At 61.6% G+C, this 56,677-nt stretch carries 53 protein-coding genes and 2 tRNA genes (2 of these 55 only partly in view); 23 read left to right on the top strand and 32 right to left on the bottom strand.

Annotated elements, in window-relative coordinates; genetic code table 11:
* On the bottom strand, window positions 1-189 hold the 5' portion of the coding sequence (locus AC1DUB_RS10155) for a hypothetical protein (RefSeq protein ID WP_477717406.1). Its footprint begins 108 nt before the window's first position; 189 of the gene's 297 nt are visible here — the first part of the coding sequence; its start codon is at window positions 187-189; its stop codon lies off the left edge, out of view.
* A 150-nt stretch (window positions 190-339) separates the two neighbouring features.
* Complete coding sequence (gene ppsA / locus AC1DUB_RS10150) at window positions 340-2,739, bottom strand: phosphoenolpyruvate synthase (protein ID WP_477729424.1); 2,400 nt, start codon at window positions 2,737-2,739, stop codon at window positions 340-342.
* Window positions 2,740-2,926: 187 nt separating this feature from the next.
* On the opposite strand from ppsA, the gene ppsR reads away from it, so the two are divergent.
* The 11 genes from ppsR to hemP all read left to right on the top strand — a co-directional run bounded on the left by ppsR (window position 2,927) and on the right by hemP (window position 13,460).
* Window positions 2,927-3,748: a posphoenolpyruvate synthetase regulatory kinase/phosphorylase PpsR gene (gene ppsR, locus AC1DUB_RS10145; protein WP_477717408.1), complete on the top strand. Its 822-nt coding sequence runs from the start codon at window positions 2,927-2,929 to the stop codon at window positions 3,746-3,748.
* Window positions 3,749-4,180: 432 nt separating this feature from the next.
* Window positions 4,181-4,753 carry an alkyl hydroperoxide reductase subunit C gene (gene ahpC / locus AC1DUB_RS10140; protein WP_477717409.1) on the top strand — a complete coding sequence of 191 codons (573 nt, stop codon included), beginning with the start codon at window positions 4,181-4,183 and terminating at the stop codon, window positions 4,751-4,753.
* 82 nt (window positions 4,754-4,835) lie between these two features.
* Window positions 4,836-6,407 (top strand): alkyl hydroperoxide reductase subunit F, encoded by a 1,572-nt coding sequence (ahpF, locus tag AC1DUB_RS10135; RefSeq protein ID WP_477729423.1) that lies wholly within the window; start codon window positions 4,836-4,838, stop codon window positions 6,405-6,407.
* A 171-nt stretch (window positions 6,408-6,578) separates the two neighbouring features.
* A complete protein-coding gene (gene bfr / locus AC1DUB_RS10130) occupies window positions 6,579-7,055 on the top strand; it encodes a bacterioferritin (protein WP_477729422.1) in 477 nt (158 codons plus the stop codon).
* 355 nt (window positions 7,056-7,410) lie between these two features.
* Window positions 7,411-9,723, top strand: a complete 2,313-nt coding sequence (locus tag AC1DUB_RS10125; protein ID WP_477729421.1) for a TonB-dependent receptor — start codon at window positions 7,411-7,413, stop codon at window positions 9,721-9,723.
* Window positions 9,724-9,813: 90 nt separating this feature from the next.
* Window positions 9,814-10,521 (top strand): Fe2+-dependent dioxygenase, encoded by a 708-nt coding sequence (locus AC1DUB_RS10120; protein WP_477717413.1) that lies wholly within the window; start codon window positions 9,814-9,816, stop codon window positions 10,519-10,521.
* Between the two features lie 286 nt (window positions 10,522-10,807).
* Window positions 10,808-11,065, top strand: coding sequence for a (2Fe-2S)-binding protein (locus AC1DUB_RS10115; RefSeq protein ID WP_477717414.1), 258 nt, complete (start codon window positions 10,808-10,810; stop codon window positions 11,063-11,065).
* Between the two features lie 95 nt (window positions 11,066-11,160).
* Window positions 11,161-11,868, top strand: a complete 708-nt coding sequence (locus tag AC1DUB_RS10110; RefSeq protein ID WP_477729420.1) for an energy transducer TonB — start codon at window positions 11,161-11,163, stop codon at window positions 11,866-11,868.
* Between the two features lie 23 nt (window positions 11,869-11,891).
* On the top strand, window positions 11,892-12,605 hold the full coding sequence (locus tag AC1DUB_RS10105) for a MotA/TolQ/ExbB proton channel family protein (RefSeq protein ID WP_477717416.1): 714 nt from the start codon (window positions 11,892-11,894) through the stop codon (window positions 12,603-12,605).
* A 79-nt stretch (window positions 12,606-12,684) separates the two neighbouring features.
* A complete protein-coding gene (locus tag AC1DUB_RS10100) occupies window positions 12,685-13,095 on the top strand; it encodes an ExbD/TolR family protein (protein WP_477729419.1) in 411 nt (136 codons plus the stop codon).
* A 152-nt stretch (window positions 13,096-13,247) separates the two neighbouring features.
* Window positions 13,248-13,460, top strand: coding sequence for a hemin uptake protein HemP (hemP, locus tag AC1DUB_RS10095; RefSeq protein WP_477729418.1), 213 nt, complete (start codon window positions 13,248-13,250; stop codon window positions 13,458-13,460).
* A 285-nt stretch (window positions 13,461-13,745) separates the two neighbouring features.
* On the opposite strand, the gene AC1DUB_RS10090 is transcribed toward hemP, so the two are convergent.
* The gene (locus AC1DUB_RS10090; protein WP_477729417.1) at window positions 13,746-14,153 is read right to left on the bottom strand and encodes a GlcG/HbpS family heme-binding protein; all 408 of its coding nucleotides are present in this window, start codon (window positions 14,151-14,153) and stop codon (window positions 13,746-13,748) included.
* 196 nt (window positions 14,154-14,349) lie between these two features.
* Here AC1DUB_RS10090 and AC1DUB_RS10085 point away from each other — a divergent pair, with 196 nt between their 5' ends.
* On the top strand, window positions 14,350-15,039 hold the full coding sequence (locus tag AC1DUB_RS10085; protein WP_477729416.1) for a Bax inhibitor-1/YccA family protein: 690 nt from the start codon (window positions 14,350-14,352) through the stop codon (window positions 15,037-15,039).
* 44 nt (window positions 15,040-15,083) lie between these two features.
* On the opposite strand, the gene rlmD is transcribed toward AC1DUB_RS10085, so the two are convergent.
* On the bottom strand, window positions 15,084-16,544 hold the full coding sequence (gene rlmD, locus AC1DUB_RS10080; RefSeq protein WP_477729415.1) for a 23S rRNA (uracil(1939)-C(5))-methyltransferase RlmD: 1,461 nt from the start codon (window positions 16,542-16,544) through the stop codon (window positions 15,084-15,086).
* Window positions 16,545-16,690: 146 nt separating this feature from the next.
* Here rlmD and AC1DUB_RS10075 point away from each other — a divergent pair, with 146 nt between their 5' ends.
* A complete protein-coding gene (locus tag AC1DUB_RS10075) occupies window positions 16,691-17,101 on the top strand; it encodes a VOC family protein (RefSeq protein ID WP_477729414.1) in 411 nt (136 codons plus the stop codon).
* Window positions 17,102-17,295: 194 nt separating this feature from the next.
* Here the strand turns inward: AC1DUB_RS10075 and AC1DUB_RS10070 are convergent, their stop codons facing one another.
* From AC1DUB_RS10070 to surE, 3 genes are all read right to left on the bottom strand, one after another.
* Complete coding sequence (locus AC1DUB_RS10070) at window positions 17,296-18,255, bottom strand: peptidoglycan DD-metalloendopeptidase family protein (RefSeq protein ID WP_477729413.1); 960 nt, start codon at window positions 18,253-18,255, stop codon at window positions 17,296-17,298.
* A gap of 97 nt (window positions 18,256-18,352) precedes the next feature.
* The gene (locus AC1DUB_RS10065; RefSeq protein WP_477729412.1) at window positions 18,353-19,195 is read right to left on the bottom strand and encodes a protein-L-isoaspartate(D-aspartate) O-methyltransferase; all 843 of its coding nucleotides are present in this window, start codon (window positions 19,193-19,195) and stop codon (window positions 18,353-18,355) included.
* 10 nt (window positions 19,196-19,205) lie between these two features.
* Window positions 19,206-19,991 (bottom strand): 5'/3'-nucleotidase SurE, encoded by a 786-nt coding sequence (gene surE, locus AC1DUB_RS10060; RefSeq protein ID WP_477729411.1) that lies wholly within the window; start codon window positions 19,989-19,991, stop codon window positions 19,206-19,208.
* Window positions 19,992-20,167: 176 nt separating this feature from the next.
* On the opposite strand from surE, the gene AC1DUB_RS10055 reads away from it, so the two are divergent.
* Both AC1DUB_RS10055 and AC1DUB_RS10050 read left to right on the top strand, forming a co-directional pair.
* Window positions 20,168-21,142, top strand: a complete 975-nt coding sequence (locus AC1DUB_RS10055; RefSeq protein WP_477729410.1) for an NADPH:quinone oxidoreductase family protein — start codon at window positions 20,168-20,170, stop codon at window positions 21,140-21,142.
* A gap of 173 nt (window positions 21,143-21,315) precedes the next feature.
* Window positions 21,316-21,756, top strand: coding sequence for a response regulator (locus AC1DUB_RS10050; protein WP_477717427.1), 441 nt, complete (start codon window positions 21,316-21,318; stop codon window positions 21,754-21,756).
* Window positions 21,757-21,821: 65 nt separating this feature from the next.
* Here the strand turns inward: AC1DUB_RS10050 and AC1DUB_RS10045 are convergent, their stop codons facing one another.
* The 7 genes from AC1DUB_RS10045 to AC1DUB_RS10015 form a co-directional block, all read right to left on the bottom strand.
* Window positions 21,822-22,283 (bottom strand): surface-adhesin E family protein, encoded by a 462-nt coding sequence (locus tag AC1DUB_RS10045; RefSeq protein WP_477729409.1) that lies wholly within the window; start codon window positions 22,281-22,283, stop codon window positions 21,822-21,824.
* A 274-nt stretch (window positions 22,284-22,557) separates the two neighbouring features.
* Window positions 22,558-22,633 (bottom strand) — tRNA-His (locus AC1DUB_RS10040).
* Between the two features lie 36 nt (window positions 22,634-22,669).
* Window positions 22,670-24,601, bottom strand: coding sequence for a SurA N-terminal domain-containing protein (locus tag AC1DUB_RS10035; protein ID WP_477729408.1), 1,932 nt, complete (start codon window positions 24,599-24,601; stop codon window positions 22,670-22,672).
* An 89-nt stretch (window positions 24,602-24,690) separates the two neighbouring features.
* A tRNA-Val gene (locus AC1DUB_RS10030) sits at window positions 24,691-24,766 on the bottom strand.
* A gap of 17 nt (window positions 24,767-24,783) precedes the next feature.
* Window positions 24,784-25,056, bottom strand: a complete 273-nt coding sequence (locus AC1DUB_RS10025) for an HU family DNA-binding protein (RefSeq protein WP_007874140.1) — start codon at window positions 25,054-25,056, stop codon at window positions 24,784-24,786.
* Window positions 25,057-25,310: 254 nt separating this feature from the next.
* On the bottom strand, window positions 25,311-26,429 hold the full coding sequence (locus tag AC1DUB_RS10020) for a tartrate dehydrogenase (RefSeq protein WP_477729407.1): 1,119 nt from the start codon (window positions 26,427-26,429) through the stop codon (window positions 25,311-25,313).
* Between the two features lie 16 nt (window positions 26,430-26,445).
* Window positions 26,446-27,324 carry an alpha/beta fold hydrolase gene (locus AC1DUB_RS10015; protein WP_477729406.1) on the bottom strand — a complete coding sequence of 293 codons (879 nt, stop codon included), beginning with the start codon at window positions 27,322-27,324 and terminating at the stop codon, window positions 26,446-26,448.
* A gap of 173 nt (window positions 27,325-27,497) precedes the next feature.
* Here AC1DUB_RS10015 and AC1DUB_RS10010 point away from each other — a divergent pair, with 173 nt between their 5' ends.
* Window positions 27,498-28,514 carry a LysR family transcriptional regulator gene (locus AC1DUB_RS10010; protein ID WP_477729405.1) on the top strand — a complete coding sequence of 339 codons (1,017 nt, stop codon included), beginning with the start codon at window positions 27,498-27,500 and terminating at the stop codon, window positions 28,512-28,514.
* On the opposite strand, the gene AC1DUB_RS10005 is transcribed toward AC1DUB_RS10010, so the two are convergent.
* The 4 genes from AC1DUB_RS10005 to AC1DUB_RS09990 all read right to left on the bottom strand — a co-directional run bounded on the left by AC1DUB_RS10005 (window position 28,456) and on the right by AC1DUB_RS09990 (window position 33,899).
* Entirely contained in the window at window positions 28,456-29,337 is an 882-nt protein-coding gene (locus tag AC1DUB_RS10005) for a DMT family transporter (protein WP_477729480.1), read from the bottom strand. The genes AC1DUB_RS10010 and AC1DUB_RS10005 overlap by 59 nt on opposite strands.
* 45 nt (window positions 29,338-29,382) lie before the next feature.
* A complete protein-coding gene (gene pgsA, locus AC1DUB_RS10000; RefSeq protein WP_477729404.1) occupies window positions 29,383-29,949 on the bottom strand; it encodes a CDP-diacylglycerol--glycerol-3-phosphate 3-phosphatidyltransferase in 567 nt (188 codons plus the stop codon).
* 120 nt (window positions 29,950-30,069) lie between these two features.
* A complete protein-coding gene (gene uvrC, locus AC1DUB_RS09995; RefSeq protein WP_477729403.1) occupies window positions 30,070-32,070 on the bottom strand; it encodes an excinuclease ABC subunit UvrC in 2,001 nt (666 codons plus the stop codon).
* A gap of 101 nt (window positions 32,071-32,171) precedes the next feature.
* A complete protein-coding gene (locus tag AC1DUB_RS09990; RefSeq protein ID WP_477729402.1) occupies window positions 32,172-33,899 on the bottom strand; it encodes a DUF2235 domain-containing protein in 1,728 nt (575 codons plus the stop codon).
* A gap of 212 nt (window positions 33,900-34,111) precedes the next feature.
* On the opposite strand from AC1DUB_RS09990, the gene earP reads away from it, so the two are divergent.
* The 3 genes from earP (at window position 34,112) to AC1DUB_RS09975 (ending at window position 36,860) form a co-directional block, all read left to right on the top strand.
* A complete protein-coding gene (gene earP, locus AC1DUB_RS09985; protein WP_477729401.1) occupies window positions 34,112-35,239 on the top strand; it encodes an elongation factor P maturation arginine rhamnosyltransferase EarP in 1,128 nt (375 codons plus the stop codon).
* A 104-nt stretch (window positions 35,240-35,343) separates the two neighbouring features.
* Window positions 35,344-35,898: an elongation factor P gene (gene efp / locus AC1DUB_RS09980; RefSeq protein ID WP_477717438.1), complete on the top strand. Its 555-nt coding sequence runs from the start codon at window positions 35,344-35,346 to the stop codon at window positions 35,896-35,898.
* A 98-nt stretch (window positions 35,899-35,996) separates the two neighbouring features.
* Window positions 35,997-36,860 (top strand): LOG family protein, encoded by an 864-nt coding sequence (locus AC1DUB_RS09975; RefSeq protein ID WP_477729400.1) that lies wholly within the window; start codon window positions 35,997-35,999, stop codon window positions 36,858-36,860.
* Window positions 36,861-36,972: 112 nt separating this feature from the next.
* On the opposite strand, the gene AC1DUB_RS09970 is transcribed toward AC1DUB_RS09975, so the two are convergent.
* The 12 genes from AC1DUB_RS09970 to AC1DUB_RS09915 all read right to left on the bottom strand — a co-directional run bounded on the left by AC1DUB_RS09970 (window position 36,973) and on the right by AC1DUB_RS09915 (window position 49,854).
* A complete protein-coding gene (locus AC1DUB_RS09970) occupies window positions 36,973-38,181 on the bottom strand; it encodes an MFS transporter (protein ID WP_477729399.1) in 1,209 nt (402 codons plus the stop codon).
* 53 nt (window positions 38,182-38,234) lie between these two features.
* The gene (rmuC, locus tag AC1DUB_RS09965; protein ID WP_477717441.1) at window positions 38,235-39,572 is read right to left on the bottom strand and encodes a DNA recombination protein RmuC; all 1,338 of its coding nucleotides are present in this window, start codon (window positions 39,570-39,572) and stop codon (window positions 38,235-38,237) included.
* A 31-nt stretch (window positions 39,573-39,603) separates the two neighbouring features.
* Window positions 39,604-40,590: a 2-hydroxyacid dehydrogenase gene (locus tag AC1DUB_RS09960; protein WP_477729398.1), complete on the bottom strand. Its 987-nt coding sequence runs from the start codon at window positions 40,588-40,590 to the stop codon at window positions 39,604-39,606.
* Between the two features lie 59 nt (window positions 40,591-40,649).
* Window positions 40,650-42,059 carry a sodium:proton antiporter gene (locus AC1DUB_RS09955; RefSeq protein WP_477729397.1) on the bottom strand — a complete coding sequence of 470 codons (1,410 nt, stop codon included), beginning with the start codon at window positions 42,057-42,059 and terminating at the stop codon, window positions 40,650-40,652.
* Window positions 42,060-42,237: 178 nt separating this feature from the next.
* The gene (gene pncB / locus AC1DUB_RS09950) at window positions 42,238-43,425 is read right to left on the bottom strand and encodes a nicotinate phosphoribosyltransferase (RefSeq protein ID WP_477729396.1); all 1,188 of its coding nucleotides are present in this window, start codon (window positions 43,423-43,425) and stop codon (window positions 42,238-42,240) included.
* Between the two features lie 48 nt (window positions 43,426-43,473).
* On the bottom strand, window positions 43,474-43,827 hold the full coding sequence (locus AC1DUB_RS09945) for an FKBP-type peptidyl-prolyl cis-trans isomerase (RefSeq protein WP_477729395.1): 354 nt from the start codon (window positions 43,825-43,827) through the stop codon (window positions 43,474-43,476).
* A 107-nt stretch (window positions 43,828-43,934) separates the two neighbouring features.
* Window positions 43,935-44,573: an ABC transporter ATP-binding protein gene (locus AC1DUB_RS09940; protein WP_477729479.1), complete on the bottom strand. Its 639-nt coding sequence runs from the start codon at window positions 44,571-44,573 to the stop codon at window positions 43,935-43,937.
* A gap of 94 nt (window positions 44,574-44,667) precedes the next feature.
* Window positions 44,668-45,450 (bottom strand): ABC transporter ATP-binding protein, encoded by a 783-nt coding sequence (locus tag AC1DUB_RS09935; RefSeq protein WP_477717446.1) that lies wholly within the window; start codon window positions 45,448-45,450, stop codon window positions 44,668-44,670.
* Window positions 45,450-47,327, bottom strand: a complete 1,878-nt coding sequence (locus AC1DUB_RS09930; RefSeq protein ID WP_477717447.1) for an ABC transporter permease — start codon at window positions 47,325-47,327, stop codon at window positions 45,450-45,452. Before AC1DUB_RS09930 ends, AC1DUB_RS09935 begins: the two co-directional genes overlap by 1 nt.
* Before the next feature lie 201 nt (window positions 47,328-47,528).
* Window positions 47,529-48,251 (bottom strand): nitroreductase, encoded by a 723-nt coding sequence (locus tag AC1DUB_RS09925; protein WP_477717528.1) that lies wholly within the window; start codon window positions 48,249-48,251, stop codon window positions 47,529-47,531.
* Between the two features lie 50 nt (window positions 48,252-48,301).
* A complete protein-coding gene (locus AC1DUB_RS09920) occupies window positions 48,302-48,745 on the bottom strand; it encodes an acyl-CoA thioesterase (RefSeq protein ID WP_477717448.1) in 444 nt (147 codons plus the stop codon).
* Between the two features lie 158 nt (window positions 48,746-48,903).
* Complete coding sequence (locus tag AC1DUB_RS09915; protein WP_477717449.1) at window positions 48,904-49,854, bottom strand: histone deacetylase family protein; 951 nt, start codon at window positions 49,852-49,854, stop codon at window positions 48,904-48,906.
* 309 nt (window positions 49,855-50,163) lie between these two features.
* Between AC1DUB_RS09915 and AC1DUB_RS09910 the strand changes: the two genes are divergently transcribed.
* The gene (locus AC1DUB_RS09910; protein WP_477717450.1) at window positions 50,164-50,706 is read left to right on the top strand and encodes a phasin family protein; all 543 of its coding nucleotides are present in this window, start codon (window positions 50,164-50,166) and stop codon (window positions 50,704-50,706) included.
* A gap of 314 nt (window positions 50,707-51,020) precedes the next feature.
* On the opposite strand, the gene AC1DUB_RS09905 is transcribed toward AC1DUB_RS09910, so the two are convergent.
* Window positions 51,021-51,920: a patatin-like phospholipase family protein gene (locus AC1DUB_RS09905; RefSeq protein ID WP_477717451.1), complete on the bottom strand. Its 900-nt coding sequence runs from the start codon at window positions 51,918-51,920 to the stop codon at window positions 51,021-51,023.
* Between the two features lie 141 nt (window positions 51,921-52,061).
* On the opposite strand from AC1DUB_RS09905, the gene AC1DUB_RS09900 reads away from it, so the two are divergent.
* From AC1DUB_RS09900 to AC1DUB_RS09890, 3 genes are all read left to right on the top strand, one after another.
* Window positions 52,062-53,132 (top strand): extracellular solute-binding protein, encoded by a 1,071-nt coding sequence (locus tag AC1DUB_RS09900; protein ID WP_477717452.1) that lies wholly within the window; start codon window positions 52,062-52,064, stop codon window positions 53,130-53,132.
* Window positions 53,133-53,281: 149 nt separating this feature from the next.
* Window positions 53,282-54,049 carry a 3-hydroxyacyl-CoA dehydrogenase gene (locus AC1DUB_RS09895; protein ID WP_477717453.1) on the top strand — a complete coding sequence of 256 codons (768 nt, stop codon included), beginning with the start codon at window positions 53,282-53,284 and terminating at the stop codon, window positions 54,047-54,049.
* A gap of 71 nt (window positions 54,050-54,120) precedes the next feature.
* Window positions 54,121-55,986: a gamma-glutamyltransferase family protein gene (locus tag AC1DUB_RS09890; RefSeq protein WP_477729394.1), complete on the top strand. Its 1,866-nt coding sequence runs from the start codon at window positions 54,121-54,123 to the stop codon at window positions 55,984-55,986.
* Window positions 55,987-56,039: 53 nt separating this feature from the next.
* On the opposite strand, the gene AC1DUB_RS09885 is transcribed toward AC1DUB_RS09890, so the two are convergent.
* A protein-coding gene (locus tag AC1DUB_RS09885; RefSeq protein ID WP_477717455.1) for a YihY/virulence factor BrkB family protein crosses the window boundary here: on the bottom strand, window positions 56,040-56,677 show its 3' portion. The gene runs 262 nt beyond the window's last position; 638 of the gene's 900 nt are visible here — the last part of the coding sequence; its start codon lies beyond the right edge, outside the window; its stop codon occupies window positions 56,040-56,042.

Genomic DNA, 56,677 nt, shown 5'->3' with positions numbered 1-56,677 from the left:
GTCCAGCACCACCCGGGGCGCGAGCCAGCGTGCCGCCCGTACCCAGGGGCGTCCCACCACTTGCAGCAGGCGATAAAACGGGTTGTGATCGCGGGCCTGACCTGACAGCAGGCCTATCACCCACTGGCCCAACAGCGCGAGCAGTGCGATCTCGGTGAGCAGTTTGACAGTGGTGACAACAGCAAGCATGGCATTTAGGGGCAATGCCCCCGATTGTCATCGGAGGGCTTGCCAGTTGCTTACCATGTGCATTCAAGCAACCGGGGGTTTTCCCTCGGTTGCCGCTGACTGCCGACCAACTGCCGGCACACTCAACGCATCAGCATCGGCTGATCAGCATCAGTTGGCCAGGCGCTTCCAGGTGTCTATCACGGTGTCCGGGTTCAGCGAAATCGAGCCGATGCCCTGCTCCTTGAGCCAGAGTGCAAAGTCCGGATGATCGCTGGGACCCTGGCCGCAGATACCGACGTACTTGCCCTGTCGCCTGCAGGCGCTGATGGCCTGGCTCAGCAAGGCCTTGACGGCGGGGTCGCGCTCGTCAAAGTCCGTGGCCAGAATCTCCAGGCCCGAGTCACGGTCCAGTCCCAGCGTCAGCTGGGTCAGGTCGTTCGAGCCTATGGAAAACCCGTCGAAGTATTCGAGGAACTGGTCGGCCAGCACGGCGTTGCTCGGCACCTCGCACATCATGATCACGCGCAGGCCCTGCTCACCGCGTTTCAGGCCATGTTGTGCCAGCAGGTCGGTCACCTTTTTGGCCTGTCCCAGGGTGCGGACAAAAGGCACCATGACCTCGACGTTAACGAGGCCCATGTCATTGCGAACGCGCTTGAGCGCTTCGCACTCCATGGCAAAGGCTTCACCAAAATCCGGGCTGAGGTAACGCGATGCACCGCGGAAACCCAGCATCGGGTTTTCCTCCTCGGGCTCGTAACGCGAACCACCAATCAGCTTGCGGTATTCGTTGGACTTGAAATCGGACAAACGCACGATCACCGGCTTGGGCCAGAAAGCCGCGCCAATGGTCGCGATGCCTTCGGCCACCTTGTCCACGTAAAAAGCGCGTGGCGACGCATGGCCGCGCGCCACACTTTCCACCGCCTTTTTCAGGTCCGCATCGACATTCGGGTAGTCGAGAATCGCCTTGGGGTGCACGCCGATATTGTTGTTGATGATGAATTCCAGCCGCGCCAGGCCAACGCCATGGTTGGGAATCTGGCAAAAATCAAAAGCCAGCTGCGGGTTGCCGACGTTCATCGTGATTTTCAGGTCGATCGGCGGCATGGTGCCGCGCTGCACCTCGGTCACCTCGGTTTCCAGCAAGCCGTCGTAGATGTTGCCGGTGTCGCCTTCGGCGCAGCTGACCGTCACCAGCATGCCGTCCACCAGCCGCTCGGTGGCGTCGCCACAGCCGACCACCGCCGGAATGCCCAGCTCGCGCGCAATGATGGCCGCGTGGCAGGTGCGCCCGCCGCGGTTGGTCACGATGGCGCTGGCGCGCTTCATCACCGGCTCCCAGTTGGGGTCGGTCATGTCCGTCACCAGAATGTCGCCAGGCTGAACCTGGTCCATCTCGCTGATGTTGTGCACGATGCGAACCGGGCCGGTGCCGATCTTCTGGCCGATCGCGCGGCCTTCGGCCAGCACGGTGCCGGTGCCCTTGAGCTTGTAGCGCTGCTCGGCCTTACCCTTGGACTGGCTTTTTACCGTCTCGGGGCGGGCCTGCAGGATGTAGAGCAGGCCGTCGGTGCCGTCCTTGCCCCACTCGATGTCCATGGCGCGGCCATAGTGTTTTTCGATGATGACCGCGTAACGGGCGAGTTGCTCGACGTCTTCGTCGCTCAGCGAATAGCGGTTGCGCAGTTCTGCGGGCACGTCGGTGGTCTTGACAAGCTTGCCGCCGGTTTTTTTCTCCTCGGCCGTGGTGAACTCCATCTGCAGCAGCTTGGAACCCAGGTTGCGACGAATCACGGCACGATTGCCTGCCTCGAGCATGGGCTTGTGCACGTAGAACTCGTCAGGGTTCACCGCGCCCTGCACCACCGTTTCGCCCAGCCCGTAACTGGAGGTGATGAAGACCACGTCTTCAAAACCGCTCTCGGTGTCTATGGTGAACATCACCCCGGCTGCGCCGAGATCGCTGCGCACCATGCGCTGCACGCCGGCCGACAGGGCCACGTCGGCATGGGCAAAGCCCTTGTGCACGCGGTAGCTGATGGCACGGTCGTTATAGAGCGAGGCAAACACCTCTTTCATCTTGTGCAGCACATCGTCGATGCCGACGACATTCAGGAAGGTTTCCTGCTGGCCGGCAAAGGAAGCGTCGGGCAGGTCTTCGGCCGTGGCGGACGAACGCACCGCAAAGCTGGCCTGCGCATTTCCGGCGCTCAGGGTGGCAAAACTGGCGCGAACGGCTTGTTCGAAGTCCGGCGGGAAAGGCTGGGCTTCGACCAGGGCGCGAATTTTGGCGCCGGCCTCCGCCAGCGCGCGCACGTCGTCGGTGTCGAGCGCATCGAGCAGTGCATTGATTTTTTTATCCAGCCCGTCGTAGGCCAGGAACACCCGGAAAGCGTGCGCGGTGGTGGCAAAACCCGTAGGCACCCGCACGCCTTGCGGGCCTGTGGGCAACTGCGAGATCATCTCGCCGAGGCTGGCGTTTTTGCCGCCAACGGCCTCGACATCTGTCATTCTCAGGTTTTCAAACGGTACGACCAGGGCGGTCGCCTCAAACAGGTTGGACATGAAAATACTCCGGGAGGTTTAAAAACCGGGGAATTCACCATGCGCGGCAAGCAACCTTGTTGTTGTTTGAAGGGGTTGTGGCGGGGCATGGCGTGACAATCGGGATAATTGCCACGATTGTAGGGGCCTGCGGCCGGATGTGCCGCGTCAGCCTTTCACCCAGCTTTCAATCAGACAGACGCCCACCATGTCCCAACGCACCGTGTTTTTCATCTCCGACGGCACTGGCATTACCGCTGAAACCTTTGGTAACGCCATCCTGGCGCAGTTTGAGTTCAAGCCCCGCCATGTCCGGCTGCCGTTTATCGACAGCGTGGACAAGGCCCACCAGGCCATCCGGCAGATCAATCACGCGGCGGAAGTGGAAGGCAAGCGGCCGATTGTTTTTACGACGCTGGTGAACATGGAGATCCTGGCCGTCATCAAAACCCACTGCAACGGCATGCTGCTGGACATGTTTGGCATGTTTGTGGCGCCGCTTGAAAGCGAGCTGGGCATCAAGTCCAACCACCGGGTGGGCCGCTTTTCGGATGCCTCCAAAAGCAAGGAATACGACGACCGGATCGAGGCGATCAACTTCTCGCTGGCCCACGACGACGGCCAGAGCAACAAGGACCTGGCGGGCTCTGACGTGATTCTGGTGGGCGTGAGCCGCAGCGGCAAGACGCCGACCTCGCTGTACCTCGCCATGCAGTACGGGCTCAAGGCCTCCAACTACCCGCTGATTCCGGAGGACTTTGAGCGCCGCCAGCTACCGCCCGCCTTGGTGCCGCACCGAAGAAAGATTTTTGGCCTGACGATTGCTCCCGAGCGCCTGGCCCAGATCCGCAACGAACGCCGGCCCAACTCCAAGTACGCCAGCCTTGAGAACTGCCGCGAGGAAATCCACGAAGCCGAAGCCATGATGCGGCGCGAAGGCATACGCTGGCTGTCCACCACCACCAAGTCCATCGAAGAGATTTCCACCACCATCCTGCAGGAAATCCGGCCGGAGCGGCTGGAGTACTGACTGCCGAAATCGATTTTCCAGCTCATTACGCCCGCTGGCATTGGCATCTGGCCACATTGCCGCGGCGCCGCAAGCGGCCGCAAGGACCGGACGAATCGCACCATCCCTGGTCCTACCACCCTCGCCAGACTGGCGGCAAACAATGCGACCCTGTGTGTCAACAAGGTACCTGGCCGGTAGCGCCCCCCCTAACAGCGCCAACGTAGCTGCTCGCAAAATGCGACGAAAGTATTCGCGAATAACTCTCATTCGCAACAATTCGATGCAAAAATAGCCCACCGCAACCGCGGACAGAGAAAGCATAGCGAGTGGCAATTCGATGAATAGTAAATAACTATCAAAATTAATAAATTAGAAGATATATACTATCAAATCGCAAGCGCTCAACGCAAGCACTCAAGTATTTTTTTAACCAAGCTATAGAAAGCAAAAATGTCCCTGATCAACACTGAAATCATTCCTTTCAAGGCCACCGCATACCACAATGGCAAGTTCGTGCCGGTGAGCAACGAGAACTTCAAGGGCCATTGGTCCGTCGTGGTGTTCTACCCCGCCGACTTCACCTTTGTCTGCCCGACCGAACTGGGCGACCTGGCCGACCATTACGCAGAATTCCAGAAGCTGGGCGTCCAGATTTACGGCGTGTCGACCGACACCCACTTCACCCACAAGGCCTGGCACGACACCTCCGACACCATCCGCAAGGTCCAGTACCCGCTGATCGGCGACCCCAGCCAGCAGCTGTCCCGCGCTTTCCAGGTGCTGATCGAAGAAGGTGAAGACGCAGGCCTGGCCTACCGCGGCACCTTCGTGATTGACCCGGCAGGCAAGATCAAGACCATCGAAGTGCACGACAACGGCATCGGCCGTGATGCTGCCGAACTGCTGCGCCGCGTGAAGGCTGCCCAGTACGTGGCCGCCCACCCCGGTGAAGTCTGCCCCGCCAAGTGGACGGAAGGCGCCGAAACGCTGAAGCCTTCGCTCGACCTGGTCGGCAAGATCTAAGCCCAAGCTGTTTGCGCCAAGCCCGGGCGCGCCAGCTCCCGGGCTTTTTTATTCCCCCATGCATTCGAAAAGTGAGTTCCCCATGCTCGACGCCAGCACCAAAGCCCAACTGAAGAGTTACCTCGAGCGCGCCACGCAGCCGATCGAAATCGTTGCCTCGCTCGACGACAGCAAGGCCTCGGGCGAACTGCAGTCGCTGCTCAAGGACATCGCCGACTCGTCTGCGCTGGTCAAGGTGACCGAAAGCCGCGACGACAAACATCGCAAGCCCTCGTTTTCGATCAACCGCCCGAGCGAGAACCACGGCCCGCGCTTTGCCGGCCTGCCCATGGGCCATGAATTCACCTCGCTGGTCCTCGCGCTGCTGCAGGTCGGCGGCTACCCGCCGAAAGTCGAGCAGGCCGTGCTGGAGCAGATTCGTGGGCTCGACGGCGATTTCGAGTTCGAGATTTATGTTTCACTCACCTGCCACAACTGCCCCGACGTGGTCCAGGCGCTGAACCTGATGGCGGTGCAGAACCCGCGCATCCGCACCACGATGATTGAAGGCGGGCTGTTCCAGGACGAGGTCAAGGAGCGCCAGATCATGGCCGTGCCGACCGTATTCCTGAACGGCACCGAGTTCGGCCAGGGCCGCATGAGCCTGGAAGAAATCCTGGCAAAAATCGACACCAGCGGTGTGGAACAGGAAGCGGCCAAAATCGCCGCCAAGGACCCGTTCGACGTGCTGATCGTCGGCGGCGGCCCGGCCGGTGCCGCAGCGGCGGTGTACGCCGCGCGCAAGGGCATCCGCACGGGCGTGGCGTCGGAGCGCTTCGGCGGCCAGGTGCTGGACACCATGGGCATCGAGAACTTCATCTCGATCAAGGAAACCGAGGGGCCGAAATTCGCGCATGCGCTGGAAGAACACGTGCGCAACTATGACGTCGACATCATGAACCTGCAGCGCGCCAAGGCGCTGGTTCCGAATACCGGACCGGGCAAGGACCTGATCGAGATCCAGCTTGAAAGCGGTGCCTCGCTCAAAAGCAGGTCGATCGTCATCTCGACCGGAGCGCGCTGGCGCAACATCAACGTGCCGGGCGAGCGCGAGTACAAAAACAAGGGTGTGGCCTACTGCCCGCACTGCGACGGTCCATTGTTCAAGGGCAAGCGCGTGGCGGTGATAGGCGGCGGCAACTCCGGCGTCGAAGCGGCAATCGATCTGGCCGGCATCGTCGGGCACGTGACGCTGATCGAGTTCGACACTGCGCTGCGTGCCGATGCCGTGCTGCAGCGCAAGCTCACCAGCCTGAAGAACGTGACCGTGTTCACCCATGCGCAGACCACCGAGATCACCGGTGACCAGAAAGTCAACGGCCTCATCTACAAGGACCGTGCAAGCAGCGAGTTGAAGAAGGTCGAACTGGAAGGCGTGTTCATCCAGATCGGTCTGGTGCCCAACACCGACTGGCTCAAGGGCGTGGTTGAGTTGTCCCGGCATGGCGAGATCGTGGTGGATGCCAAGGGCCAGACCTCTGTGCCTGGCGTATTTGCAGCCGGCGATGTGACGACCGTGCCTTTCAAGCAGATCATCATCGCGGCAGGCGAAGGCGCGAAGGCCGCGCTCAGCGCTTTCGATCACCTGATCCGCACTTCAGCACCGGCAGCCTGAAGTCATGCGCCAGCTGGCCGGCATAACCGGCAGCAATGTTTCTGCAAAGAAGAACGCCTATCAATCCCATTCGCCCTCAAAACGCACCCGTAGGGTCATGGCATTTTGCTTGCCGAACCCGGCCGGTCTGAAGACAATGGAATTCGTCAAAAAAAACCAGAAGGATCTCCCATGAAAGGCGACGCCCAAGTCATTGCCCACCTGCAGGCCCAGCTCAAAAACGAGCTGACTGCCATCAACCAGTACTTCCTGCACTACCGGATGTACAAACACTGGGGCCTGGACAAGCTGGCCAAGAAGGAATACGAGGAATCCATCGGCGAAATGAAGCATGCCGACAAGCTGATGGACCGCATCTTCGTGCTCGAGGGCCTGCCCAACCTGCAGGATCTGGGCAAGCTGATGATCGGTGAAGACGTGCTGGAAGCGCTGAACTGCGACCTGAAGAGCGAGCAAGGCGCCCAAGCCACGATCAAGGACGGCATTGCCCATTGCGAGACCGTGCGCGACTACGTGTCCCGCGACTTGCTGCAGGACATCCTCGACGACACGGAAGAGCACATTGACTTTCTCGAGACCCAGATCGAACTGGTCGACAAGGTTGGCGTGCAGAACTACCTGCAAAGCCAGATGGGCGAGGTCAGCTAAGCACTAAGCGCGATACACACCACTGCGGCACGTTCCGGGCCAATAGCCTGGACCTGGCGCGCTAAAAAAGGGGGCCTGTGAAGAGCCCTCTTTTTTTCGTTCAGACGCCCACATACCCCACATACCCCACATACGCCTATGGCGTCAAAGCCGATATCCGGCCTGATCGGGTTGTTTTTGTGCAACTTTTGCATTAAAGCTATTACGAATCATTATCATTTGACATACACTTGGAGACGAACTTTACGAGCCAGCCAAACTCGCGTCCCCATGGGACAGCCTCGAGAACAGCCAAGCTATTTCCTGAAACCCGGTCCGGCCGCGACAAAAGGCCGAATCATGCTTGGAGGCCCTCTTGGCACACCCTTCCGACCGCGCCGCACGCCTTGTGCGCAAACAAAAATCCCGCCCCGGCGCTGGCAACCTCTCGCTGCTGGCGGGCGCAACGCCCCCATCCAGCACGTCGTCCGACAAAGCCCTGCTGCCCCTCGGCGCGCTGATGCTGGCTGTTTCGGTTTCCGGCTGGGCACAGAGCGTTCCCGCCACCACGAGCACGGATGCCGCAGCATCCACCTCCGCCGCCCCCGCCACGTCCACGCAGGCCGAAGGCAAAACCCTCGCCCCCGTAACGGTCACCGGAACCCGTGACCGCGCGGCGCAGACCTACCAGAGCGGCATCACCAGCGTCGGCAAGGTGCCGGTGCCCGCCAAGGACATTCCGCAGTCGCTGACCGTTGTGAACGAAAAGCTGATTCACGACCAGGGCAAGGACAGCTTCAAGAGCGCGCTCGAAAATGTCATTGGCATCACCTTCGAAGCGGGCGAAGGCGGCCGGGTGGGCGACAACATCCGGCTGCGCGGCTTCAGCGCCGCGGGCGATATCTATCTCGACGGCATGCGCGACATAGCCCAGTACAACCGCGACACGTTCAATACTGATCGCGTCGAAGTACTGCGCGGTGCGGCCTCCATGCTGTTTGGCCGCGGTTCCACCGGCGGCATCATCAACCAGGTCAGCAAACAGGCTCGCCCAATCACCGAGCATGAACTCAATGCGACCATCGGAACCAACGGCTACCAGCGCTATCAGGGCGACTTCAACTTCAAGCTGGATGACGATGCCGCCCTGCGCATCAACGCCATGGCCACCGACAGCGACGGGCGCGGCGACAACGCCGGCGCCTCCACTCACCGGCGTGGCCTGGCGCTGGACTATCGCCTTGGCATCGGCACAGCCAACGAATTCGAAATCAGCTACTACCACCTGCATTACAACGACAAGCCAGACTGGGGCTTTGCCTGGCTCAACGGCCGCCCGGCCCCCTCGCCCACCAACAAGTACTGGTATGGCCTGGACAGCGATTTCCAGAATGACAAGGCAGACGTGCTGACGCTGTCGCACACCCACCGCTGGACCGACGGCAGCAGCCTGAAAACCACGGTGCGCGACGGCTACTACTCGCGCGCCATGTGGGCCACGCAGTCCAGCTTCGCTGCCGGCACCACCATTTTCAACCTCAACCCCAACACCGTCGTGAACAGGCGCACCAACGCCAAGGCCGGCGAGGAGCACCACACCTTCCTGCAAACCGACTACCTCACCAGCACCCAATGGTTTGGCCGCAAGAACAGCCTGCTGGTGGGCGCTGAATACGCGGTTGAGAATTCAAGCCGCTCGACCTATCCCTCGTTGATTGCCACCAAGCCTTCCACCACCGTTGGCAACCCAAGCAGCACCGGCATCAGCGGCAACCTGACCGAGCAGGTGGCCACGCAATTCAAGGCGACGACGCTGGGCCTGTATGTGCAGGACACCATCGACCTGACGCCTTACTGGAAGCTGGTTGCCGGATTGCGCCTGGACCGCTTCCAGGGCGACTTTGACCGCTCCGGCAACACGGCCCCGAACAACACCCCGCTCTCGCGCGCGGACAACCTGCTGAGCAAGCGCCTCGGCCTGATGTACCAGCCGAATGAAGAGGTGAGCTACTACGCCGCGTACGGCACCTCGTTCAACACCTCGGGCGACCTCTACCAGTTTGACCCCCGGTCGGCCAACACGCCGCCCGAGAGCAGCCGCAACATGGAGATCGGCGTCAAGTGGGAACTGTATGGCGGCGACCTGTCCCTGCGCACGGCGCTGGCACGCACCGAGAAGTACAACGAGCGCAATACCGACATCGACACGGCCAACAACTCCTACCTGCTGTCCGGCAAGCGCCACACCGACGCGCTGGAATTTGAAGTGGCAGGCCGAATCACCCCTCAATGGGATGTGTTCGCGGGCATCGGATTCCTGCGCGCGGTGATCGACCAGTCGGGCTCGAACGCCGCCGGTCTCGCCGAAGTCGGGGAGAACCCGGGCCTGAGCCCCAGCCGCCAGGCCAACCTGTTCACCACCTACCGCATCAGCGACAAATGGCGTATCGGTGGCGGCTTTACCGCCGTGAGCCAGAACAAGCCTGCCAACAGCGTGACGACCACCAACCGCGCACCCGGCTACGTCAAGGCCGATGCGCTCGTGGAGTACCGCATCAACGAAGGCAATACCGTCAAGCTCAACATCGACAACCTGTTCGACAAGGTGTACTACAACACGCTGTACCGCGGCTTCGCCGCACCCGGCGATGAGCGCAGTGTGCGCCTTACGCTGACCAGCAAATTCTGAGGCACAACGATTTAATCCGTCATCCGGCGCTTTAAACTTCGGGCACCCCAAGCATGGCGGGGGTGCCCGATTCCATTTGGAAATGACATCATGTTGCTTCGCATTCCCCAAGCCCTCCAGCCAGACGAACTCGCACAAGTCCGCCAGCTGATCCTGGCAGCCGACTGGGCAGACGGCCGCATCACGGCAGGCAGCCAGAGCGGCACGGTCAAAAACAACCTGCAGCTGCCCGAGGAGCAGCCCGCAGCCCAGCAGGCGCGCCACATTGTCTCGGTGGCCCTCGCCCGCAATCCGATGTTTGTGACCGGCGCCCTGCCCAAATCGGTGTATCCGCCGCTCTTTAACCGCTACGGTGGGGGCGCCAACCACTTCGGCAACCACATCGACAACGCCGTGCGCACCCATGCCGCCACGGCGCGCCACGTGCGCACCGATATTTCCTGCACCTTGTTTCTCAGCGATCCGGCCAGCTACGACGGTGGCGAGCTGGTGGTGCAGGACACCTACGGCGAGCAGCGCATCAAGTTCGAGGCAGGCGACCTCGTGATGTACCCGGGCACCTCAGTGCATCGCGTGGAGCCTGTCACGCGCGGCGAACGTCTGGCGTGCTTTTTCTGGATCGAAAGCATGGTCCGCTCCGATGCCCAGCGCCGGCTCCTTTATGAAATGGACATGGCCATCACCTCGCTGCGCCAAAAAGAACTCGACAGGACGACGCAAGGAGGCGCGGAGAGTCCGGAAGTGGTCCGCCTGACCGGCTGCTATCACAACCTGCTGCGCATGTGGGCCGACGTTTGAGACGTCGGCCTTTCCACGCAGGGCACACCCGGGACTGACGCCATTTTTTGGGGTTTTCCCAGCTGGTTTCGGCAATTCTTCGCTATATTTTTGATAGCTTATTGGCTCAATCTTGCCTCAATCTTGTCTCAGTCTTGTATGGGTAGAAAGCGCTTTTTACCCATGACACCCAAGCTGATTGACCGAATACCCGGAGAATAAGCCGGGGCATGATTGCAAATGCGATAGATTCGCATTTATAATTAAACCACTGATTGAACCCATCAACCAACAGCCAAGCCCCTCCATGATCGTTTGCGTCTGCCGCCGAGTCTCTGACCGTGAAATTGCCCGCCATGCCCGCGCCGGCTTGGGCTTTGACGAGATCCAGTTTGAACTCGGCGTGGCCACCCAGTGCGGCCAATGCGAAGGTTGCGCCCGAGACGTGGTGGCCCAGTGCAGCGCGAGCTGCCCGACGGCCAATATCAAGCTAGCCAACCAATCTCCGGAAGGCAGCTCATGGAACACGTCGCAACCCTCTTTGCAGCTCTCCCCATCAGCCTGATACTGGTGATTGTTTCTGCGTGGTGGATCTTCCGCCGCTCCTCTTGACCCAACCTGTGGCACGCTTGTGGCCCTGCATACCCAATCCATTCCGCAATGAATGCCACTGCTTTCACAGGCGACCGCCCCCCCGGGGCAGACGCGCCGCGCCAGCCTCTTAGCCGCAATGCGGTGATTGCCCTGGTGGTGGTGGCCCTGCATGTTGGTTTTATCTGGGCGCTGCAAAGCGGCCTGCTCATGCGCGCTGCGGAGCTGGTGGTGCCCGCCGAAGTGCTGTCCCAATTTGTCGATCCACCTGCCCCCAAGGCGGAGCCGCTGCCGCCGGTGCCCCCCACGCCGATCGTCGCGCAGAAAAAAGCCATCGCCAAAGCCCCGCTGCAACCGCAGCCGCTGGCCATAGCAGACCCCACCCCATCCACCGATGCACCAACGGGCGCTGTCACGCCGCCCCTCGCCGCCGCGCCTGCGGCCGTCGCGGCAGCGCCCGCCGCCGCCCCTGCCCCACCAGCGCCGGCCGCAGTGCAACTGCCTTCGAGCGACGCCGACTACCTGCAAAACCCGAAACCGCCTTACCCTGCCTTGAGCAGGCGCATGGGAGAAACAGGCACGGCCGTGCATGAAGTCTGGATCGGTGTTGACGGGAAGCCGCAGCGCGCCAGACTGGTAAGGTCGAGCGGCTTTTCCCGCCTCGACAAAGCCGCCTACGACGCTGTCATGGGCTGGCGCTACGTGCCCGGCAAGCGCAATGGCGTTGCCGAAGCCATGCCTTTTAACGTTCCTGTTGTATGGAACCTCAGCGACTAATTTGAACTGTGGAGTATTGATTCATGAATTCCCAATTTGGCCTTGCCAACGTCTGGAGCCAGGGCGACATCGTCACCAAATCGGTGGCACTGCTGCTGCTCGCCATGTCGCTCGCCTCGTGGATGGTGATCATTATCAAGACGCTGGACCTGATCAAGTACAAGAAAATTGCCAGGGCTGCTGAAGACTTCTGGCACAGCGAAGATTTCGCGGCAGGCCTGACCAAGCTGGGCGCCGACCCCACCAACCCGTTCCGCCAGCTGGCGCTGGAGGGCCGTGAGGCCACGCTTCATCACCGCAACACCAAGGCGCATCTGCATGATGCGCTGGATGTGAGCGACTGGGTCACGCGCACGCTGCGCAACACCATCGACGAATTCACCGCCCGGCTGCAGTCCGGTCTGGCCATCCTCGCTTCAGTCGGATCCACCGCGCCCTTTGTCGGCCTCTTCGGCACGGTCTGGGGCATTTACCATGCGCTGCTGTCCATAGGCGCGGCAGGCCAGGCGACCATCGACAAGGTGGCAGGCCCCATCGGCGAGGCGCTGATCATGACAGCCCTCGGACTGGCCGTGGCGATTCCGGCGGTGCTGGGTTACAACGCACTGGTGCGCGGCAACAAGGGCATCTTGCAAAAGCTCAGCCGCTTTGCCCATGATCTGCACGCCTACTTTGTGACCGGTGCACGCATCACCAGCAACGGCCCGGCCAATGTCGTTCCCATGAAGAAAGCCTGAGCCCGGCGTTTCAACCTGCAAACCCAATCATCCTGTCGCACCATCGCGCCAGGCTATTTTTCAGTGATCGAGAAGCACCATGGCCTTTGGAACCCAAGACGACACCGATGATGTAATGAACGAGATCAACATGACACCCATGGTGGACATCATGCTGGTGCTGCTCATCATCTTCATCATCACGGTCCCGGTGATGAAGCACTCCGTCAACATTGACCTGCCGCGGGCCACCAACGAGGCGCAAAACATCAAGCCAGAAACGGTACGCCTGAGCGTGGATGCGCAAGGCAGCTATTTCCTGAACGAAACCGCTATCACCGACGAAGACCTGGCGCCTCGACTGAAAGCTGCAGCGGCCCAAAATCCACAGCCTGACCTGCATATCCGCGGCGACAAATCGGTTCGCTACGAACGCGTCGCCCAGGCCATGGCGGCTGCCCAGCAGGCAGGCTTGCGAAAAATCGGGTTTATCACCGAGCCCAGGAATTGATTTCCAGCTGCACCGCAAGACGGCCGCACAAGCTTTAACAAATTCACCGCAGAAAAATACGCACAACGGCGCAGTTTGGATGAAATCACCTTGATTTTTAAATGAGAATGGTTATCATTTACTCAACAAAGCGCAAACAGGTTTAAACCATCATGTCCCCAGCCCTGCCTACTTCAGACAACCAGAACCCATCCGCTGGCACACCCGCGCATCCAGGAGCTGGGTCGGGCGGTGCCGTAGCCCCATCCTGCTGCCTGGACAGTCATGAAATTTTGCGCGGTCAAAAAACAGTGGCCATCAGTCACAACGGCTCGACTTACCGCCTGCAGGCCACGCGCCTGGGCAAATTGATTCTGACCAAGTAAGCGCAGCGCCAGGGCGGCTTCAAGCCGTAGCCATATCCGTTTCATCGTGGGGCGATCCGGAGCCTGTAGCGGGCTCCCAAGATCGTTTTTAGCCAGCCACGGACCCTTCAAGGGGTCGCTTAGCCAGGCTTTTTTTCTCGATCACCGTCGCTGCTCGCCGAGAGCAATTCGACTGCTGGCTATGGTGCAAGGCCAGCGGGCTGCATGGAAAACAAAAAAAGCCGACCACGAGGTCGGCTTTTTTRAGGCAGCTCGCACTTCACGCCAGCGCCGGATCAGGACTTCTCACAGGCCGATGGCCGCGATGCCGGCCCGCGCAATCTGCGCATCCTCGCTGGATTTCACACCGCTCACACCGACAGCACCGATGCACTGCCCATCCTTGACAATCGGCACCCCACCTTCGAGCATGCCCTGGATGTAAGGCGCCGACAGGAAGGACATGCGGCCACCATTGATGACATCTTCATAAACCTTGCTCTCGCGGCACCCCATGGCGGCGGTATTGGCCTTGGACGGTGCGATATGGGAAGAGATGGGTGCCGCGCCATCGAGGCGCTGCAGGTGCAGCAGGTGGCCGCCGTCATCGACGATGGCAATGGTCACGGCCCAGCTGTTTTTAAGGGCTTCGGCTTCGGCGGCGGCGGCGATGGCCTTGACGTCGGCGAATTCAAGCACTGCTTTTGATTTCATGGTTTTCCAGGATTGTGTTGGCAAGAACGTCGAGCATACGCAAGTTTGAGCGCCTTCCGCGCTGCGATTGCCCCAAAATTAGCTTGGAGAACCCTCACAAAAAGTAGGAGGTCGGGCGCGCGCCCTCATTGAAAAAGGCAGAGTGACCCCTAAAATGGGTTTGTCTGCATTTGCAGGCTCTCTGGAGATGTTTTTCATGAATGACAATGTTCAGACCCTCGACTATGGCTCGGCCTCGTCCGCCCTGCAGCGCAACAAGGTGCTGCGCAACACCTATTGGCTGTTGGCCCTGAGCCTGCTGCCGACCGTGCTGGGCGCCTGGCTGGGCGTAGCAACCGGCATTACCCAGTCGCTCACGGGTGGCCTCGGCCTGATCGTGTTCCTCGGCGGTGCGTTCGGCTTCATGTTCGCGATCGAAAAGACCAAAAACTCGGCCGCAGGCGTGCCGGTGCTGTTGGGCTTTACCTTCTTCATGGGCCTGATGCTCTCGCGCATGATCGGCATGATCCTGGGCTTCAAAAACGGCTCCGAACTGATCATGACCGCCATGGGTGGCACCGCCGGCGTGTTCTTTGTCATGGCATCGCTGGCCAGCGTGATCAAGCGCGACATCTCCGGCTTGGGCAAATGGCTTTTTGTCGGTGCCGTCGTCGTGATGATCGGCAGCATCATCAATATTTTTGTGGGCTCCACGGCCGGCATGATGGCTATCTCGGTGGCCGTGATCGCGATTTTCAGCGCCTACATGCTGTACGACCTCAAGCAGATCCTGGACGGTGGCGAGACCAACTACATCAGCGCCACGCTGGCGCTGTACCTCGACCTGTTCAATGTGTTCCAGGCGCTGCTGGCCCTGCTTGGCATCTTTGGCGGCGAGCGCGACTGACGCTGCGCCCCCGCTTCTGAAAAAAGGGCCACGAGGCCCTTTTTTCATGCCCGTTCGAATACGGCGATGCTCTCCACGTGCGCCGTGTGAGGGAACATGTTCACCACACCGGCCAGCGTGCAGCGGTAAGCGCCGCTTTCCACCAATACGCCCGCATCGCGCGCCAGGGTCGCCGGGTTGCAGCTCACGTAAACAATGCGCTGGGGCGGCGTCCAGTCGCCCAGCACCAGGCTTTGTTGCTGTTCCCCATCGTCGCAGGGCACGCCTGTCACCATTTGCTGATGCAGCGCCGCCAACGACTTGAACAGCTCGAATGCGCCCTCTCGCGGCGGGTCAACCAGCCATTTTTCGGCCGCACCATCCTTCACGAGCATTGCGGGTGTCATTTCAAAAAGATTTCTGGCCACAAATTCAGTCGCAGACAACGCCCTTCTTGCCGAAGACTCGGCCCGGTTCCTCGTGAAGTTCTGGCGGGAGCGCGCCACCAGAGCCTCACTGCCCTCAATACCCAGCACTTCGCGCGCGCGCGTCGCCAGGGGCAGCGTGAAATTTCCCAAGCCGCAAAACCAGTCAATCACACGCTCGTGCGGCTGCACGGCCAGCAGGCGCAGCGCCCGCGACACCAGCACCTGGTTGATGTGCGGATTCACCTGAGTGAAATCGGTCGGCTTGAATGGCATGGTGATGCCGAACTCGGGAAGGTCATAGCTCAATTCCGGTGCGCCCTCGTCGAGCAGCTCCACGCTCTCCAGGCCACCCGGCTGCAGCCACCACTGCAGGCCCGGGTGCTGCGCCGCGAAAGCGCGCAACCGTGCCAGGTCGCCGCTGCTGAGCGGCTCCATGTGGCGCAGCACCATGGCCGTGACGGTATCGCCGCAGGCGAGCTCGATTTGCGGCAGGGTCTCTTTGGCATCCATGCCGGCAATCAGTTCACGCAGCGGCACCAGCATGTCGCTGACGTGCCGGGGCACCACATGGCATTGCGTCATGTCGGCCACATAACTGCTCTTGCGCTCGTGAAAACCAACCAGCACCGCATTTTTTTTACGCACATAGCGCACCGACAGGCGCGCGCGGTAGCGGTATTCCCAAGCGGGCCCCTCTATGGGCCTGAGCAGGTTGTCTGCCTTCACCTTGCCGATGTGCCAGAGGTTGTCTTCCAGCACGCGCTGCTTGACGGCCACTTGCGCGCCCACATGGAGGTGCTGCATCTTGCAGCCGCCACAGGCACCGGTATGCAGGCCGAAGTGCGGGCAAGCGGGGCGCACGCGCTGAGAGGACTCGCGGTGAATTGCCATCACCACCGCTTTCTCAAAGCTGCTTTTCTTGCGGTACACGTTGGCGGTCACGCGCTCAGAAGGCAGCGCACCCTCAATGAACACAACCTTGCCATCAGCCCGATGGGCAATGCCCTGCGCCTCCATGTCCAGGGACTCCACGGTGAGGATGTCAGGCAGGTATTCAGGCGCTTTCACAGTGTGGTCATTCAATTTTTCATCGGTCATACCTGAATTGTCTCAGGTCCGACTCCGGAGCAATGTCCGCAGGGTTCAGCATCGTGGTTGGAACGGGCGCCGCACATTGAGCCGCACCACAATACCGTTCGCAGTACCATTTCCAGACTCCCCACAACAGACAGGAAGGTTGCAGCATGGAACTGCGTATCTGCATCGATGTTGATGACATGGACCGGGCCATCGCGTTTTACACCAGTGGCCTGGGCCTGCACGTTGGCCGCCGTTTCAAGAGCGATTTCGTGGAAATCCTGGGCGCAGGCAGCCCGATAGACCTGCTGCTCAATGCCGCGGGCACCCAGCCAGTGGCCGGTAGCACCGGCACGCGGCACTACGGCCGCCACTGGACGCCCGTGCACCTGGACTTTGTGGTCCAGGACATTGAGGCGGCTGTGAGAAGGCTGCAGGCCCATGGGGCAGTGCTGGAAATGCCGGTGGCCGAGCGCACCTGGGGCCGAATCGCCGGGTTGGCAGATCCTTTTGGCCACGGCGTGGATCTGCTCGAATTCAAGGGCAGGGGTTACGACGAAATTGTCCCAACTTCCTGATCCCCGGCGTTGAACGGGTCAAACAGTCAGCTATCAATAAAATAGCGAACTATGCCCATGAAACATGGGCTGCAATCGAATTTTTTATTCAACCAGAACGCTACGGTCTGCCTTCCGTATGTCCGCTCCTGCCAGGAAAAAAGCCCCGCGGTGCGGGGCTTTTCGACGAGGCAAGCGTGACCTGCAAGCGAGAACTACTTGGCGGGCAGGTACTTCGCCGGATCCACAGGCTTGCCCTGGCGACGGATTTCAAAATGCAGCTTCACACGATCAGCGTCCGTATTGCCCATCTCGGCAATCTTCTGGCCCTTTTTGACCGTCTGGTCTTCCTTGACCAGCAGCGTCTGGTTGTGCGCATAGGCCGTGAGGAAGGTGTTGTTGTGCTTGAGGATGACCAGGTTGCCGTAACCCCGCAGACCCGCGCCGGCGTACACCACGCGGCCATCGGCAGAGGCAAGCACCGCATCACCAGCCTTGCCTGCGATATCAACGCCCTTGTTTTTGGCCTCGTCAAACCCCATGAGTAAGGTGCCCTGGGCTGGCCATATCCACCCCACGTCTTCATCCCCCACGGCCGTAGGTGTGCCGCTGGACGCCGCTGCCGGGGTGGCAGCCGGTGCAGCGCTCGCACTGGCGGGCGCCGATGCAGGCCGGGCGCCGCTGACAGCCTGTGCCGGTGCGACGGCTGTTGCGCTGGTGGCCGAGCCGGGCGACACCGGCCGCGTGACCACAAGCGGGTTCTCGCTGGCGGGCGGTACGACACGAAGCACTTGCCCAACTTCAATCACGTTGGGATTTTCAAGGTTGTTCCAGCGCACGATGTCGCGCCAGTTCTGGCCGCTTTCCAGGCCAATGCGGATCATGGTGTCACCGGGTTTAACGGTGTAGTAACCCGGTTTTCCGGCATTTTCAAAGCCCGGTGGCTGTTTGAGGTTGGCGGAATCGGTTGCAGAGGGAAGCTGGCGCGACAGCCCCGTACCGCGATCTTCAACCGGCGCGTGGGTGGGGGAGCGCGAGGCGCAGCCCGCTGCCAGCAGCAGGGCGGCCGCCAATGCGCACGGCAGCGTCAAATTGGCCAGCCGGGTGCGGATGCCCCGGCCAGCGCCTGAGATGACGACAGACTTTGCGCTGTTCGACCTGGAGGTTTGCTTCATTGGTTCTTTCGTCTTCTTGACTTCAATAGTGACTTCAATATGGACTTGATCTTCATGGGATATTTCATGAGATCTTCATGGGCTGTTCAAGCCATCTTCAGCTCGTACCCGATTTTAAAGGTACAAAATGAACTGCTTCCAGCAATGTCTGCTTGACGCCCAGGGAAGTTTTGTCCACCACCACGAGCGCCTGCACACCGGCGGCAGTTTGCAGGGGCGCGACAAGACGCCCGCCAACGGCCAGTTGTTCCACCCAGGCGGGTGGAATGGCCTCACCGCCGGCCGCCGCAATAATCGCCGCGTACGGCGCCCCCTTGGGGTACCCGATCATGCCATCACCAAACAGCAGGTGGACATTGGGCAGCCGCAAAGTCCGCAGGTTTTCCCGGGCCTTGTCATGCAATCCACGCAAGCGCTCGATGCTGTAGACCTCGGTTGCGAGGTGGCTGAGGACAGCGGCCTGGTAGCCGCAGCCGGTACCGATCTCCAGCACGCGTCCCAGCTTGCCCGCAGCGCCCTGACAAAGCAACTCCAGCATGCGCGCCACCACATTGGGTTTGGAGATGGTCTGGCCCAGGCCGATCGGCAGGCTGGTGTCCTCATAGGCCTGGTTGACCAGTGCGGTATCGACGAAGCGGTGGCGCTCCACCAGGCCCATGGCCGCCAGCACCCGGGCGTCTGATACGCCCTGTGCGGCGAGCTTGTGCACCATGCGCGTGCGCACCGCGTGGGAATCCAGTCCGACGCCGCCAGGGGCGGCCGCTGGCATCGATTTCCTGAAGCCATTTTTAGCGGCATCAGCTGAAAGACGAGAAGGAGCAGCCAATTTGGTAGCAGACGGTACGCCCTCCCCGGGTTTCAACCGTACCGGAAATGCCGGACGGCTCGCTACGGCAGGCGCTTTTGTGAGATTGAATGGGGGCTTGAAGCTGGATTTCATGCGTCTGCAGTCAATTCGCCTGGGTAAGCCGGGCCGCCGCCTGCTCCCAATAAGGCAAACGCTCGTAATCGGTCAGGTCCACGTGAAGCGGTGTGATCGAAACAAATTTCTGGCTGGTTGCGTAGAAGTCGGTCCCCTCGCCCGCCTCCTTGGCGGGCCCGGCTCCGCCGATCCAGTACATGGTCTCGCCACGCGGGCTGGTCTGCGTGATGACGCGCTCAGCCGCATGGCGGCGCCCCAGCCGCGCCACCTTGACGCCCTGGATCTGGTCGTCCGGCAAGTTGGGAATGTTCACATTGAGCAGCCACGGCGCCAGCGCCGGCTGCGCACCTTCAGCCACCACCTCGAGGGAAGGCATCAGTTGTTCCACCAGGTTGCGCGCACGCCGGGCTGCGACCTCGATGTGGGCCCAGCCTTTTTCCGTCTGCGAAAACGCGATGGAAGGAATGCCAAAGAGATAACCTTCCATCGCGGCGCCCACCGTGCCGGAATAAATCGTGTCGTCGCCCATGTTGGCGCCATTATTGATGCCTGAGACCACAAGATCTGGCCGGTAGCCCAGCAGGCCCGTCAGGGCAATATGCACGCAATCGGCAGGTGTGCCGTTGATATAACGAAAACCGTTGGCGGCTGTTTGCACGTACATCGGCGAGTGCAGGGTCAGCGCATTCGATTTGGCACTGTTGTTCTGCTCGGGCGCCACGACCTCGACATCGGCGACGGTTCTAAGCGCCTCGTACAGGGCGATGATGCCGGAGGCCTGGTAACCGTCGTCGTTGCAAATGAGGATTTTCATACCGTGATTTTACGGGTCACGGCTGCGACAGCCCAGACAGGTTTTGCCAGCCCGGGAATCACGGCTTTGCCTATGATGTCGTGAGAGCAATCAGTTCCGGTTTTTCGTCCCGTTTTCCTCCCCGTTTTTCCTCCCCGTTTGCCCTTCCCTCTTGACCCCATCTCCGGAGACATCCCATGCAAGCCTGGCTTTGTGAAAACCCCACTGGCATAGACGCCCTGACCTGGAAAGAGCTACCGACGCCGCAACCCGGGGAAGGTGAGGTGCTGATTGAAATCAGGGCCGCCAGCCTCAACTTCCCCGACCTGTTGATCGTGCAAAACAAGTACCAGATCAAGCCACCCCTGCCCTTCGTGCCCGGCTCCGAGTATGCCGGCGTCGTACAGGCCGTGGGCGAAGGCGTGAAGCACCTGCAGGCAGGCCAGAACGTCGCCTGCCTGTCGGGAACCGGTGGTTTCGGCACACATACCATTGCGCCGGCGGCCCTGTGCATGCCCTTGCCCGCCGGCTTTTCGCACGTGGACGCAGCCGCCTTCATCATGATTTACGCCACGTCCTGGCATGCGCTGATGGACCGCGCGCAATTGAAGTCGGGTGAGACGGTGCTGGTGCTCGGCGCTGCGGGCGGCGTCGGCACCGCCGCCATCCAGATCGCCAAGGCAGCCGGCGCCCGCGTGATTGCCGCCGCCTCGACAGATGAGAAATGCGCGTTTTGCAGCTCCCTCGGCGCGGATGCCACCATCAACTACACCAGCAAAAATCTGCGCGATGAAATCAAGACGCTGACCGGCGGCAAAGGTCCGGACGTGATTTATGACCCAGTGGGCGGCGACTTTGCCGAGCCGGCATTCCGCTCGATTGCCTGGCGTGGCCGTTACCTGGTGGTTGGTTTTGCATCAGGCCCCATTCCCTCGCTGCCGCTGAACCTCACGCTGCTCAAAGGTGCGTCGATCGTTGGCGTGTTCTGGGGTGACTTTGCCAGACGTGAGCCCAAGGCCAACGCCGCCATGATGGCCGAACTGGCCCGCTGGTACGCCGAGGGCAAGATCAAACCAGCGATCGACCGCACCATGCCCATGGCTGAACTCAAGGCGGCTTATGCCCGCATGGGCTCCCGGGAGGTCAAAGGCAAACTGGTAATGGTTAACTGACAAAAATTAACAAAATATCAACAAAACCAATAGAACTGACATATTTTTAAAGTTTCGCGAAAAATTCCGTCGATGCGGGCATTTTTCGCAGTTTTGACTTGCACGATCAATACCATCAGTTACCGCAACACATTTAAAAGGTATATTGAAGACTCATTACTGAGGAGCAGCCAATGAGCACACCAACGATGCTGGTGGTAGAGGACAATACCGACCACCTCGAATTGACCTTGACCACGCTGCAACAAAACGGGGTGCCCCATGACATCGTGGTTGCCCGGGATGGACGCGAGGCCCTCGACTATTTATTTTGCGAGGGTGTGTATAAAGACCGAAATGCCAACAACCAGCCCGAACTGGTCCTGCTGGATCTGGGGTTGCCAAAACTGAGCGGCCTGGAGGTGATGCGGCGCATGCGGGAGGATCCCCGGACGTTTTTTGTTCCGGTCGTGATGCTGACCCTGGTGAGTGAGCAATCCGAAGCGGTGCGCGCATTTAAAGGCGGCCTCAACAGCTTCGTGAGCAAGCCGCTCAACTACCACGATTTTGAAGAAAGGCTCCAGCAGGTCCGGGAGTATTGGCGCACCTCCAACTTCGCCCCGCTTATGAGCTGACAAGCCGCGAAGCCTGCCAAGGCCAGGCACGCTACGTGTTCCGCGATTTTTTTGACTTTTGACTTTTATTTGCTTGTCACGTTTTTAACGCTGCAGGCTGCCTTGATGATGCGGGCATTCAGGTCCTCGCCAATGTCCCTGAAAGCCACGGGACGCATGTCTTCCTTACCGTAGCTCAAAACCTTGAAAGCCTGCCCCTGAAAGTCGGGTTCGGTATAAAAAGCCGCATTCAAATAACGGGCCATTTGCCGGTCGCAGTCGATTAGAACCTCAGCCTCTGCAGAACGAAACTGAATGCCATTTTCGGTGGTCCAGATCGTAGCCCGGCTGATACGGACCGGAATCATGCGCATGTCACCCTTGATGTCAATCTGGGCCGGATTGACCTGGATATAGTGACTGCCGGGAGAGCCAGGCTCGCCCACGATGGTCAGCCAGGAATCGGCCGCAGGCACAGCTGCCCCGAATAATGCGACAGCAACCAAGAGCAGACATCTCGTGGACGGCATACTGGACAGCGCGATCAACGCTGCATTGAAAGGGAGCGTGGAGCTGGTTTTCTTTCCGGGCCTCAAGTCTCATCATGAACACGATGACAAACGCTTAACCTGGCAGAAATACATGAATCTTGTATCTCCCTGACCTTTCATCAGGAGCTGGTGCAAACCATTTCCCCCTGACCTGCCGTGACCGATTGTTATCCCAGGACGCGGAATCATGCAAGCCTACCCCCTGCTTCAAACCAGCGATAGGGGCAAAAAAAATCCCACATGCTTTCGCATGCGGGATTTTTTTAAATACTGGGGTGGCTGATGGGGCTCGAACCCACGACAACAGGAATCACAATCCTGGACTCTACCAACTGAGCTACAGCCACCAGAACTTCACATTATAACGGCAAAGCAGCCGGCATTTATTGCGTCACGACCGCATCTGCATTGCCAGATGCGGGCTTTGCGACCAGGATTTCCGCCTTGAAGCGTTCCTTCAGCCCGTTGTAATAAGCCAGACTCTCGGCAGCCGTCCACCATTGGGCGTACTGGTTGCGCTCCTGTTTGGCGGCAGCCTCAATTGGCGCATCGCGGGGCACCACTTTAGCCACCTTCACGATGGCGTAGCCCTGAGTGCCCAGATCAACACCGGTAAATACCGGCAAGGCGCTCCCATCGGCGCGCAGTGCCGCATCAATCACCTGAACCGGCTGGTTCTGGGTTTGCTCACGTGACACCAGTACCGGTGCCCCCAGCACGGCAGAAGCCGGAGCGCTCTTCCAGGTGGCCAGTTTGGCGAGACCTTCCTTGCGCGCCTCTTCCGCGCTGCGCTGGGCCAGCCAGCGCTGGCGCACGATGTCTTTCACCTCTGCAAAAGGCTGGGTGCGTGCCGGGGTGTACTGAAGGATGCGGCCCGAGACCAACTGGCTGGGCGCTACTTCGATGGCTTCGGTATTGCGTTTTTTCTCGACTGCGTCGGGCGCGAACAGTGCGTTGAGAAATTTCGGATTGGCGAGCAGACCCGTTGTACCGGCTGGTGGCTGGCGCGTCACGTTGCGGGCCGTTTTGATGTCCAGCTTGAGGCGCTCGGCGACCGGCTTGAGGCTGTCTGCCTGCTCATACACGCCGTTGGTGAAGGCTTCTGCAGTTTCAGAAAACTTCTTCTGGGCCTGCTGCTTCTTCAGATCGGCTTCCAGTTCAGGCTTCATCTCCTCAAAACTGCGCTGCTTGGGCGTCTTGATGTCGGTGAGCCTGATGATGTGAAAGCCAAACTCGGACTCCACCACAGCACTGATCTCCCCTTTTTTCATCGAGAAGGCCGCATCCTCAAAAGGCTTGACCATGGCACCCCGGGCAAAAAAATCAAGGTCTCCGCCATTGGGAGCGGAACCCGGGTCCTGCGAATTCTTGCGCGCCAAGTCCGCAAAGGTATCGGGAGATTTTTTGACGGCTGCCAGCAGCTCCTCCGCTTTGGCCTTGGCTTTCTGGCGGTCCGCAGCCGGCGCCGTCTTGGGCGAGGTAATCAGGATATGGCTGGCTCGTCGCTCTTCGGCACCGCTCAGCCTTTGAAGGTTTTGCTCGTAATAAGTTTTCAGGTCCGCTTCATTGATGCTGATACTTTTTTTGACCGTATCCAGATCCAGCACCAGGTACTCGATAGTTGCCTGCTCCGGCGCCTGAAAGAGCTTTTCATTCGCTTTGTAAAACTGATCGAGATCGGCATCCGTCGGGCTGAGCTTCGTTGCGAAATCGGCCGCATTGAAACGGGCGAGTTGAATTTCGCGTTTTTCAAAATAGGCATTAAGCGCAAGGTCAGCCGCGGAACTGGAAGAAAAGCCGCTGACACCAATACCCACCAGCACCTGGCGATTCGCCAGATCGGCCCGCACATTGGCCTCGAACATTTCGGGGCTCATGCCCTGGCTGCCCAGCACCTGGCGATAGCGCTCCATGTCGAGCATGCCATCAGGCCGGCGCAATGACGCAATCTCGGGACTTTGCTGAAGCTCGCGCGCCAGCCGCTGATCACTGATGGAGAGTTTGAACTTGTCGGCTGCAGCGGCGATCACGCGATCACGCACCAGGCGCTCCAGCGTCGCATAGCGGGCCTGCGGTGAGTCCAACAGCTTGGCGTCCAGCGAAGGCATAGACGCCCTCAACCGTTCGACTTCCCGCTGATGGGCCCGGTCCCATTCTGACTGGATGATGTCTTTTCCATCCACCCTGGCAACCGTCACGCCTTGTTCCCTCGATCGGTTGTAGCCATCCAGGCCAAACAAAATAAAGGACGGAACAATCAGCAAAAACAGCAAGGCCATGGTGACTTTGGTGTGCTTGCGAATGAAATCAAACATCTCGAATTTCCTGTACGACTGACTGCTTTACCGATAAAACCAGGGGCCCACAACAAAAAAGGCGAACCTCGTTCGCCTTTTTCATTGGGTGGTGGGTGCTGACGGGCTCGAACCGCCGACCTACGCCGTGTAAGGGCGCTGCTCTACCAACTGAGCTAAGCACCCCACCTTAAACCTCTGCATCAGTTCAAAGCGTCTTTGAGCGCCTTGCCCGGACGAAACTTTGGAACCTTGGCAGCTTTGATTTTAATCGCATCGCCGGTGCGCGGGTTGCGGCCAGTGCGGGCAGCGCGTTTGCCCACTGCAAAAGTACCAAAACCCACCAGAGACACGGAGCCTCCTTTTTTCAGGGTAGTTTTCACAGCACCAATGGTTGACTCCAGCGCGCGCGTAGCGGCAGCTTTGGAAATGTCAGCATGTTTGGCAATGTGCTCGATCAGTTCAGTCTTGTTCACAAGGAGCCCCTCGTTGATAAAAAGTTAATCTGTTTGTCTCTAAAAAATATCTCCCGGGACACCGCGATGGGGGTGTCAGCGGGAGCGGCATGTGCAGGTTTTCTGCTGATTGCCATTAGAGCCATGGACTTCTAACGTGTCAATACAGCATCGGGTTTTTACAACGTGCGGAGGCGGATTCTAGTCGGTTTTTTCCCGCTTTAATCAGTTAATCATAAGTACAACGCGTAATTTTCGTGCTTGACAAAACGCCGTTACACCTCTGCCAGCGCAGCCACCACAGCCTTGCCGACATCCGCCGTGCCGGCCTTGCCACCCAGGTCGGGTGTGCGCGGCGCACCGCTATCGGGACGCAGCACTTTCTCAATCGCGGCAAGAATGGCGTCATGCGCCTCCTTGTGTCCCAGGAACTCCATCATCATGGCACCGCACCATATCTGGCCAATGGGATTGGCAAGGTTTCGCCCCGCGATGTCCGGCGCCGAGCCATGCACCGGCTCGAACAGCGAGGGGAACTTGCGCTCCGGATTCAGATTGGCGCTCGGTGCAATGCCGATCGTGCCGGTGCAGGCCGGCCCCAGGTCGCTCAGGATGTCGCCGAACAGATTGCTGGCCACCACCACATCGAAAAAATCCGGGCGCTGCACAAAATGCGCGGTCAGGATGTCAATGTGAAACTTGTCCAGCTGAATCGCCGGATAGCTCTTGGCCATTTCTGCCACCCGTTCATCCCAATAAGGCATGGAGATTGAAATGCCATTGGACTTGGTCGCGCTGGTCAGGTGCTTTTTGGGCCGGGACTGGGCCAGCTCAAAAGCAAACTTCAGCACGCGATCCACGCCAACCCGCGTGAAGACCGATTCCTGCAATACAAACTCCCGATCGGTTCCGGGAAACGCCCTGCCGCCGATGCTGGAGTACTCGCCCTCGGTATTTTCACGAACGATGTAAAAATCARTTTCACCGGGTTGCCGTGGGCTGCCATCACGCCGGACCACTGGCGCGATGATGCCGGGCATCAGTCGCGCCGGCCGCAGGTTGATGTACTGGTCAAACTCGCGCCTGAACAAAAGCAGCGACCCCCACAGCGATACATGGTCGGCAATTTTCTCGGGCCAACCCACCGCGCCAAAGTAAATCGCGTCATGCCCGCCAATCTGGTCTTTCCAGTTGTCCGGCATCATCTGGCCGTGCTTTTCGTAATAGTCCCAGCTGGAAAAATCGAAGTGGTCAAAGTGCAGGTCGATGCCGAATTTACGCGCCGCGGCATCCAGCACGCGAACGCCCTCGGGCATTGTTTCCTTGCCGATGCCGTCACCGGCGATGACTGCTATTCTTTTCTTGCCGGTCTGGTTTGTCGTGGTGATGCTCATGATGTGGTCCTCTGGTTTAAGTTTCGAAAAAATTCAGGGCTTGTTCCAGCAACAATACTGGCGCCTCTTCCGCAATATAGTGCCCGCACGGCAGGCTCATTCCCGAGACGTCGCTGGCACGTTCCCGCCAGAGGCCGAGCACATCGAAGCACTGGCCCACGGCGCCATGCGCGCCCCACAGCACGCGCAGCGGCTGCGCCAGCCGGTGTCCCGCCGTTTGGTCGGCGCGGTCATGGTCCAGGTCAATCGTGGCCGAGGCCCGATAGTCTTCGCAAATGCTCACGGCGGTTCCGGGAATTTGCGCACAGCGTTCGTACTCGGCCAGCGCAGCCGGTGCAAACGCCCCGAGGCCGGCATGGCGCTTGCCCATCACACTTCTCAGGTAACGGACCGGATCGGACTCGATCAGGGCTTCAGGCAACGGCGGCGGCTGGATCAGGAAGAACCAGTGCCAGTAAGCGCGTGCAAAAGCATCGGACGTGTTCTCATACATGCCCAGCGTTGGTGCAATGTCCAGCAACATCAGCCGTTGCACCATGGCGGGATGGTCCACCGCAAGGCGATGCGCCACGCGCGCGCCGCGGTCATGGGCCAGTACCTGAAAGCGGTCAAAGCCGTGGTGGCGCATCACCGCCACGGCATCCAGCGCCATCGCCCGCTTGGAATACGCGTGATGTTCCGGGTCGGCGCCGACCCGGGCTGAATCGCCGTAGCCGCGCAAATCCATCAGGACCACGGTAAACACCTTGGCCAGTTCATCGGCCACCGCGTGCCACATCACATGCGTTTGAGGGTGACCATGCAGCAACAGCAGCGGCGCACCATGACCTCCCCGCAAGGTGCACAGAGCACCCGCGGGGCCATTGATCTCGGAGGAGGAAAAGCTCTCAAACATCAGTCAGCCTTGATTCCCTTTTGGGCGATCGGTTTTTCCAGCGCCGGCGCGCTGACTGGAAATGAATTGCATGCAGATATCTTGGGTTTGTGTGATTTTCGATCGATTCTGCAGAACCAGGGCCTCCGATTCAAGCAATAATCAGGCAATTGATTATTTCTTTGAAGGAATGAATGGATCGCAGCGATCTGGAGCTGGTACTGGCCGTCCGAGAGCACGGCAGTCTGACGGCGGCCGCCCTCAGCCTCGATGTGGCGCCGCCCGTGGTGACCAAGCGGCTTGCCGCGCTGGAGGCCCGCCTGGGCCAGCGACTGTTCCAACGCACCACCCGGCGCGTCAGCGCAACGGCCGAGGGCGAGACCATGTGCGAACGTGCCCTCGCACTACTGCAGGGCTTTACCGCGCTGGAAGCCGAGCTCCAGGAGCGCCAGTCAGAGCCCACGGGTTTGATCCGGCTGGCAGCGACGTTTGGCTTCGGGCGTTTGTGGCTGGGCCCGGCGCTGGCCGACTTTCAGGAGCGCTATCCGCGCATCGAAATCCAGTTGCAACTGACCGAGCAATTGCCCGACCTGGCGGAGGGCGGATTTGACGGCGCCATCTGGCTGTGGGAAGTTGAAGGCCGGCAGGCGGCGCAATGGGTCTCACGCCGGCTGGCGCGCAATCAGCGCGTTCTGGTGGCATCGCCCCGCTACATCCGGCAACACGGCGCACCGGCCAGCCTGGAAGACTTGCAGCGCCACACCTGCCTGATCGTGCGCGAAAACGGCAATGCCACCGGCCAGCGCTTTGATGTCTGGCCGCTGCACAAGGAGCGCGAAAAAACACCGGCGCGGGTGCGGGTACGCGGGCCGCTGTCGAGCAACTCGGGTGAACTGGTACGTGACTGGTGCGTCGAGGGCCGCGGCATCATGCTGCGCAGCCTCTGGGATATTGCACCCCAACTGGCATCCGGCGAGCTGGTGCGCGTGCTGCCGGGCTACGCCATGCCCGATGCCGATATTCACTGGCTGGCCCCCTTCCGGCCCGATTCACCGCGGCGTATCCGCCTGCTCGTTGACTTTTTGCTCGCCCAGTTTCAGGGTGCACCGTGGAAAAACAGTACGGTGGCGGATGCCCGCAGGCGTTCCTTCGCTACGACGCCGCCGGAGGCTTCGCGGACCTCACCACGAAGCTCACGCCCAGCGCGGTGAGCGCCGTACCCACCACGGTGGTCAAGGTGATGGCCTCATCAAACAGCAGCCAGGCCATCAGGGCAGTCGTCGGCGGCACCAGGTAAAGCAGGCTGGTCACCGACGTGGCCGCGCCGCGCTGGATCAGCAAATACAGCAGCGAGCTGCCGCCCAGCGTGAGCACCAGCACCGACCAGGCCATCGCCCCCACAAACTGTGGGTTCCAGACAATCGCCCCGGTTTCAAGAAAGACCAGCGGCAAGGTCACGAGCAGGGCCGCGCCCATCTGGACCGCACCGGCAGAGCGCACATCGGCAGTTTTGACAAAGCGCTTTTGATACAGCGTGCCGGTGGTGATGCAAAACAGCGCAAACAGCGTGGCGGCCAGCGTCAGTCCGGTCACTTCATGGCCGTCCCCCAATTTGTGTGACATCACCAGCAGCAAGCCACCCAGGCCCAGCGCCAGCCCCATCCATTGCCGGGACGTGACTTTGGAGGCCGGCTGCGCGGCGTCGCCAGAGGCTACCCACGACACCCACAGCGCTGTCAGCACCGGCTGCAGGCCGACGATCAGCGCCGTCAGGCCCGAACCCATGCCAGCCTTCACCGCGACCCAGACACCGCCCAGGTAGCCTGCCTGCATCAGCACGCCGGTGACGGCCAGGTGCATCCATTGCCGGCCCTCCCGCGGCCACGACGCGCGCGCCAGCCCGATCCAGATCAGGAAGCAGGCAATGGAGAGGAAATAACGGATCGCCAGGAAGGTCAGCGGCGGTGCATACGGCAAGCCGTATTTGGCGACGATGAAGCCGGTGCTCCAGATCAGCACGAACACGGCGGGCATGGCCCGGATCAGGACACCGTCAGCGGGAGAAGACCTCACGGCGGGTTATTTGGCCCGCGCCCGGATTTCCGGTATGGCTTTTTGCAGGTAATAAATCATGGACCAAACCGTCAGGATGGCCGAGATCCAGATCAGCCAGGTGCCCCAGACATGGGTGTTGATCATCCCCAGCAGCATGCCGTCAAACAGCAGGAAGGGAATGGCAATCATCTGCACGGTGGTCTTGACCTTGCCCAGCATGTGCACGGCAACGCTCTTGGTGGCACCTATCAGCGCCATCCATTCGCGCAGCGCCGAAATGGCAATCTCCCGGCCAATGATGATGAGCGCCACAAACACATCCGCACGCTGCAGATGCACCAGCACCAGCAGCGACGCACACACCAGGAACTTGTCGGCCACCGGGTCAAGGAATGCCCCAAAGGAGGAGGTCTGGTTCAGCCGGCGCGCCAAAAAGCCGTCCAGCCAGTCAGTGGCGGCGAACACAATGAACATCACGGTGGCGATCAGGTTGCGCTCGACGGGGGCGATGTTCAGGTAGAAAACCCCCACGATCAGTGGAATCGCAACAATGCGGGTCCAGGTCATCAGCGTCGGGATGGTCAGAAACATGGCCCTGATTTTGGCACGAGCCGCGAACCTCTGCCAAAGTGGTGCTCCAGGCTCGCCAAATCGGTGCACTTCGTTGCGCAAAAACGTCTGCACAGGTCTGAACAAACCCGGGCGACGCAATCAATGCAGGGCGCGGTAAATTTCCTCGGCCAGGTCTTTCGAAATGCCGTCCACCGTGGCAATGTCTTCGGCGCTGGCCGACGCAATGCCGCGAATGCCCCCAAAGCGCTGCAGCAGGCTGGCGCGCCGCTTGGGACCAATGCCCGCAATGTCTTCAAGCTTGCTGCCGCCCACGCGGACCTTGGCCCGCCTCGCGCGCATGCCGGTGATGGCAAAGCGGTGCGCCTCGTCCCTGATTTGCGCAATCAGCATCAGCGCGGCGGAATCACGGCCCAGGTAGACCTTCTCACGCCCGTCGGCAAAGACCAGTTCTTCCAGCCCGACCTTGCGACCCTCGCCTTTTTCAACGCCGGCAATCAGCCCCAGGTCCAGGCCCAGCTCCACAAACACCTCGCGTGCCATCGACACCTGTCCCTTGCCGCCATCAACCAGCACCAGGTCGGGCAGCCTGGCGTTGCCATTGCGCGCGGCTTCGGCCAGCTTGATGTAGCGGCGCGTCAGCACCTGCCGCATGGCCGCGTAGTCGTCACCGGGGGTGATGCCTTCGATGTTGTAGCGGCGGTACTCGCTGTTCTGCATCTTGTGCCCCTGAAACACCACGCACGAAGCCTGCGTCGACTCTCCCGCGGTATGCGAGATGTCAAAGCACTCGATGCGCAGGGCATCCAGGTTGTCCAGCGACAGGTCCAGCGCTTCGGCCAGGGCGCGTGTGCGCGCCTGTTGCGAGCCCTGCTCGGCCAGCAGGCGCGCGAGCTGGAGGGCGGCATTTTTCTGGGCCATGTCGAGCCAGATGCGGCGCTGTTCACGCGGCTGGTGAATGGCCGTGATCTTGCTGCCGGTTTGCGCGATGAGCGCGGCGATCAGGTCTTTGTCCACCGGCTCGCTGCACACCAGGGTGGGCGGCACGGGCACGTCAATGTAGTGCTGTGCAATGAAAGCCTCCAGCACCAGCGCTTCAAGCGTCTTGACGGGCCGCGTCGGCGCGCTGGCAACGGCTTCGCCGGCCACATCGCTTTCAGGCCCCTCGCTGCCGGCGCCTGCTTCATCGACCTGCGCATCCAGCGCGGCCACATCGGTGGCGTTCTCCACATGCGTCGGAAAGTAGGGCCGGTCGCCCAGATGACGGCCGCCACGCACCATGGCCAGGTTGACACAGGCTTTGCCGCCCTGCACTTTCACCGCCAGGATGTCCACATCCTTGTCGCCGCCGATCTCCATGGATTGCTGGTGCAGCACCTTGGACAGCGCCGACATCTGGTTGCGCAGCTCGGCTGCCTGCTCAAACTCCAGCCGGTCGGCATGCGCCAGCATTTTCTTTTCCAGCTCGGTCAGGATTTCCTGCGTCTGACCCTGCAAAAACCGCTCGGCATTGGCCGTGTCCAGCGCGTACTGCTCGGGCGACACATGGCCCACACAGGGCGCCGAGCAGCGCTTGATCTGGTACAGCAGGCAGGGGCGCGTCCGGTTGTTGAACACCGTGTCTTCGCAGGTGCGCAGCCTGAACACTTTTTGCAGCAGCAACATCGTGTCCTTCACCGCCCACGCGCTGGGGTACGGGCCGAAGTAATGGTGCTTCTTCTCCACCGCGCCGCGGTAGTAGGCAATGCGCGGAAAAGCCGTTGCCACGGGAGCGCTGCCCGCCTCGCTTGGCTGCACAGCGGTCAGCTTGAGGTAGGGGTAGCTCTTGTCGTCCCGAAACAGGATGTTGTATTTCGGGTTGAGCGTCTTGATCAGGTTGTTTTCCAGCAAAAGCGCCTCGGCCTCCGAGCGCACCACCGTGGTTTCCATGCGAACGATCTTGGTCACCATGTGGCCGATGCGCGTGGCGCCATGGTTTTTCTGGAAATAGCTGGACACCCGCTTCTTCAGGTTGCGCGCCTTGCCGACATAAAGCACGCCGCCATCGGCATCGAAGTAACGGTACACACCGGGCATCGCAGGCAATGCCGCCACTTCGGCGAGCAGCTCGGGGGTATGGTCGGCGGTCATGTTTTGGGGCATACCTGTATTTTGCCGTGCGCGGCAATCCCGCACTGCGGACGAGACAAGCAACGCCAGATGCGCGGCCCGTTATGCCGCCGGCTTGCCGCAGCCCCGTGGCTTCAGGTCCTGGCGGGACGTCCGGCATGCCACTGGCTGGCAGCGCCCCAGGCCAGCAACGCGGCGCAGCCTGCCAGTCCGGCCCACTTGACCAACGTGGCGGCCGTCATTGCCAGCCCCGCCAACACTTCCGCCTGGGGAAGAAATGAAGCCGGAAACCAGCAAACAATCATCATGGTGAACAGGTTTTCTGCCAGATCGGCCGCAACCATGAGCAAGCCGCTCAGGCCCAGGAGGTTGAGCACCGCCGACGGCCGCTGAAAAGCCCGGCGCAGCCCGGCCACGCGGGCAAACGCCCAGGTCATTCCGCGCGAAACAAGGTAGGCGTAGGCGGCGATCACGCCCAGATCAGCCAACAGTGCCCCCGCCACGGACCCAAAGGCAGGCAGGCTTGCCGTGGGGTAGGTCCACGACAGCCACCAGCCGGCCTGCCAGCGCGCGAGCGCCAGGTCGGCGGCTGCGGCCTCCGGCAGCGCGGTGACAAGAACCTTCAGGCATTGCCACAGGGACATCGTGCCCGGGGAGATGCCCCCGCTCAACAGCCCGCCGGCCGCTGACCAGAAAGCCAGCAGCAACAACGCTGCGACGGCCAACCCGAACAGCGGGCGCGATTTGACCCACACTGTGTCGGCGGGAAAGGACAGCTTCAATTGCGCGACGCAGGGGTGCTCGATCGGGTAGGCCGGCAAGGTGATTCCGCTCGGGTCTTTCACCCCATGCGGATTGCGCTGTTGCAGGCCGGTCAGCGCCCAGAGGGGTGTCTCGCGGGTCTCGCTGTGCACCTGCGGCACGGCCATGAAAGGCGGCAAACCTGTCGTCGTTCTCTGGGCGTCCAGCACAGCCTGGGCATCCACCTGGCCCAATGCGGTCAACAGGCTGGCCGGCAAGCGCAGCCCGCACGCCACAGACTCTTCCAGCATCCATTGCAGCGACTCATTGGACAGCCGCGCGGCCGAGGTGACGTAGCCGCCGCCCACGTCACAGTGCGCACCTGAAAACCACAGCTGCCGGATGCTTTGCCCGTGCGCCGCATAGTCGAAAGCCGGGTCGATGTAATAGGGACGGGGCTCGAAGGAGCGCCGGTACTCGTCCAGCGCCAGCGCCTGGCGCACATGATGGAAGCGCTTGCCCACGATGGTGGGCGACGCGGTGATGGTTCGGCTAAGAAAAGGCGCACCAACAGATGCCACGGTATCCCACACGCCGACAAACCAGACCGGGGCAAACCGGCTGTCACCGGCGCAAAACAGCTCACTGATCTGGTCCCTGATCCGCCGGTACTCGTCCTTGCCTTTTTCCCGGTCGGAAAAATAGACATGCAGGAGCGTGGGTACCAGGCCGTCCATTTCGGGCCGAAGCAGGCCGAATTGCGTGACCAGGCCGCCAATGCAGCGCGCGGTGAAGGCGCCGCGTGAAAACCCGTACAAAAAAATCTGGTCACCGGCCCGGTAGTGACGCATGAGAAACAGGTAGGCCTCGGCGATGTTTTCGTAGATGCCCTTGCCAAACGCCAGCCCGTACAGACGTTCGTAGCGACGACTGATGCTGTCCGACACCGTCGCGCCCGGCAACTCGCCCGGGTTGCCCACGCCGGGGTCGTAATAGAGGAGCTGGCCGCCGGCTTCAGGTGCCAGCAGGTCGCACAGCTTGGTCACGTTGGTGTCGTGGCTGCCACCTGTGAGGTTGTTGTTGGTGCCGTCGCAGCAAACGATCAATTGCCTGGGTGTCATGGGCTTTCCTCCTCTTGCCACACTGGACTTCGCATCCCCATCGCATTGCACTACAGCACCCAAGCATAGCCACAGACCCGGTGTTTACAGTGTCCACGCCAGCGCTTCAAGCCGTTCGGGCAATATTCACCGGCAGACCGGACGCAGCCAGCCCGTGGCGCCATTGGGCAGTTGGGCAGTGGGGGCCCACCGCCTGGCATCACAATACCGGCATGGCTGACGTGCGGTTTTGGGACATTTTTTGCAAGGTCATCGACAACTTCGGGGACATCGGCGTGTGCTGGCGCCTGGCCTGTGACCTGGCCTTGCGCGGCGACCAGGTGCGGCTATGGGTCGATGACGCATCGGCATTGGGCTGGATGGCCCCCGACGGTTGCGAGGGCGTTCGCGTGCTGCCCTGGCGCGAGCCGCTGGACCTGGCCACGGCCGCGCTTGACCACCAGCCATCCGACGTGATGATTGAAGCCTTCGGCTGCGAAATTGCACCTGAATTCATAGCCACCTGCGCCCGGCGTGCAGGGGCTGGCGGAAAAAAACCTGTCTGGATCAACCTCGAATACCTGTCTGCCGAGCCCTATGTGGAACGCTGCCACGCCATGCCTTCGCCCGTGCAGGGCGGACCGGCCGCCGGCTGGATCAAATGGTTTTTTTACCCCGGCTTCACCCCTTCGACCGGAGGCCTGCTGCGCGAGCCCGGTCTGGTCGAACGCCAGGCCCGGTTTGACCGCGCCGCCTGGCTGGCAGCCCAGTCCATCCCGTGGCGCGGCGAAAAGCTGGTTTCGCTGTTTTGTTACGAGCCGTCCGCGCTCCCAGGCCTGCTGGCGCATTTTGCGGCGCACGGCCTTGAGGGCCAGCCGGTGCGCCTGCTGGTAGCGGCCGGACGGGCGGGGAATGCCGTGAAAGCCGCGTTGAGTCATGAAAATTGGCCCCAGCCCGTGGCAAACGGTCACAAATTGCTGTCAATTTCACACCTGAAGCTCCTGCCGCAAGCGCAGTTCGACCACCTGCTTTGGGCCTGCGATCTGAATTTTGTACGCGGTGAAGACTCCGTGGTGCGCGCCCTCTGGGCCGGCAAACCTTTCATCTGGCAAATCTACCCACAGCACGATGACGCACACCAGGCCAAGCTGCACGCCTTTCTCGATATGCTGGATGCCCCTACTTCATTGCGGGCCTTTCACGCGCACTGGAATGCGGATGAAATCGAACTAGCCGGCGGTAYCTGCCCGGCGCCGGACTTGCCGACGTGGCAAATAACCACACTGGCAGCCCGGTCCCGCCTGCTGGCGCAGGATGATCTGGGTACCCGCCTACTCGAATTTGTGGCAAAAAACCGTTAAAATCAAAGGCTTTGCGGATCAGCCTGTTGGGCGAGCCGCACAACCCGCCGCAGAACCGCACACAGGTGCAAGCGTTCGTCGGCCTACCCTCAAGTAGAACTGCTATGAAAATCGCTCAAGAAATACGCGCTGGCAATGTCATCATGCACGGCAAAGACCCGATGGTGGTGCTCAAGACCGAATACAGCCGCGGTGGGCGCAACTCCGCCACCGTGCGCATGAAGCTCAAAAGCCTGATCGCCAACTTCAACACCGAAGTCGTGTTCAAGGCCGATGACAAGATGGACCAGGTCATCCTCGACAAGAAGGATTGCACCTACTCCTACTTCGCCGATCCCATGTATATCTGCATGGACTCCGAGTACAACCAGTACGAAGTCGAAGCCGAAAACATGGGCGACTCGCTGAACTACCTGCAAGACGGCATGGAACTCGAAGTGGTGTTCTATGACGGCAAGGCCATTTCCGTCGAGGTGCCTACCAGCGTCCAGCGCGAAATCACCTGGACCGAGCCCGCCGTCAAAGGCGATACCTCGGGCAAGGTCCTGAAACCCGCCAAGATCGCTACCGGCTTTGAAATCGGAGTGCCCATTTTTGTGGCGCAAGGCGATGTCGTTGAAATCGACACCCGCACCGGCGAATACCGCAAGCGCGTCTAAAAAGAGGGCTTGCCCTCGGCTCAAAAAGGCTCCTCACGGAGCCTTTTTTACTTCAGACCGACCCTGCACGCCGCCGCCCCAATCGTTGACAATGGCTTATGGACCAAACACAAGACTTATCCGGCAGCCGGCTGGCTGATGCCTGGGCGGAGCTGCAGGCGCATTCCAACCAGGGCTATGCCCTGCACGCAGATGCCAACCGGCTGGCATTTGCCGACCCGGAATTTTTACTCCGGCGCGAAACCCGCGGCATCCGTTTTCAGCTTGAGTTGCTCAAACCCGACCTGGAACAGCACGAGCAAGGCATTGAAAACACCATCGTGGTGTTCGGCAGTGCGCGATTCCCCGCACCCGAACAGGCCAGCGAGAGCGTGAAACTGGCCGAGGAAAGCGGCGACGAGGCGGCGCTCACGCTGGCCCGCCGCCATGCGCGCAATGCGCACTACTATGACCAGGCACGCCTGTTCGCGCGGCTGGTTGCGACCTACAGCAACCATCGCCCGCCATCCGAGCAACTCTTCATCTGTACCGGTGGCGGCCCCGGCATCATGGAGGCGGCCAACCGCGGTGCCCAGGAAATGGGAGCGCTGACGGTGGGACTCAATATTGTGTTGCCCCACGAGCAATCGTCCAACCCTTATATCTCGCCTTCGGCGAACTTCAAGTTCCACTACTTCGCCCTGCGCAAAATGCATTTCATGATGCGCGCCAAGGCGCTGGTGGCTTTTCCAGGGGGGTTCGGAACGCTCGACGAACTGTTCGAGGTCATCACGCTGGTGCAAACCGGCAAGGCCAAGCCGGTACCCATCGTGCTCTTCGGGTCCGAGTACTGGAAGCGGCTCTTCAACTTTGACGTACTGATCGAAGAAGGCGCGATTTCACCGGAAGACCTCAAGCTGTTCCAGTATGTCGACGAGCCGCAGGCCGCCTGGGATGCGATCAAGGGCTTTTACCAGCTATAACGACGGCCGGTGCTTCCACGTTTGCCCGGCGGGGCTTGTTCCCCGCGGCGATGCGCGGGGCAGAAACACCGCCCCGCCTTTTCACTTCGTGTAAGACGGTGCGTCACGCGGGTCACTGCCTAGGCGGACTCTGCCCGGAGTGCCCGTCATGGGATGGCAGGCTGTGCTGCAGCAGCCAGGCCGTGCGCGAACCGGCTCCCACCAACGCACCGGTGGCCCAGAAGACACCTGCAATGCCCACCAGGGCACCGGCGAAACCAAACAGCATGGGCATCAGCACACTGGAGGCATTGATCGCCATCAGCCGCAGCCCCAGCGCCTCGCCGTGGCGGGCTTCCGGAGTGATCTGGTGCAGCATGCTCATGATCATGGGCTGCACCGTGCCGAGGGCAAAGCCCAGCAGCACCGAGCAGATACCCATGCCAAGCGCCGACCGCATCAACGGGTAAATCGCAAATAGGACCGCCGTCGCCAGCATGGCGCCCGCTAGCACGCGCCACTCCCGCAGGTGGGCGGCCAACAGAGGCATCAGCATGCGAATGACAGCCGCGGCGACGGCAAAGGCACCGAGTATGGAGCCGATGACCGAGGCGCTGATCCCTCTTTCAAAGCCCAGCACCGGCACGACAAAGGTGTGCACATCCCAGCAGGACGACAAAAACCAGTTCACCAGCATGAGCCGGCGAAACGTGGATTCGCGCAGCAGGTCCCAGGCCTTGGGTTGCGTGCCACCGGTCGCCGCGATCACCGGCGGCAGTTCACGCGTCCGCCGAACCAAAAACCAGCTGGTGATGGGCAACACCGCCATCAGCAAAAAAGCCGCCCGATAGCCTTCCAGGCTGCCGGGCGCGGCTCCCGCATGGTCGATCAGCAGCCCGGCCGTGAAAGGCCCGACAAAATTTGAAACGGCGGGGCCGATCGACAGCCAGCTGAAAACCTGCCTCAGCTGCAAAGGCCCGGATGCCGCGCGCCCGACATGGCGTTGCAGCGAAATAACCGCGGCCCCCGTCGCGCCGCCTGTCAGCAATGCGGCCAGACACAGCACCGGGAACACCGGAAAGGCCACGGCGGCGCTGGCGCCTGCCACGGCGGCCATCACACTGAAGCCCATGGGGCGCTTGAGGCCGTGCCGATCGGCAAAGCGCCCTGCAGGCAGGGCCAGAAACACCTGGGTCACGGCGAAAAGCGCCAGCAGCACACCGACCGCCGCAGGACTGTAGCCCTCACGCAGTGCCAGCAGCGGTGCCGCCATGCGTGTGCCGGCCATGCAGGCATGCAGGCAGATCTGCGCCAGGATCAGGCGGGCCAATTCACGGGTCATGCGGGACGGATCATAGGGAACCGGCCACGCAACGCAACGCAAGGCAACGCAACTCAACTCTCATCCAAATCCTTGTCCATCGGAATCAGCCGGGCCGACTCGGCGTCCGGCAAGGCCTCGACATTGCGCAGGGCCTTGCCCATCACACGGCTGCGCTGCTCGGCGCTGCTCAAGGTGTTGAGGACGGTTTCGGTTTGCGATTTCACCTTGGCCAGCACATCACCGAACTTGCTGAATTCGGTCTTCACCGCACCGAGCACCTGCCACACTTCGCTGGAGCGCTTTTCAAGGGCCAGCGTCCTGAAGCCCATCTGCAGGGAGGTCAGCATGGCCAGCAGCGTCGTGGGGCCGGCCAGGGTGATGCGGTGGTCGCGCTGCAGGCTTTCCATCAGGCCGGGGCGGCGCAGCACTTCCGCGTAGAGGCCCTCCGTTGGCAGGAACAGGATGGCGAAGTCGGTGGTATATGGCGGCTCAATGTATTTTTCAGATATCGACCTGGCTTCAAGCCGGATCCGGACTTCCAGCGCCTTGCCGGCCACTTCCGCGCCCAGCACATCGGCGCGCTGCTGCGCATCGAGCAGGCGCTCGTAGTCCTCGTTGGGAAATTTCGCATCAATCGGCAACCACAGGGGATCACCGGCGTCGGACCGGCCCGGCAGCTTGATGGCAAAGTCGACTGGGTTCTTGCCGCCACGCCGGGTAATCACCTGGGCCGCGTACTGGTCGACCGTGAATACCTGCTCCAGCAGGGCCGACAGCTGGGCCTCGCCAAAAATACCGCGCGTCTTGACATTGGTCAGCAAATGCTTGAGGTCGCCCACGCCCTGCGCCAGGGTCTGCATCTCGCCCAGGCCCTTGTGCACCTGCTCGAGCCGGTCTGCCACCTGCTTGAAGCTCTCGCCCAGTCGCGTCTCCAGCGTGGTCTGCAGTTTTTCATCCACCGTCTTGCGCATCTCGTCGAGCTTGGCCGAGTTGGTCTGCTGCAGTTGCGCGAGCTGTTTTTCCAGCGTTTCGCGCACCTCGACCATGCGCCGGGCATTGGACTCGCTGACGGATTGCAGTTGCGTCGTCAGGGTATCCGACAGGGTTTTTTGCAGCAGCGCAAGTTGCTGCGCAAACGCATCGATCTGCGTGTTTTGCGTGCGTATGGCTTCGGCGCTCTGTTGCACCAGCGTCTGTTGAAAAGTGGCAAAGGTGCTCGCAAGTTCCTGGCGGCCGTTGCGCGCGCTGTCGGTGATTTCGCGCCGCAGTTCACGCTCCACGCGGTCGTGGCCCGCCGCCATGCCGGCCAGCAATTCGGTACGGCCACTGTCGGCGGGCTTGCGCACCAGCAGCCAGACCAGCAACAGCAGGTTGGCCAGCAGCAGAATGATCATCAACCAGTAGTCCATCGGGTCTGCGGTTCGCTATTTATGTTGCTATTTATTGGACAGTCAACACCGCAGGATTCAGCGGAGTCAGGGGCTTCTTTCCTTCGAAAAAAGCAATCAGGTTGTCCGCCGCCAGGTTGGCCATCGCCAGTCGTGTGGGCACGGTGGCGCTGGCGATGTGGGGCGTCAGCACCACATTGGGCACGGTCAACAGGTCAGGATGCACCTTGGGCTCGCCTTCAAACACATCCAGGCCGGCAGCGGCGATGCGCCTGTCACGCAAGGCAGCGGCCAGGGCGGCGTCATCCACAATGCCGCCGCGCGCAATGTTGATCAGCGTGGCCGTCGGTTTCATCAGGGCCAGCTCGGCCGCGCCTATGGTGTGATGGGAGGCTGGCGAGTATGGCAGCACCAGCACCAGGTGGTCGGCGGTCTTGAGCAGCTCTTCCTTGCTCACATAGCTGGCCTGGCACTCCGCTTCCAGTGCGGCCTCCAGGCGCGAGCGGTTGTGGTAAATCACCTTCATGCCAAACCCGAGCGCGCCACGTTTGGCGATGCCCTGCCCGATGCGGCCCATGCCCAGAATGCCGAGTGTGGCGCCGTGAATGTCGGAGCCGGCAAACATGTCGTAGCTCCACTTGGTCCATTTGCCGGCCCGCAGGTAGTGTTCGCTCTCGGTGATGCGGCGGGCGGTGGCCATCAGCAACGCAAAGCCGAAGTCCGCCGTGGTTTCCGTCAGGACATCGGGCGCATTGGTGGCCAGCACCTTGGCCGCGGTCATGGCGTCGACATCGAAATTGTTATAACCCACAGCCATGTTGGCGCAGATTTTGAGCCGGGGGCAAGCGGCAAGAACCTCTGCGTCAATGCGGTCACCGCCGGTGGTGAAGGCGCCGTCCTTGTCACGCAGGCGTTCGGTGAGTTCAGCCTTGGACCAGGTTTGATCGTCCTGGTTGGCCTGCACCTCGAAGTGCTGCTCCAGGCGGGCGATCACCTCGGGAAAGACGGCTCGTGCGACCAGAATTTTGGGTTTGCTCATGAGAATATCTCGACTTTCTTTGCTTGAACGGTTGAATGGTTGGCTTGAATTGAAATGGTTTACCTGAACCAGATAAAGGTCATGATGATGAACAGCGGAATCAGCACCGCGCCCGACCAGGCCATGTACCCAAAAAAGCCGGGCATCCGCACGCCGCGGTCTTCTGCCACGGCCTTGACCATCAGGTTGGGCGCATTGCCAATGTAGGAGTTGGCACCCATGAACACCGCGCCGGCCGAAATGGCCGCCAGCGTAGGAGCCATCGCGGTCATCAGCGCTTGGGGATCGCCGCCCGCCGTGTTGAAGAACACCAGATAGGTCGGCGCATTGTCCAGGAAAGAACTCAGCGCCCCAGTAGCCCAGAAGTACATGGCCGGATCAGGCTGGCCATCGGGCCGGGTCACGGCCGAGATGATTGCGCTGAACGGACCATGGATGCCCGCCTTGAGCATGGCGATGACCGGAATGATGGTCAAAAAGATGCCGGCAAACAGCTTGGCAACCTCCTGCATCGGCCCCCATGAAAACTGGTTGTCCTCATGGACGCTGGCCGGCGTGATGCGCAGGGATATCAAGGTCACCACCACGAGGCCGGCGTCGCGCAGCAGGCCCGGCAGCCCCACCTCGGTGCCCAGGACATTGAACACCACGGAGGACTTCCAGAAGCCGCTGAGAAGCACCAGCGCCACGATGGCGGCCAGCAAGCCGAAGTTCGGCGCGCCGTCAAAGCCGATGGCACGGGTGTCGGGCGTGGGATCGACCGGCAGCACCCCCTCCTTGCTGTAGTACCAGCGGTCCAGCAAGTAAAAAATGCCTAGCAGGCTGCCCGCCAGGAACAGCGTTTCCGGAAAGATGTGGCTGACGGTCCAGAAGAAATCGACGCCCTTCAGAAAACCGAGAAACAGGGGCGGATCTCCCAGCGGCGTCAGCGAGCCGCCGGCGTTCGACACCAGGAAAATGAAGAACACCACCACATGCGCCTTGTGAACGCGGTTGTCATTGGCCCGAATCAGCGGGCGGATCATCAACATGGACGCGCCGGTGGTTCCCATCAGGCTGGCCAGCAGGGTGCCGATTGCCAGAATCGCGGTGTTGAGGCCCGGGCTTCCATGCAGGTTGCCCCGAATGAAAATGCCGCCGGACACGGTATACAGCGCGGTCAGCAAGACGATGAAGGGAATKTATTCGGCCAGCAGCGCATGCACAAAACTGCTGCCTGCCAAAGCCAGCCCGAAGACCGCGGCAAACGGCAGAAAAAATGCCAGCGTCCAGGCCGCTGAAACCTTGCCGAAATGGTGATGCCAAAAAGCAGGAAGCACGAGCGGCATCACGGCAATCGACAGCAAAATGCCCACAAAGGGTATCGCCCATATCCAGGGCAGCCTGGTACCGTCAATCTCGGAGGCCAATGCCAGCCCGGGCAAACAGCACAGCAGGGCCAGGGCAGCACACCAGCGCAAAACTCTCATTGTTGTCTCCTCATTCTTTTATTCATTTGTTCAACTTCTCAACTTCTCAACTTCTCAACTTCTCAACTTCTCACCAGAGCTTTCGTGGCTGGCATGGCCCCCGCGCTCGCTGGCCAGCGGGCAAAGGCAGGCGCTCGCCAGGTAGCCATTGCGCCTGGCGAAACGCCGGATACCGGCATCAGGCAATCTCGAAGACCTGGCGCAGATAGGCCAGGTACTTTTCGTCCTCGCACATGTTTTTGGAGGGCGTATCCGACAGCTTGGCCACTGGCTGGCCATTGCAGCGGATCATCTTGATGACGATCTGCAGCGGCTCGTAGCCAAGGTCGTTGGTCAGGTTGGTGCCTATGCCGAAAGCCAGCTGGCAGCGCCCCCTGAACTGCTGGTACAGCTCAATGGTGCGCGGCACGGTGAGCGCGTCGCTGAAGATCAGCGTCTTGGTTCTGGGATCGACGCGGTTTTTGACGTAGTGCGCGAGCATGCGCTCGCCCCACTCGAACGGGTCGCCGCTGTCATGGCGGGCACCGTCAAACAGCTTGCAGAAGTACATGTCGAAATCGCGCAGAAAGGCACTCATGCCGTACACGTCCGACAGCGCAATCCCCAGGTCGCCCCGGTACTCCCGGGCCCATGATTCAAAACCGAAGACCTGGCTGTCCCGCAGCCGCGGCCCGAGTGCCTGGCACGCCTGCAGGTACTCGTGCGCCATGGTGCCCAGGGGCGTCAGGCCCAGCTTCATGGCAAACAGCACATTGCTGCTCCCCGCAAGCTGGCCCGACATGCCCGTGCCCAGGCGGGTCACCAGCGTGCGCAACACCTCCTCGTGCCAGACCTTGCCGAAACGCCGGCGCGTGCCGTAATCGGCGATCTTGAGCTCGCGCAGGCCATCTGCCTGCAACTCCAGTATCTTGGTGTCCAGGCGTTTGCGGCCTTCCGCCAGGTCGGGCTGCTTTTGCGTATTGCGAAAGTAGACCTCGTTGATGATGGCCAGCACCGGAATTTCAAACAGGATGGTGTGCAGCCACGGGCCCTTGATGGACACCTCGATCTCGCCGGACGGCAGGGCCATCACACTCACGTATTTCTCGTTGAGGCGGAAGATGCCGAGAAAATCGACAAAGTCGCTCTTGATAAAACGCATGGCTTTCAGGTAGGCCAGTTCGGCATCCTGAAAGCGCAAACTGCACAGCCCGCGGACTTCTTCGCGAATCTCGTTCACATACGGTGCAAGGTCGCCAATGCCGGGCGCGCCGGCATTGCGGCACTTGAACCGGTACTCCACCTCGGCACCGGGAAACTGGTGCAACACCACCTGCATCATGGTGAACTTGTACAGGTCGGTGTCGAGCAGGCTGGTGATGATCATGGTGAAGGCTTTGCCGCGTGACGGGATGGAAGCGGGGGGTGGGGGTGGTCAGGTGCCCAGCAGGTCCACTTCAAAGAGCAGGGTGGCGTTGGGTGGAATCACCCCGCCGGCGCCGCGCGCACCATAGCCCAGGTCTGCCGGAATGATCAGGCGGCGCGTGCCCCCCACGGACATGCCCTGCACGCCCTCGTCCCAGCCGCGGATGACCTGACCCGCACCGAGCGAGAACTCGAAAGGCTGGCCGCGGTCCTTGCTGGAGTCGAACTTGGCGCCCTGCACGCCGCCGTTGTAGAGCCAGCCGGTGTAATGCACCTTGACATGCTGCCCCGCCTTGGCAATGGCACCGGTGCCCAGCACGGTGTCTTCATATTGCAGTCCTGATGAAGTGGTAGTGATAGTCATATCGATGTCCTTTTGAAAATGAGGAAAAAAATGAGGAGAAAAAAGAGGGGAAACAGCCAAAAAATCCCGAAAAAAAGAAAACCCCATGGAAGAGCACAGGCGTATTTTCACGAACCCCTGACTTTACCCGCAACCAGCCGAAGCACCCTGTCGGCGCTGGCGGCCAGCAGCTGGTTTTGCTCCACCACCAGCATGGGCATGCCGTTTGACTTGAGGGCCAGCAAGGCATCGCGGATGGACTCCACCAGCACCGGCGCAATGCCTTCGCAAGGCTCATCGAGCAGCAGGATTCGCGGCCCGGTCATGAGCGTGCGGGCAATGGCCAGCATCTGCTGCTCGCCACCGCTCATGTGGGCTGCGGGCCGCTTCAGCATGGTCTTGAGCACCGGAAACAAATCGAGCGCCCTGGCCTCATGCGCCGCCGCGTCCCGGCCTGCGGCCACCGCCAGATTCTCGCGGACCGTGAGGCCGGTGAAAAGCCGCCGGTCCTCGGCCACATAGCCCAGGCCTGCGCGCGCCCGCCGGTATGTCTCCCAGCGCCCAATGTCGGCGCGGCCCGCTTCCGTCTGGTAACTGATGCGGCCCTCGGTGCGCACCTCCAGCCCCATCAAGGCTTTCAGCAGCGTCGACTTGCCGGCCCCATTCAGGCCCTGCAGCACGACAAATTCCCCCTGCCGGACCTGCAGCGAAATGCCGAACAGCGCCTGCGCAGGGCCATAAAAGGCATTGAGCCCCTCCACGTCCATTTGCACGTCCATGTCCATTTGCACGTCTGCCTGCCCCGTTTGCACGCCAATTTGCAAGCCAAGCGACACGTCAGCAGGAACATCCGTGCGCACCTCAGGCATGAGCAGCACCCTCACCCAGATAGCGCCTGCGCACCGTGCTGTCGCGGGAGATCTCCTCAAATGAACCCTGCGCCGCCAGCCGCCCCTCTATCAGCACCAGCACCCGGTCGGCCACACCTGCCACCGCATCCATGTTGTGCTCCGTGTAGAGCACGGCCATCCCCTGCCCGGCTTGAGCCGCCAGACTTTTGACCAGATGCATCAGGCCCGCCCGCTCTTCCTCGGCCAGGCCGGCGGCAGGTTCGTCAAGCAGCAGCAGCCGTGGGCGTGCAGCCAGCGCCACAGCCAGTTCCAGCCGCTTTTTGGCGCCATAAGGCAGGCTCAGCACCGGCGCATCGGCCAGCGCCCCTAGGCCGGTCTGCGCCAGCAGCGCCTGCGACGCCTCGCGGGACTGCCCATCCAGGCGCTTGAACGCGGAAATCGCGTGCCCCCCTTTACCCACTTGACCCACTTGACCCGCTTGACCCGCCTGCGCCGCCAGCTGCACATTTTGCAGCGCCGTGAGGGCTTCGAAAACCTGCGCGACCTGAAAGGTGCGTGCCACGCCGCGCGCCAGACGGGCAGCAGGCGCCAGCCGATCCAGCGCCTGGCCGTTCCACATGATGTGGCCGCCGGTGAGCGGATATTGGCCTGCAATGCAGGCAAAGCAGGTCGACTTGCCGGCCCCGTTGGGCCCGATCAGCGCCACGCACTCGCCTGCCGAGACCTGAAAGCTCACGCCATCGACCGCCCGGATACCGTCAAAGTGCTTGACCAGTTGCTGAACCTGCAGCATCAGCCCGCCCTCCCTGTTGCACGGTCGGCGGGGCGGGGGCGGGTACGGCTGCCCAGCAGACCCAGCAAACCCGACGGTGAGGCCACCATCACCAGCATGATGAAGACACCCAACAACCCGCGCCAGTACGTCACTTCACGGCCCAGTTCGGCGCTGGCGTAGCTCAGCACGGCGCTGCCCACCACGGCGCCCCAAAGCTGGTGAACGCCGCCGAGCAAAACCACCAGCAAGGCATCCACCGAGGTAGCCACCGCGGCGATGGAGGGAAACACCGCGCCCTTGTGCGCGGCAAACAGGCCGCCGGCAAGGCCTGCCAGCACCGCACTCTCCAGAAAGACGCGGTACTTGAGCCAGCCCACGGGCAAGCCGGAAGCGGCCGCCCGCGCGGGCGCGTCGCGCACAGCTTGCAGCGCCGCCCCCATGACCGACCGGCTCAGCAGGCGCAGCGCCAACACGCAAGCCAGCGCCAGCACCACCAGCAGCGCGAAAAACAGCGGCCGGCCCTCCTCTTCCACCAGGGCCAGCCCGATCAGGCCGTTGTCGCCTCCGGTGAGGCTGACCCACTGGGTGGCCCCGGCCCAGATCACCTGTGCCAGCGCCAGCGACAGCATGGCCAGGTACACCCCGGCGCTGCGCACCACCGCAGCGCCAAACACGGCGGCGACCACCAGGGCCGCAACGCAACCCGTCGCCAGGGCAACCGGCAGCGATGCACCCCACAGGCTGTGCGACAGGGCCGCACCATAGCCGCCCAGTGCAAAAAAAGCGGCATGGCCAAAGCTGACCAGGCCGCCAAGCGCCATCATCGACTGCAAACTGATGCCAAAAATCGTGAGGATCAAGGCATCGGCGGCCAGCGTTTGCCAGTAAGGCCCACCCAGCCAGGCCAGGCCCGACAGCAGCGCCACCACCGCGACAATGGCGCCGGTCCAGAAGCGCCCCAGACCCAGGCCGCGAAACCGCTGCGCCGGCTCGCGCACGCCCTCCAGCGAAGCCACCGACAGACCATTGAGCCCCTGGGGCCGGAGCACCAGCACCGCCGCCATGGTCAAAAAGACGATGACCAGCGTGGCCTGCGGAAGCACGGCGATGCCCAGGGCATGCACGAGGCCGATCAGCAAGGCCGCCACAAACGCACCCCCTATGCTGCCCAGGCCGCCCGTGACGACCACGACAAAGGTCTCCACAATCACGTTCATGTCCATTTGCAGGTGCGCCGGTTCACGGGGCAACTGCAAGGCCCCGCCCAGACCCGCCAGCGTGCAGCCGAGGACCACCGCACCCAGCATCAGCGGTTTGGGATTGACACCGAGCGCCGCCAGCATGGCGCGGTCTTGCGTGGCGGCGCGCAGGCGCCGGCCAAACAGCGAGTGACGCAGCAGCAGGTGCAGGCCCAGCCACACCAGGGGGCCCAACGCAATCATCACGAGCTGGTACACCGGAAAGAACTCTTCGCCGATCTGCAGTGAGCCTTTCAGCCCCGGAAAGCGCGGCGCAAACACCTCGTCGGGGCCAAAGCCCCACTGCATGGCGTCATGCAGCGCCAGCGTCAGGCCGAACGTGGCAACCAGCTGGTACAACTCCGGTGCCCCGCTCATCCGCCGCAGAAGAAGGAAATCGGCCAGAGCGCCTACCAGTCCGGCGCAGGCGGCGCCCAAAAGAATGGCCAGCAGATAAAGCGGCGCACTGTCTCCCCAGGCGGGAAACCACTCGGTGACCCAGTGCGCCGTGAACAGCGCACCCAGCATGAAGAAACTGCCATGCGCAAAATTGACGATGCGCGTGACGCCGAAAATCAACGTCAGGCCCGCCGCCATCAGGAACAGCGTGGTCGCGTACGACAGCCCGCCCAGCAGCTGGACCACGGAAACCGTCACGCGATCACTTCTCTGGAGCACATAGGAGGCGAAGCGTCTCGCAAGCCGCGGCCTGCAAGGCCTCGATAGCTACACGCCGTGAGCAAGCGTGGGCTTCAATCCAGATCAAGCCGGGGCCGCGGAACCGGCTTTGCCGGGCCGCAGGCGCAGCGGCCCCCTCGGGGGGCAGCGCAGTACGCGAAGCGACAAGCGTGGGGGCCACTAATCAAGCCAGGTCGTGAATTCAGAAGCCGCTACCCGCGGCGTGCGGAAGGTATTGACCAGCGCCGCCTCGTCCGCATAACCCAGCGACATACCGCAGACCAGCATCTCGTCAGCCCCCGCGCCGATGTGCGGCAGGATGATTTTGGCAAAGCCGTTCCACGCCGCCTGCGGGCAGGTGTGCAGGCCATGGCCGCGCGCGGCCACCATGAGGCTTTGCAGGAAGGCGCCATAGTCCAGCAGCGAGCCGCGCCCCATCACGCGGTCCAGCGTGAACATCAGGCCCACCGGTGCATCAAAAAACCGGAAGTTGCGCTGGTGCTGCGCATGCATCCTGTCCTTGTCGCCTTTGGTGATGCCCAGCAGCCCGTACAGGCCCCAGCCGTTTTCACGGCGCCGGTCGATGTAGGGCGACACCCATTTTTCGGGGTAATAGTCGTATTCCTCCTTGTACTCGGCGGCCAGTTCAGGATTGGCCCGCAGGGCATCATGGGCGCGGCAGACCTTGTCCACCAGCGTGTTGCGGGCGGCGCCCTGCAGCACATAGACTTTCCACGGCTGGGTATTGGTGCCCGAGGGCGCGCGGCTGGCGATCTCCAGCAGGTGCTCGATGGTGGCGCGGGGCACCGGCGTCGGCAGGAAGTCGCGCATCGACTGGCGGCTTTCGATGGCGTGGTCCACCGCGTTGACGGGATGGGCAAACACGCTACCGGAGGCGTCGATTGCGGCAAAGTCGCCGGCCACAACAGGAGGGGAAGGAAAAACAGCTTGCTTCACTTGAGGGTCTCCAGTACGCAGAGTAATTGAGGGGGCAAGGGTACCGGGCGGCGCGTGGCACGGTCGACATACACATGGATGAAATGGCCTTTGGCCGCACAGGCCTGCGCATCATCCTGCGGGAACAGCGCCACTTCGTAGCGCACACTGGACGCGCCCAGGTGGGCCACCCGAATGCCCGCCACCACCGGCTCGGGAAACGCGAGAGGGGCGAAGTAATTGCACTGGGTCTCAACCACCAGGCCAATCACGCTGCCCGCATGGATGTCCAGGGCGCCGCGTTCAATCAGCAAGCCGTTGACGGCCGTGTCAAACCAGCTGTAGTAAATGACGTTGTTGACATGGCCATACAGATCGTTGTCCGACCAGCGCGTGCCGATGTCGCGAAAAGCTTTGTATGCACTGCGGAGTTCTGCCTGGGGGCGCATCGGGGACGTCATGAGGGTTATTTTGCCAGCCCCCACGCTCCCCACTTCGTGTGGTTCGCTGCCCCCCGAGGGGGCGCTGCGCCTGCGGCCCGGCTGAGCCGGTTCCGCGGCCCCTGCTGGTGAAGACCTCACTTGATATTGCCGCCCCGGTTGACCTTTCAGGGGATTGATCAGGGATTCCATTTGGCCCAGTACTCGAGCGCCACGCGGTAGGTGTTCATCTGCACCTGCACGGTTTCATCAATGTTCACGCCATAGCCGCCTGCCATTGAAAAGGTCAGGGGAATGCGGCGCTGCCAGGCCCAGTCAAAGACGCGGCGGTCGCGGGCTTCCAGCCCATCAAAGCTCAGCGCCAGACGCCCCAGCCGGTCACCCTCAAATGGATCGGCACCGGCCAGAAACACCACGAGGCCGGGCTCAAAGCGCCGATCGAGTTCGTCGAGCGCATGCTCGAGCGCATGCAGATACGGCGCGTCAGTGCAACCATCGGGCAGCTCCACATCCAGGTCGCTCGCCTCCTTGCGGAACGGAAAATTCTTCTGGCCGTGCAATGACAGCGTGAAAACACTGGGATCGTTGGCAAAGATGTGGGCGGTACCGTTGCCCTGGTGCACGTCCAGATCAATCACGGCCACCCGCAAGGGCTTGCGCTCAGAGCGATTCCGGCGGCCCCACTCTGCCTGCATCAGCCGGGCCGTCACCGCCGAGTCATTGAACACGCAAAAACCACTGCCCTTGTGCGCATAGGCATGGTGCGTGCCGCCTGCCATATTGGCGGCAATGCCCTGCCGCTGGGTATCTGCGCCCAGCCCCAGCGCAACCCGCGCCGCAGCCACCGTGGCTCCGGCCGAGCGGCGTGCCCGTTCGGCCATCCCGGGGCTCCACGGAAATCCGATCTCGCGCTGGGCTGGCGACGGCAAGGTGCCATGGGTGATGGCCTCTATGTAGGCAGGCGTATGCACCAGGGCGAGTTCGCCGTCGCTGGCGGCCGGCGCCTGCATCATTTGCACACGGGGCAACTCATGGATGAGACGGTCCCGCAACAACTTGTATTTGCCCATGGGAAACCGATGCCCGGGCGGCAGCGGCAGCACGAAGTTGTCGGCGTAGAAAGCTTGCAAGATGGGAGTAGGCCAGAGAGGAGCGCAAAAAAAACCGTTGCTGCGTCGTCGAGCGCACAGCGCCGAGTTGCCATTGTGGCCTGAAGCGCGCGAGCGCGTGAAAGGCCCCCGGCATGAGGCCCACGGAGCATGAGACCCATGGATATGGGAAAAGCCCAAACTAGGGCATTGCCCCTAAAAAAATGGTGCACTGCAGCAAAAAATGCTTGCCATCGTGCGGCCGCTCCCTATAATTGAGCCTATGTTGCAGTGCAGCAATTCAGCGCAAAGCAACTACCGTCCCTCATCAACCTTATTGGAGATTAATTTATGTTGACCGCTGAACAGATCCTGGCATCCCACAAAGCAAACATCGAAACCCTGTTTGGTCTGACCCACAAAGCCTTCGAAGGCGTTGAGAAACTGGTCGAACTGAACGTGCAAGCCACCAAGGCTGCCCTGGCTGAAACCGCCAACCACACGCAAGCCGTCCTCGGTGCCAAAGACGCACAGGAACTGCTGGCCCTGCAAGCTGGCCTGGTTCAGCCCCTGGCCGAGAAAACCGCCGCTTACAGCCGCCACCTCTATGACATCGCTTCTGCCGCTGGCGCTGAACTGAGCAAGACTTTTGAAGGCCAGGCTGCCGACGCACAGAAGAAATTTGTTGGCATCGTTGACAACGCCGCCAAGAACGCACCTGCTGGCTCCGAGACCGCTGTGGCCGTGATGAAAAGCGCCGTGGCTGCTGCCAACAACGCGTTTGAGTCCGTGCAAAAAGCCGTCAAACAAGCCAGCGACATCGCTGAAGCCAACTTCAACACGGTGGCTACCTCTGCCGTGAACGCTTCCAAGACTGTCTCCAAAAAGCGTTAATTCGTCGAGACCGGCGCATGTTGCGCTGCGGGGCTAAACACTTCGCAGCGCAAACGCCCACTCTCACGGAGCCTGCTACCGAAAACCTGTTTGGCCTTTTGACCAAGCAGCACTTCCAACCAGTTGTCTCCTCGGGTCCTTTCAGAAATTCAGTTCACGGACCCCTTGAAGCCCTGTCGAAAGACGGGGCTTTTTTTTTGTTCCAACGGGCTTGAAACTGTCTCCCGTAACCGCCTCCTGCAACCGCCTCCTGCGGCCGCAAGGGTCACCCGGCCACTCGCGACAAGCTCAATAAGCTCAATAAGCAGCCTTCCTCAATGCGCCGGCACCACCCCGGCCTCCAGCTTGGCCCGCAGCGCAGGCAGCGCCGCGAGCATGGCGGCCCGGCCCGAATCGATGGCGCGTTGCCGGGCTGAAAAGTCGGCGCTCTTCAGGCCGGCCAGCGAAGGCCGCACCACCACATCAGCGTCCTTCAGTTCGTAGTGGTTGATGCTTTTACCCATGATGGCAAAGGTCTGCAGCAGGATCTGCAGCGTATCGCCGGCCGGGTTGGCCTCCGGCGGGCTGGAAATATCAACCGCAATCACCACGTCGGCACCCATCTGCCGGGCAAAACGCACCGGCACCGGCGACACCAGGCCGCCATCAACATATTCACGGCCATTGATCCTGACGGGCACAAAGACCGCCGGGACAGCGCTCGATGCCCGTACCGCCGTGCCGGTGTCTCCGCGCTGGAACAGCACGGCCTGACCGCTGTTCAGGTCGGTGGCCACAATACCCAGCGGAACGGGCATGTCTTCAATCAGACGGCCCGCCAGCAACTCATTGACATGGCGCGCCAGGGCCTCGCCGCGAAACATGCCCCGCCCCACAATCGGCAGCATCCAGTCGGTGATGGCGACCTCCTGCATGTTCAAGGCGGTCTGTTGCAACTGGGCACTGGTTTTGCCGCTGGCATAAAGCGCAGCCACCAGGCTGCCGGCCGAGGTTCCGACCACGTAGTGGGGCTTGAGCCCGGCTTCTTCAAGCACCGCAATCACCCCCACATGGGCAAATCCCCGCGCCGCGCCTCCGCCCAGCGCCAGGCCGATTTTCAGGGGCTTTTTGGTCACGACCTCAGCCGCTGGTGCGGGTGGCGCGGGCGCCCGGCCCGGCGGTCCGGGTGGCGCTGCACAACCGGCCAGCAGCACCATGCCCCAAGCCAGCGCCATGCGCCAGCCAGGCCCACTCCTCCACCCCCGTGGACCTGAAGCAGCGCTGCCGCGAGCCTTGCGTCCGAAGCCAAGGCAATTGAGAATAATTCGCGTTTGTATTACACTCACTCCGTTCCAACCTTTCAGGATTTTCCCAACATGCTCAAAAAAGCTCCTTCACTGGCCTGCCTTGCGCTGGCCGCCGCAGCCTTCTTTGGCGCCGCAGCCAGTGTCAATGCCCAGACCAGTGCCCAGGAACAGGTCGTCAATCTGTATTCTGCACGCCACTACCAGACCGATGAAGCGCTGTACACCAACTTCACCAAGGCCACCGGTATCAAGGTCAACCGTGTGGATGCCGATGATGCGGGCATTCTGGCGCGCCTGAAGGCTGAAGGCACGGCCTCCCCCGCCGACGTGATTTTGCTGGTTGACGCTGCCCGCCTCTGGAAAGGCGACGTGGACGGCCTGTTCAAGCCCATCAAGTCCCCCGCGCTGGAAGCCGCCATTCCGGCCAAGCTGCGCGCCAAGGAAACGGCCGAAGGCACGACCTGGTTCGGTTTCTCCACCCGCGCGCGCGTGGTGGTGTATGACAAGCTGAAGGTCAAGAAAGCAGACGTGGACACCTACGAAGAGCTGGCCGACCCGAAAAACAAGGGCCTGCTGTGCACCCGCTCGGGTTCACACCCCTACAACCTCTCGCTGTTTGGCGCCGTGACCGAGCACCTGGGCGAGGCCAAAGCGGAGGCCTGGCTCAAGGGCCTGGTGGCCAACATGGCACGCGACCCCAAGGGCGGCGACAGCGACCAGATCAAGGCGGTGGCCAGCGGCGAGTGCGGCATTGCGCTGACCAACACCTATTACCTGGCGCGCATCATGCGCTCCAGCGCACCTGAAGACAAAGTGGTGGCCGACCGCGTCGGCGTGGTGTTTCCCAACCAGGACAGCTGGGGCACGCACGTGAACATTGCGGGCGCAGCCGTTGCCAAAAATGCAAAGAACACTGCCAACGCCATCAAGTTCATGGAATACATGGCCAGCGCCGATGCGCAAAACTACTTTGCCAACGGCAACAACGAATGGCCCGCCGTGGCCAGCGTGAAAGTCAGCAACCCGGCGCTGCAAGCCATGACGGGCGGCAACTTCAAGTCGGAAACCATTCCCATCAGCGCCGTGGGCGGCAACCAGCTGAAGGTGCAGCAGATGCTTGATCGCGTAGGCTACAAGTAAGCTAGGCAAGCCCCAGGGCGCAGTTACCCGGCAAAGCCCGGTCATCTTTTTGGTGACCGGGCTTTTTTCATGGGCCATAATTGACGTTTACGTCAACGTCAACGTTTTCCCTTCTCTTTTTTCCATTCTTTTATTTCAAGGAACAAGCCATGGATATCGCAGGCAAAGTATTTATCGTCACCGGCGGCGCGTCAGGTCTGGGCGAAGGAACGGCACGCATGCTGGTCGCCAACGGCGCCAAGGTGGTGATTGCCGACATGCAGGCCGACAAGGGCGAGGCGATTGCCAAAGAACTCGGGGAAGGCAAAGCCGCCTTTGTGCCCTGCGACGTCAGCCAGGAAGCCGACGGCCAGGCCGTGGTGGCCAAGGCCGTATCCATGGGCAAGCTGATGGGCCTGGTCAATTGCGCCGGCATCGCGCCTGCCGAAAAAACCGTGGGCAAAAATGGCGCGCACGGCCTGGCCCTGTTCAGCAAGACCGTCACCGTCAACCTGATCGGCAGCTTCAACATGATCCGGCTGGCGGCCGACGCGATGTGCAAGAACGAGCCAGAAGCGACCGGTGAGCGCGGCGTGCTGATTTCCACCGCCTCGGTCGCGGCCTATGACGGGCAGATTGGCCAGGCAGCGTACAGCGCGTCCAAGGGCGGCATCGTCGGCATGACCTTGCCGATTGCCCGCGACCTGGCACGCAACGGCATCCGCAACATGACGATTGCCCCCGGCATCTTCGGCACGCCCATGCTGTTCAGCATGCCGCAGGAGGTGCAGGACTCGCTGGCCGCCGGCGTGCCCTTCCCTTCGCGCCTGGGAACCCCTCAGGACTACGCCCGACTGGCCAAGCACATTATCGAAAACGACATGCTCAACGGCGAGGTGATCCGCCTCGACGGGGCGATCCGGCTGGCGCCCCGCTGAGGTCGGACATCGCGGGCAGACGGCCCGGCAGGCGTAACATGGCAGCTCATCAAAAACCCAGAGGAGAATGCATGAAACGCCTGTTGACCTCCGTCGCGCTTGCCGCCCTGCTTGCGGCTTGTGCCAGTACTCCCAGCCCCTCCAGCCAGTTCAGCTACACCGTCCCGGCACAGCCTGAAGGTTCATCGGGTTACACCCAAAAACCCGGCTGGGCCACCAGCAAATTTGCGGTGGCCGCGGCTAACCCGCTGGCCACCGACGCCGGTTACCAGGTCCTGAAAGCCGGCGGCTCGGCGATCGATGCGGCCATTGCGGTGCAAATGGTGCTGAGTCTGGTGGAGCCGCAGTCCAGCGGTATTGGCGGCGGCGCGTTTTTGCTGCACTCCAGTGGCAGCAAGGTCGAGGCGTTTGATGGCCGCGAGACCGCGCCTGCGGCGGTGGACGAAAAGCTCTTTCTCGGCGCCGACGGCAAGCCGATGCAGTTTTATGAGGGCGTGGTCGGTGGCCGTTCGGTCGGCACACCCGGTACGGTGCGTATGCTGGAGATGGCGCACAAGCAGTACGGCAAGCTGCCCTGGGCCCAGCTCTTTGTGCCCGCCATCCAGCTGGCCGAAGGCGGTTTCAAGGTCAGCGCGCGCCTGAACACCTTGCTCAAGGATGAAAAATACCTGAAGAACGATCCGGTTGCGGCAGCTTACTTCTACAAACCTGATGGCAGCCCGGTGGATGTGGGTTCCACCTTGCGCAACCCGGCATTCGCCGATGTGCTGCGGCAGATCGCCGGCAAGGGCTCCAGCGCGCTGCTGCAAGGCCCGGTCGCGCAGGCCATCGTGAGCAAGGTGCAGAGCCACCCGACCAACCCCGGCAAACTGGCCTTGAGCGACCTGGCCGGCTACCAGGCCAAAAAGCGCGACCCGATCTGCTCGGACTACAGCGCTGCCGGCAAGACCTATCGCCTCTGCGGCATGCCGCCACCGAGTTCCGGTGCCATCGCCGTGGGGCAGATTCTCGGGATTTTGGGCAACACCAACGCCGCTACGCTGCCACTGGCCAGTGGCATGGGCGGTGTGCCTGGCACGGTGGCGCCCACGCCGTCGGCCGACTGGTTGCACCTTTACACCGAGGCCGCGCGCCTGGCCTTTGCCGACCGTGGTCAGTACCTCGGTGACCCCGATTTTGTGCAGCCCCCCGGCGGCAGCTGGATGAGCCTGCTGGCCCCGACCTACCTGAGCGAACGCGCCAAACTGATCCAGCAGCAAGCGGGCGGCCAGAGCATGAAGACAGCCAAACCGGGCGTGCCGGGTGCGATCACAACCGCCTACGCGCCCATGCCCGATCAGCCCGAGTACGGCACCTCGCACATCAGCATCGTTGACGGCTATGGCAATGCGATTGCCATGACCACGACGATTGAAGACGCGTTTGGCGCGCGCCTGATGACCGATGGCGGCACCGGCAAGGCGGGTGGCTTTTTGCTGAACAATGAACTGACCGACTTCAGCTTTGCCCCGACGGATGCCGAAGGCAAACCGGTGGCCAACCGCGTGCAGGCCGGCAAGCGCCCCCGCTCGTCGATGGCACCGACGCTGGTGTTTGACAAAGCCACCGGCCAGTTGGTGATGAGTGGCGGCAGCCCGGGCGGCGCGCTGATCATTCACTACACGRCCAAAACGCTGTACGGCGTACTGCACTGGGGCCTGCTGCCGCAGCAGGCGATTGACCTGCCCAACTTTGGCTCGCTCAATGGCCCCAGCCTGCTGGAAGAAAAGCGTTTCGCACCCGCCACCGTTGAGGCCTTGAGGGCACGCGGCGCCGAGGTGCGCGAAATGAACATGACCAGCGGCCTGCAGGCCATCGCGCGCGGCCAGGCCCATGGCACGCCGGTGTGGCTGGGTGGCGCCGACCCGCGCCGCGAAGGCGTGGTGATGGGGGATTGAGCGGGCGAGGCTGTCGCGGTCGCGGCTGAAGCGGCGACTTGCGGACTAGGGCCCTAACCCGTCCGCATCGGTACAGGCGGGGCGTTTTGCCCGACTGTGCCGATGCGCTCATATTCGGAAATGACCTGCGCGCCCAGCAACAACAGCGTGGCGGCGATTTCCAGGCTCAGCAAAACCACGATGGCGGTGGTCAGTGAGCCATACACCAGACCCACTTGCGACAGCGTGCCAAAGTACCAGACCAAGGCATGGCGCGTCACTTCCCAAAGCAGCGCAGCCGTGACCCCGCCAATCAGCGCGTGGCGCAGTGACGGCTTGCCCACCGGCATCACCATGTACACCGATGTCAGCAGAAGTATCTCGCCGCCCAAGCCGAGCAGGTACAGCAGCACGCCCGAGAATCCGTCGAGCGACCAGCTGTAACCCAGAAATTCCAGACTTTTTTCACCCAGGACCTGCAAACTGCCCGAGACCAGCGTCACCAGCAGCAGGCCCAGCCCCAGGCACAGGATGTAACAGTAGGGCAGCACGGCAGAAACCAGAAAATGGCGCCGACGAATGGCCACGCGGTGCAAGAAGATCACCGACATGGCGTTTTCAAGCACGGTGAACGCCAGTGAACTGAAAAACAGCATGGTGCCCAGCAAAAGCCAACCCATGACTTCGCGATGCGCCAGAAAATTGGCCAGTT

Source organism: Polaromonas sp. P4_F9 (assembly GCF_056401235.1).
The sequence above is the reverse complement of the archived record's forward strand: the minus strand, read 5'-3'. Positions and strand labels throughout refer to the sequence as shown.

Bases quoted from the DNA above. Each gene is read 5' to 3' on its own strand.
- uvrC (WP_477729403.1), bottom strand. From the start codon at position 32,070: ATGCCCCAAAACATGACCGCCGACCATACCCCCGAGCTGCTCGCCGAA.
- AC1DUB_RS10050 (WP_477717427.1), top strand. From the start codon at position 21,316: ATGAGCACACCAACGATGCTGGTGGTAGAGGACAATACCGACCACCTC.
- AC1DUB_RS10075 (WP_477729414.1), top strand. From the start codon at position 16,691: ATGGAACTGCGTATCTGCATCGATGTTGATGACATGGACCGGGCCATC.
- AC1DUB_RS09920 (WP_477717448.1), bottom strand. From the start codon at position 48,745: ATGACGTCCCCGATGCGCCCCCAGGCAGAACTCCGCAGTGCATACAAA.
- AC1DUB_RS10015 (WP_477729406.1), bottom strand. From the start codon at position 27,324: ATGTTTGAGAGCTTTTCCTCCTCCGAGATCAATGGCCCCGCGGGTGCT.
- pncB (WP_477729396.1), bottom strand. From the start codon at position 43,425: ATGATCATCACCAGCCTGCTCGACACCGACCTGTACAAGTTCACCATG.
- AC1DUB_RS10005 (WP_477729480.1), bottom strand. From the start codon at position 29,337: ATGCCCGCCGTGTTCGTGCTGATCTGGAGCACCGGCTTCATCGTCGCC.
- AC1DUB_RS09910 (WP_477717450.1), top strand. From the start codon at position 50,164: ATGTTGACCGCTGAACAGATCCTGGCATCCCACAAAGCAAACATCGAA.
- pgsA (WP_477729404.1), bottom strand. From the start codon at position 29,949: ATGTTTCTGACCATCCCGACGCTGATGACCTGGACCCGCATTGTTGCG.
- AC1DUB_RS09945 (WP_477729395.1), bottom strand. From the start codon at position 43,827: ATGACTATCACTACCACTTCATCAGGACTGCAATATGAAGACACCGTG.
- efp (WP_477717438.1), top strand. From the start codon at position 35,344: ATGAAAATCGCTCAAGAAATACGCGCTGGCAATGTCATCATGCACGGC.
- AC1DUB_RS09940 (WP_477729479.1), bottom strand. From the start codon at position 44,573: ATGGACGTGGAGGGGCTCAATGCCTTTTATGGCCCTGCGCAGGCGCTG.
- AC1DUB_RS09990 (WP_477729402.1), bottom strand. From the start codon at position 33,899: ATGACACCCAGGCAATTGATCGTTTGCTGCGACGGCACCAACAACAAC.
- AC1DUB_RS09970 (WP_477729399.1), bottom strand. From the start codon at position 38,181: ATGACCCGTGAATTGGCCCGCCTGATCCTGGCGCAGATCTGCCTGCAT.
- AC1DUB_RS10070 (WP_477729413.1), bottom strand. From the start codon at position 18,255: ATGAAGCAAACCTCCAGGTCGAACAGCGCAAAGTCTGTCGTCATCTCA.
- AC1DUB_RS09960 (WP_477729398.1), bottom strand. From the start codon at position 40,590: ATGAGCAAACCCAAAATTCTGGTCGCACGAGCCGTCTTTCCCGAGGTG.
- ahpF (WP_477729423.1), top strand. From the start codon at position 4,836: ATGCTCGACGCCAGCACCAAAGCCCAACTGAAGAGTTACCTCGAGCGC.
- AC1DUB_RS09975 (WP_477729400.1), top strand. From the start codon at position 35,997: ATGGACCAAACACAAGACTTATCCGGCAGCCGGCTGGCTGATGCCTGG.
- AC1DUB_RS09900 (WP_477717452.1), top strand. From the start codon at position 52,062: ATGCTCAAAAAAGCTCCTTCACTGGCCTGCCTTGCGCTGGCCGCCGCA.
- bfr (WP_477729422.1), top strand. From the start codon at position 6,579: ATGAAAGGCGACGCCCAAGTCATTGCCCACCTGCAGGCCCAGCTCAAA.
- AC1DUB_RS10110 (WP_477729420.1), top strand. From the start codon at position 11,161: ATGAATGCCACTGCTTTCACAGGCGACCGCCCCCCCGGGGCAGACGCG.
- AC1DUB_RS10065 (WP_477729412.1), bottom strand. From the start codon at position 19,195: ATGAAATCCAGCTTCAAGCCCCCATTCAATCTCACAAAAGCGCCTGCC.
- AC1DUB_RS10035 (WP_477729408.1), bottom strand. From the start codon at position 24,601: ATGTTTGATTTCATTCGCAAGCACACCAAAGTCACCATGGCCTTGCTG.
- ppsA (WP_477729424.1), bottom strand. From the start codon at position 2,739: ATGTCCAACCTGTTTGAGGCGACCGCCCTGGTCGTACCGTTTGAAAAC.
- rmuC (WP_477717441.1), bottom strand. From the start codon at position 39,572: ATGGACTACTGGTTGATGATCATTCTGCTGCTGGCCAACCTGCTGTTG.
- AC1DUB_RS10100 (WP_477729419.1), top strand. From the start codon at position 12,685: ATGGCCTTTGGAACCCAAGACGACACCGATGATGTAATGAACGAGATC.
- AC1DUB_RS09895 (WP_477717453.1), top strand. From the start codon at position 53,282: ATGGATATCGCAGGCAAAGTATTTATCGTCACCGGCGGCGCGTCAGGT.
- AC1DUB_RS09935 (WP_477717446.1), bottom strand. From the start codon at position 45,450: ATGCTGCAGGTTCAGCAACTGGTCAAGCACTTTGACGGTATCCGGGCG.
- hemP (WP_477729418.1), top strand. From the start codon at position 13,248: ATGTCCCCAGCCCTGCCTACTTCAGACAACCAGAACCCATCCGCTGGC.
- AC1DUB_RS09905 (WP_477717451.1), bottom strand. From the start codon at position 51,920: ATGGCGCTGGCTTGGGGCATGGTGCTGCTGGCCGGTTGTGCAGCGCCA.
- surE (WP_477729411.1), bottom strand. From the start codon at position 19,991: ATGAAAATCCTCATTTGCAACGACGACGGTTACCAGGCCTCCGGCATC.
- AC1DUB_RS10105 (WP_477717416.1), top strand. From the start codon at position 11,892: ATGAATTCCCAATTTGGCCTTGCCAACGTCTGGAGCCAGGGCGACATC.
- AC1DUB_RS10120 (WP_477717413.1), top strand. From the start codon at position 9,814: ATGTTGCTTCGCATTCCCCAAGCCCTCCAGCCAGACGAACTCGCACAA.
- AC1DUB_RS10085 (WP_477729416.1), top strand. From the start codon at position 14,350: ATGAATGACAATGTTCAGACCCTCGACTATGGCTCGGCCTCGTCCGCC.
- AC1DUB_RS10055 (WP_477729410.1), top strand. From the start codon at position 20,168: ATGCAAGCCTGGCTTTGTGAAAACCCCACTGGCATAGACGCCCTGACC.
- AC1DUB_RS10010 (WP_477729405.1), top strand. From the start codon at position 27,498: ATGGATCGCAGCGATCTGGAGCTGGTACTGGCCGTCCGAGAGCACGGC.
- ahpC (WP_477717409.1), top strand. From the start codon at position 4,181: ATGTCCCTGATCAACACTGAAATCATTCCTTTCAAGGCCACCGCATAC.
- ppsR (WP_477717408.1), top strand. From the start codon at position 2,927: ATGTCCCAACGCACCGTGTTTTTCATCTCCGACGGCACTGGCATTACC.
- AC1DUB_RS10090 (WP_477729417.1), bottom strand. From the start codon at position 14,153: ATGAAATCAAAAGCAGTGCTTGAATTCGCCGACGTCAAGGCCATCGCC.
- AC1DUB_RS10115 (WP_477717414.1), top strand. From the start codon at position 10,808: ATGATCGTTTGCGTCTGCCGCCGAGTCTCTGACCGTGAAATTGCCCGC.
- rlmD (WP_477729415.1), bottom strand. From the start codon at position 16,544: ATGACCGATGAAAAATTGAATGACCACACTGTGAAAGCGCCTGAATAC.